Raw genomic sequence first — 57,671 nt, 5'->3', positions numbered from 1 at the left:
GAACTCGCCGACAAGCACGGCGTCCTCGTGTGGCAGGACTTCGCGTTCGCGAACTTCGACTATCCCGACGACGAAGCGTTTCGCGCCAGCGTGGAACGCGAAGCCGAACAGTTCCTCGCGCGCACGCGGCGCTTCGCGTCGCTCGCGGTGCTGTGCGGGGGAAGCGAAGTACATCAGCAGGCGGCCATGCTCGGCCTCCCCTTCGACGCGTATCAGCAGCGCCTTTTCAACGAACTCTTGCCGAACGCAGTTGCAATGCAACGGCCCGATGTGGCGTACGTCGTGAACTCGCCGAGCGCGGCGCCCGGCGATACGGTATCGATGCCGTTCGGCACGCGCGGCGGCATCACGCATTACTACGGCGTGCCCGCGTATCAGCGTTCCTTCGATGACGTGCGCCGCGCGCAAGTGCGCTTCGCATCGGAATGTCTCGCGTTCGCCAACGTCCCCGACGATGTCGCGTTACACGCCATACCGAACCCGCGTGCGCATGAACCGCGCTGGAAAGCGGGCGTGCCGCGCGATCCCGGCTCGGCATGGGACTTCGATGACGTACGCGAGCACTACATGCAATCGCTCTATCGCATGGACGTGCCGCGCTTGCGCTATGAAAACCCCGAGCGTTATCTGGAGCTATCGCGCGCCGTCGTCGCCGACGTGATCGGTGCGGTGTTCTCGGAGTGGCGTCGCGAAGGATCGACGTGTGCGGGCGGCATCGTATGGAATCTGCTCGATGTGCGGCCGGGTGCGGGCTGGGGCGTCATCGACGTGCTCGGTGCGCCGAAGAGCGCGCTGCATGGACTCGCACGCGTGCTGCAACCGGTGCAGGCGCTGATCCTCGATGAAGGACTCGACGGCCTCGACGTGCATCTCGTCAACGAGACCGCGCGCGAGATTCGGGCGCGCGTCGAACTGACCTGCCTGCGTGAAGGCGCGGTCAAGGTCGTGGGCGGTTCATGCGATGTCGTATTGCAGGCGCGCAGCGTGCAGCGCGTGTCGTCGAATGCGCTGATCGGCGCGTTCTTCGATATCGCGTATGCATACCGCTTCGGCCCGCGCGCGCACGACGCGACGCATGTCGTCCTGCGCGATATCGACACGGGCGACGTGCTATCGGAAGCGTTCCACTTTCCCGATCCGTCGATCGGCGAGCGTCGCGATATCGGCTTGAATGCGACCGTCGAGAAAGACGGTGAAGGCTGGAGTCTCGTCGTCGAAACGGCGCAGCTTGCGCGCTGGGTGCATGTGGTCGATCCCAACTACTTCGCGCGCACCGACTGGTTCCATCTCGCGCCGGGTAGCACGCGGCGCATCCCGCTCGTTGCGCGGCACGCGAACGTGAGCGCCGCGCCCGAGGGCGATGTGTCCGCGATCAATGCGATACGCAGAGCGGCATATCGCGCCGCCTAGCGCCCGAATGCTTCGGTTTCGACGCGCCTGCCGTTGAGAAACGCATCGGCGACGAGTTGCAGCGGACGCACATCGACATCGCTCGTCTTCGTTTCGATCAGCGCGTGAAAGTGCTCGTATAGCGCGGGATATTCGCGCTCGCGTCCGAGATCGATCTCCTTGCCCGCGATGGAGAGGCGCTTGCCGCCTTCGCGCATCGACAGGCGGCCCGCGTCCGTGTCGATGTCGATATCCCATTCCTCAACCGGACCGTGACGCCAGTCGAAGACCGCGCGCACCGGCGCACCGTTCGTCGCGATGCAATCGAGTTCGGCCGCGATCGGTGTGGACGTATCGCTCGGCACGGTGAGCGTGGCCCCGCGCAACGCGACTTCATGCGGCAGGATGCGCGTGACGATCGACAGCGCGTTGATGCCCGGATCGAACACGCCGAGCCCGCCCGGTTCCCAGATCCATTGCTGTCCCGGATGCCAGCGGCGCACGTCTTCCTTCCAGCGCACTTCGACGGACCGAATCGCGTCAGCATTCTTCGCGAGCCATTCGCGCGCCGGTTCGACTGCGCTCGCCGCCCGCGAATGCCACGACGCGAAGAGCGTGCAGCCGCGCGCCCGCGCGATCTCATCCAGGGCGGCGACTTCGCTCACGCTGGCGCCGGGCGGCTTTTCCAGCATGACGTGCTTGCCCGCTTCGAGCGCGGCCAGCGCCTGCTCATAACGGACCTGCGGCGGCGCGCAGAGCGACACGGCATCGATCGAGGGCTCGGCGGCGAGCAGCTCGCCGATATCCCGATAGTTGCGCACGCCATCGACGCTCGCATTGCGGCTCGCGCACGCGACGAGTTCGAATCCTGGCTGCGCGGCGATCGCGGGCAGGTGCTGATCCCGCGCGATCTTGCCGATGCCGACGACAGCGAGCTTGCATACTCCATTCATGCGATGTCTCCTTACGCTTCGAGTGTGTCCCCGAGCGTAAAGATACCCTATCGCTCCCGATCAGGCCGTCGCGGCCATCTTCACCGTCGCCCGATAACGCTCGATCAAACGCTCGCGCTTCGTCGCAACGGCCGCCATGTTGCGCTCCTTCACATGGCCGAAGCCACGGATTTCATCGGGCAGCTTCGCGAGTTGCAGCGCGGCGTCGAAGCGGTCTTCATCGAGCGTGGCGCAGAATTCATCGACGAGCGCGAGGTAGTCCGCGATCATCTTGCGCTCCGTGCGGCGCTCGGCCGTCTTGCCGAATACATCTAGCGATGTGCCGCGCAAGCCTTTCATCTTCGCCAGCACGCGGAACGCGGGCAGCATCCACGCGCCGAAGGTCTTCTTCACGAGATGACCGTGCTCGTCGCGCTTCGCGAATAGCGGCGGCGCGAGATGGAACATCAGCTTGTAATCGCGGCCCGGTTCGCCTTCGAACTGCTCGCGCAGCTTGTCGAGATACGCGGGATCGGCGTAGAGACGCGCGACTTCGTATTCGTCCTTGTAGGCCATGAGCTTCGCGAGATTCACGGCGACCGCGCGCGTGAGCGGCAGCTTCGCGTTCAACGCCTTTTCCTTCTCACGCATGCGCTCGACGACACTGCGATACGAGCGCGCATACGCTTCGCCCTGATACGCGGTCAGCAAGGCTTCACGCGTTGCGATCACGTTTTCGAGCGACTCGGGCATCTTCACGACGATCGCATGTTGCGTGGACTTGAGCAGATCGCCCGCGCCGTGTTGCGCAACGTAGCGGCCCCAGTCGAACGCGAGCCAGTTCTTCTCGACCGCGACTCCGTTCAGTTCGATCGCGCGTTTGAGGCTTGCCAGTTCGAGCGGCAACCAGCCCTTCTGCCATGCGAAGCCGAGCAGCAACGGATTCGAATAGATCGTGTCGCCGAGCAGTTTCAGCGCGAGCGCGTTGGCATCGATGAATGCGCAGCCCGCGCCGATGCTGTCCGATAGCGCCTGCTCCGTCTGCGCTGCGGGAAAGGTCCATTGCGCATCGGTGACGAAGGCCGCGGTCGGCGTCGCGCCGCTATTGATGGCGGCCTGCGTGATGCCATGCCGCGTGCGCGAGAGCACGTCGTTCGATGCCGACACGATCGCATCGCAGCCGATCACGAGCCGCGCTTCGCCCGTCGCGATGCGCGTCGCATGCAGCGCCTGCGGCTCCGGCGCGATCTGCACGTGGCTCAGCACCGCGCCGCCCTTCTGCGCGAGACCGGCCATGTCGAGCACGGTGACGCCCTTTCGTTCGATGTGCGCCGCCATGCCGATCAATCCGCCGATCGTCACGACACCCGTTCCACCGACACCCGTCACGAGAATGCCGTAAGGCTTCGACAAGGCGGGCAATGCCGGCAACGGCAAGCTATCGAAATCGGGCTTCGCGCCGCCTGCCGCTTTCGGCTTGCGAACCTGCGCGCCTTCAGCTGTGACGAAGCTCGGGCAAAAGCCCTTCACGCACGAAAAGTCCTTGTTGCACGACGACTGATTGATCTTGCGCTTGGTGCCGAGCGGCGTGTCCATCGGCTCGACGGAGAGGCAGTTCGATTGCACCGAGCAATCGCCGCAGCCTTCGCACACGGCGTCGTTGATGAACGCGCGGCGTGCGGGATCGGGATACGTGCCGCGCTTGCGGCGACGGCGCTTTTCCGTCGCGCAGGTCTGGTCGTAGATCAGGATCGTCGTGCCTTGCGTATCGCGCAGCTCACGCTGAATGCGATCCAGCTCGTCGCGATGATGCACGCTCACGCCCTGAGGCAACGCGACGTTCACATCGTATTTCTGCGGCTCGTCCGTCACGATGACGATACGCTTCGCGCCTTCCGCGAAGACCTGATGCGCGATCTGCGGCACCGTCAAGACGCCGTCGACGGGCTGGCCGCCGGTCATCGCGACCGCATCGTTATAAAGAATCTTGTACGTGATGTTCGCGTTCGCCGCGATCGCCGCGCGCACCGCGAGCAAGCCCGAATGGAAATAGGTGCCGTCGCCGAGATTGACGAACACGTGCTTGTCGCCGGAGAAATGCATCTGGCCGATCCATGCGACGCCCTCGCCGCCCATCTGGCTGAAGGTCTCGGTCTTGCGGTCCATCCACATGGACATGTAGTGGCAGCCGATGCCCGCGAGAGCGCGCGAACCTTCGGGCACGCGCGTCGACGTGTTATGCGGACAGCCCGAGCAGAACCACGGCTTGCGCTCGACATCGACGCGCGGCTTGATCGCCTCGCGCTCCTTCGCTTCGATCGTTTCGACGCGCGACAGCATGCGGGCGCGCACATCGGCGGGAAGATCGGCGCGCGCAAGACGTCGCGCGATGGCCTTCGCGATCAGCGCCGGCGATAGCTCGTAGTGCGCGGGCAGCAGCCAGTCGCCGCGCGGCACGGACCATTCGCCGCCTTCGTTGTCGCGCTCGTCGAACTTGCCGTAGATGCGCGGACGCACGTCCTCGCGCCAGTTATACAGCTCTTCCTTGAGCGCATATTCCAGAATCTGCCGCTTCTCTTCGACGACGAGAATCTCTTCGAGACCGGTCGCGAATGCGCGTGCGTCCTGCGCGTCGAGCGGCCACACGCAGCCTACTTTCAGCACACGCAGGCCGATCTGCGCGCAGGTTTCATCGTCGAGACCGAGATCGACGAGCGCCTGACGCACGTCGAGATACGCCTTGCCCGCGGTGATGATGCCGAAGCGCGGCTTGTCGGAATCGATCACGACGCGATTGAGCTTGTTCGCGCGCACATAGGCCAGCGCCGCGTACCACTTTTCGTCGAGCAGACGCGCTTCCTGCGCGAGCGGCGAATCCGGCCAGCGGATGTTGAGGCCGCCTTCGGGCATCGCGTAGTCGGCCGGCGTGACGATCTCCACGCGGTCCGGATCGAGGTCGATCGACGCGGTGGATTCGACCACGTCGGTCACGCATTTCATCGCGACCCACAGACCCGAGTAACGGCTCATCGCCCAGCCGTGCAGGCCGTAGTCGAGATATTCCTGCACGTTCGACGGATACAGCACCGGAATGCCCGCCGCGATGAACGCGTGATCCGACTGATGCGCAACCGACGAAGACTTCGCCGCGTGATCGTCGCCCGCGAGCACGAGCACGCCGCCGTGCTTGTCGGAGCCCGCGGAATTCGCGTGCTTGAAGACGTCGCCGGTACGGTCCACGCCGGGGCCCTTGCCGTACCACATGCCGAACACGCCATCGCGCGTCGCGCCCGGCCACAGATTGACCTGCTGCGTGCCCCAGATCGAAGTGGCGGCGAGATCTTCGTTCACGCCCGGCTGAAACACGATGTCGTTGTCCTTCAGATGCTGCTTCGCCTTCCACAGCGACTGATCGAGCGCGCCGAGCGGCGAGCCGCGATAGCCCGAAATGAAGCCCGCCGTATTCAGCCCGGCCTTGCGATCGCGCGCCTTTTGCAGCATCGGCAGACGCACGAGCGCCTGCGTGCCGCTGATATAGACGCGGCCTTTCTCCAGCGTGTATTTGTCGTCCAGGGAAATGGTCGCGGCTTCTAGCGCGGCGCGGTCGGGTGCATTCATCAGGGCTCGTCTCCGGGAAAGGGAATTTTGTTTTTTGCCGAGTATAGAAAGCCGATTCGACATCGTAAAATCACGAATAAGCAACTCTGGTATCTGAAAATCAGATGGCCTTCGATCTCACGCTCCGGCAATTGCGCTATTTCGTGGCCGCCGCGCAAACCGGCCAGTTCTCGATGGCGGCGGCCAACGAGCACGTATCGCAATCGGCGATCACCAACGCGGTGCTGGCTCTGGAAAGCGCGCTCGGCACGAAGCTGTTCGAGCGCATGCCGCAAGGCGTGGCGCTGACGCCCGATGGCCAGGACTTCCATAACCACGCGCGCCGCGTGCTCGAAGCCGCCCGCGACGCGATGCACATGCCGCCGTTTCGCGCGCATGACATGCGCGGCGTCGCGCGCATTGCGGCGTCGTATACGGTGCTCGGGTATTTTTTGCCGGAGTTGCTCGCACGCTTTCGTGCGACGTATCCGTTCATCGATTTCGATCTGCGCGACATGGAGCGGCCGCAGATCGAGGAAGCGGTGGCGAACGGCGATGTCGATATCGGCGTCGTGCTGCTATCGAATCTGCAGCGGCCGAATCGCTTCGACACTCAGGTGCTGATGCGCTCGCGCCGGCAGTTATGGGTCGCACCTTCGCATCCGCTCGCGCAGCAGCAGGCGGTATCGCTGAAAGATATCGCCGCGCATCCTTATATTCTCATCACTGTCGATGAAGGCGAGCAATCGACGATGCGCTACTGGCACAAGAAGCGCCTCGAACCGAACATCGCGTTTCGCACGAGTTCGATGGAGGCGCTGCGCGGACTGGTGGCGCACGGCTTCGGCGTCACCGTGCTGTCGGACATGGTGTTTCGGCCGTGGTCGCTCGAAGGCAAGCGCATCGAGGCGCGGCCCGTGAACGACGCCATTCCTCACATGGAAGCGGGCATGATCTGGCGCAAGGGCGCGACCTTGAGCGCCCCTTCGACCGCCGTGCAGCAGTTCCTGATTCACGCGTGCGGCGCTTGATGCACTGATGACGCACGCGCGATGCGCGCTCAGTGAGAGATGCTTTCGAGCGATCTTCCCAGCGTGCGCGGTCCCATCAATCCGATGGACAGCATCACGAGCAGCATCGCGCCCGCGATGAAGCCGAACACGCCGGTCACGCCCGCCTCTTTGAGCACGAACGCGATCACGAACGAACTGAACACCGCGGACAGCCTGCTCCACGAATACACGAAGCCGACCGCGCGGGCGCGGATCGCCGTCGGATAAAGCTCCTGCTGATACGTGTGATAGGTGAAGGAGATGATGTTGCCCGCGAGCGTGAGCAAAACGCCGAGCGTGACGATCATCACGGCCGCCGACGCCTGACTGAACAGAAGCCCCGCGACGATGTTCACGCCCGCCATGAACACGATCACATGCTTGCGCTCGAAGCGATCGGCGATCCAGTAACCGAGCAATGGTCCGATGGGCGCGGCCAGTCCGATCACGGTGGTATAGAGCAGGCTCGATGTGACCGTCACGCCCTGTTTGACGAGCAAGGTCGGCACCCAGTTCGCGAAGCCGTAGAAGCCGACCGTCTGGAAGATATGAAACACGATCAGCATCAGCGTGCGCTTGCGGTATGGCGGATTCCACATGTCCGCGAAACCGGCCTTCTTCGCGATTGGGTCGGACGGTCCCGGTTCGGGCAATGGCTTGCCGTACTGAAGCGAGACCTTGTCTTCGAGGCGGCGCAGGACTTCATCGGCTTCGTCGAAACGTCCCTTGCTCGCAAGCCAGCGCGGGCTTTCCGGCAGATTGCGCCGGAAATACCACACGAAGAGCGCGCTCACGCCGCCGACCAGCGCGACCCAGCGCCAGCCGTCGAAGCCGAACGGCGCGCGCGGCACGAGCAGATACGAAAGAAACGCGACGACCGGCACCGCTGAAAAGCCGACGGCCTGACACACCGCGAACGCCCTGCCGCGCAAATGCTTCGGCGAAAGCTCCGACAGGTATGTCCCGATGGTCACCAGCTCCACGCCGATGCCCAGTCCCGACACGAAGCGCCAGAAGTTGAGCCAGAGCGCGGTGTCCTGAAACGCCATCACGGTATTCGCGGCGACATACCAGAGCAGCGAATACGTGAAGATCGCGCGACGTCCATAACGATCCGCGAGAAAGCCGCAAGCGATCGTGCCGATGAAAAGCCCGCAGAACAACACCGCGATGAAGCTCGCGACACCCGTCGTGCCGAACAGGCCCGCGGTCGTCGCGGTCAGGATGCCGCTCTTCACGAGACCCGGCGCGATATAGCCCGTGAAGAGCAGATCGTAGAGTTCGAAGAAGAAGCCGAGGCTCAGGAGGAAGATGAGCTTCCATATCGCGCGCGTCGCGGGAAGCCGGTCGAGGCGCGCAGAGATGCCCGCCGTGTCCGCGATGGCGGGCGCATTCGATAGCGCGTGGCCGGCGGCGTCGGGCAGACCCGAAGTGCCCTGCATGATGGCCATTGTCGTCTCCTGTATGTATTTTGATGCCGCATCGATGGCGGCTCGATCGTGCTTACTTCGTGAAGCGCTGCTGCAACTCCGCGAACGATGCGATGCGGCCGAGCAACGCGCTCGCCGCGACCGTCGGCGGGCTCGCGAGCCACACTTTCCCCGGACCGGACCGGCCCGGAAAATTTCGATTGATCGCGCTGATGGTGACCTGCTCCGCCTGGGTCGATGAACCCGGCCCGCAGTTCGCGCACGCACCGCACGACGGCTGAAGCAGAATCGCGCCGACGCGTTCGAACACATCGACATAGCCTTGCGCGACGCAATAGTCTCGCACGTCCTGCGTGCCGAACTGCAAATAGAGCTTCACATTGTCGGGCACGCGCAGGCCGCGCTTTGCCGCCCACGAGAGCACGTCGTGATAGTGATCGAAGTCCTCGCGCTTGCCCGCCGTGCATGAACCGCCGTAAGCGATATCGACGCATGGCCGATCATCGAGCGCGGCAAGCGCGACGCCATTGCCCGGATCGCCCGGCGCGGCGAGCATCGGCGAGAGACGCGCGCAATCGATCGCGATGACATCGGCGTAGCGCGCGCCTTCATCGCTCTTCATCCACGGTTCGATCGTGAAGTCGATGCCACGACGTTCCTTCAGGAAGCGTACGGTTTCGTCGTCGGGGGCGACGATGCCGGTGAAGCCGCCGAGTTCGGCGGTCATGTTGGTGAGCGTCGTGCGCTCGTCGGTGGACAGGCTCGCGATGGCCGTGCCAGCGAATTCGAACACCTTGCCGACGCCCGAGCCCGCGCGAATGCGTGCGTCCGCGAGCAGATGAAGCACGATATCTTTCGCCGTCACGCCCGGGGGAATCGGACCATGCAGTTCGATACGCAAGGATTGCGGCACGGTCATGCGGACCGCGCCGGTGACGAACGCGTTCGCCATGTCCGTCGTGCCGACGCCGAACGCGACGCAGCCCAGCGCGCCGCTATGCGGCGTATGCGAATCCGTTCCGACGACGACCTGTCCCGGCAACGCGTAACGCTCGGCCATCATCGCGTGCGAGATGCCTTCCGAGCCTTCATCGATAGCGCTGTTCGCTTCGTTCAGATAGCCGTGATTGCGCACATCGTAGTCATGCGCGAAAGCGCGATGCCCGTCGGACAACTCGCGCACGTTCGGCAGCAGGCCGTTACGCACATGCAGCTCGCTGCGATGCGAGTACGAAAGATGATCCTCGAACGCGAGCATCGTTTGCGAGTCGTGCAGCGCGAGCGGACGTCCGAAGGTCGCATGCAGCATGTGCGCGGCCATGCCGGTGTAGTACTCGTGGATGAAACGCCAGTCGGCGCGCACGAAAATGCCGTTGCCCGGTTCCAGCGACGCGCTCGTCACATCGGTCGTCAAGGCATGGCGCGCGAGAATCTTTTCGACGAGCGTGCGCGGCATGTCATCGACCGATATTTCGCCGATGCTCACTCGCTGCATGTGCAGCTTTCCATAGCGCAGCAGGCCGCCGCTCTTCAGGATGGCCGCGGCCAGCGGATCGCGATTGGCGACGAGTTCATCGATATCGATCGCCTCGCCACGCCGGATGCGCTCGATCAAACCGAAATCCGTCGACGTGAAAAGCCCGAGATTGTCCGCGTTCTGCCGATAGATCCGCTCGAAGCTGCGCGCGATCACGAGACGAATGCCCGCGTGATATTCCGCGAGCGGGCTATGTTCGCGCGATGAACCCTTGCCGTAGCGCGTGCCCGCCACGGTCACCTGAAAGCCGCCTGCACGCACGCCATCGATGCCGACAGGATTGCGCCCGCCCGCATGAAAGCCGACGTAGGGACACTGGCCGAGACGTTCGTCGAAACGCGTGAGCACGCTGATCGGCGTGATCTCGTCGGTGGAAACGTCGTCGCGCAGCGCGCCTGCTTCATCGGGCGTCAGGTCTTCGCCCGCGAGTTGCCGGTCGATCTTCGCCGGGTCCGCGCAAAGAAACAGCATTCGCCCGCTTACATCCAGTTTGGCCATCGCATTCTCCTCCGATGCCAATCTAGACGCACTCATGCGCGTTTGCGAAGTGTTGGTTCGGCACAGGGGGCATCGCGAGATGCGATGTCCGTGTTAACCCTGGAACTCGACGAGCGTATCGATGAGCGCCTGCACGGCCTTCAGCCGTGTGGATTTGCGCGGCGCATGCACATGCAGGCTGCGGCCGCTTCCCCAGCTTTCGGCGAGCGGCACGCGCACGAAGTTGCGCGAACCCGCGAAGGCGGAAGCCGCGCTCGTCGGCACGATGCCGATACCGAGACCCGCCTCGACCATGCGACATTGCGCGTCGAAGCTGTTGACGGTGACGGTCACGTTGAGCGGCACGCGCGCGGCATCGGCGTGTTCTTTCAATGTCTGATCGAGCGATCCGCCCGCCTGCAACGCGACGAGCGGAAAGCGCGCCACTTCGGCGAAGCTCAGGCGCTGCGCCTGCGCGAGTTCGTGAGCGGGCGGCAGGACGACCATCAGCGGATCGTCGGCGAAGTGCCACGTGTCGAGTCCCGCATGCGTCTTCGTGCTCGCCGATATGCCGACGTCCGCGCGATCGTCGAGACAGGCGCGAATCACTTCGTCGCTGATCTGTTCCGTCAGCGCGATCTCGACGAGCGGATAGCGCGTCTTGAACAGCGTCAGCCGCTCGGGCAAAAAACCCACGATCGCCGATGCATTCGCGTGCAGGCGCACGACGCCCGCGATCTGGCCGCTCATCGATCGCACTTCGCGCGCCATGCCTTCTAGCTGGCCGTGAATGGAACGCGCGCTCGCATAGGCGTGCTGCCCCGCCTCGGTCAGTTGCACGCCCGCAGGCGAGCGGATCAGGAGCGCGACGCCGATGGCCGCTTCGAGATCCGCGATGCGCCTGCTCAATGCCGACGGTGCGATGTGACTGCGGCTCGCCGCGCGCGCGATCGATCCTTCCTCGACGACCGAGATGAAGAGTTCGAGACTGTAGGGATCGATCCGCATTCGCGTGACGTGCAAAGGCCAATGGCGAAGTATGTCATGGGCCGTTGCGAATCACGATGCATCGGCGGGGACATGCCCCGCTCCTTCGCTCTACGCGCTCATCTGCAACGTGCCGTTGACGCCATTCGGGAAGAAGCCGCCCTTGGTCGCCGACGTGCTCGTCAGATACACGATATTGAGCACGTTGGCGTAGTTGCGGCTGAACGCGAGGCCGTTGTCGTCGAGCGGCACGATATTGGACGTGCCCGGCGTCGCGCCGGTGATGCCCTGATCGTCGGTGCCGACATGATCGAGACTGCCGCGCGCTTTCGATATCGCATTGGCGCCCGCGATGAGGCCGGCCATCTCGATCCCTTTTGCATAGAGCACGGTGCGCACGAGACCCGCGTGATAAGCCTCGGCGACCAGAATGCCGGCGGCCGCTTCGAGATAGGTCTTGTTGCTGATGAGCGGCGCAGCGCCCTTGTACGCGGTCACGCCGACATCCTCGAAGATGAACGCGCCGAGCAGAAAGTTGTTGTCGTTCTGATAAGGATTGAACGCGACGCCCGCGCCCACCAGACCCGCCGCGCGCGCGGCCATCGAGAACGCGCCGTTCGGATCGGTCCCGCCGACATCGATCGCAGGCTGCGCGACCGCCGAACCGCCGAGAGCACTACGCAGGAACGTCACGTGTTCGAGTTCGTCCTTCGCGATCTCGTTCGCATAGGCCTTTACGACAGGGTCCTGAAACGGCACTTGCTGTCCGCCGATGACCGTGCCCGCGGTCCCGACGCCGGCCGTCATGCTTGCGGGCAAGCCCGCTCCCGTCGTCGCGAACGAATAGAACTGCGATTCCAGGTATTCGAGATTGAGCGCGAAGTTGAGGATCTCGGCGTCGGTGGGCGCGGTGGGACTCGCGTTCGCGTTATTGCCCGAGCCGCCGCCGCACGCGCTGATCAACGTGCCGCCGACCAGTCCCAACCCCAGCCCTCCCGCGTTCCTGAAAAATTGACGGCGATGCTCGCGCCGCTCGACGCGGCGATCCAGTGTGTCGATAAGAAGCTTCGCATTCGGCATGACCTTTCTCCCATAACTTTCGGATGAATCGAATAAGGCGCGGGCGAAAGGCCAAAGATGCCGTCCGACGATGCGCTCACGCTGGCGATATGCAAGCGGAGGCCGGATCGAAAGACCTGTTCGAAGGCATGAGGGAGCGGCGTCCAAAGCTACATACGGCGCGACGAAAAAGCCGGATGCATGTGTTGCGGGCTATTTCGATGTGCGGTCGCACATTGCCTGATTGCCGGAGATACGCCGCACGTTTTACTGCATGGACGAATCAGCGCATGGCTATCGGCCATTGACGAGCGACGTGATGATCGCGTACGCGGCCTTCACGCGCTCTTCGTTCGGGATGTTGCGGTTCGCCAGCATCACGATGCCCACGCGCTCTTTCGGCACGAACGCGATGTAGGTGCCGAAGCCGTTGGTCGAGCCTGTCTTGTTGATCCACACGTCATCGCGCGGGGCTTGCGCCGGATCGATGCGCGTGACGGGCGTCGCGTTCGTGATCATCGCCGCTGCGTTTCCTTCGAGCAGAGACTGCAATGCGACCGGATACGGATACTGCTCCCAGATGAGATCCTGCGTCATCGGACCGGCCTGGAAATAGCCCGTGTGCGTCGCATCGACGGCGCGCTGGTACGCCGGATCGATGTGGACCATGTTCATGTTGATCTGCAGGAAGCGCGTCATGTCCGAAGCCGTCGATCTCACGCCGTACGCCTCGGAAGACAGCACGCCGCCTTTCATGCGGATCGGCGCGTCGTCCTTCGCATAGCCTTGCGCGTAGTCGCGCTGCTTCGAAGCGGGCACGTCGATATAACTGTGCGTCAACCCGAGCGCGGGAAAGAGGCGCGTTTGCATCAGCGTGTCGAAGTCCGCGTTCATGCTCTTCGCGGTGATCAGCCCGAGCGTGCCGATGCCCGGATTCGCATACGTGCGGATCGTGCCGGGCGGCTGAGCCGGACGCCACGTCCTGAAGTACTGCATCAGTTGAGCGTTGTCGTGAACCTCGTCGGGCACTTGCAGAGGCAGACCTCCCGGTGTGTGCGTGCCGAGATTCAACAGCGTCACCTTGCCGAACGCCGTGCCATCGAGCGACGGCAGATGCCTGCTCACCGGATCGTTCAGCGAAAGATCGCCTTCGATCTGCGCGTAGGACGCGAGCGTCGCGGTGAACGTCTTGCTGACCGAGCCGAGTTCGAAGAGCGTATCGCGCGTGACGGGCTGCTTCGTCGCCTTCGACGCCACGCCGTAATCGAACACGTACGGCCTGCCGTCCACGACGACGCCTACCGCCATGCCCGCGATGCCATTGAGCGCCATCAGCGGCCTGATCGTTTCATCCACCGTCTGCCTGATCTTCGCGGTGTCGCTATCGGCTGCGAACGCGGCGCCGGACATCGCGCCGAAAGAAAAAATGGCTGTCGCCAAAAGACTCAGCGCACGAAACTTCATCGTCTTGATCCTTCGTTCTGGTTTGCTTGTCTGGAACGAAGCGAAATATCCGCTCTTTTGCGCGCTTCGACAATCGAGGATAATTTGCCGCACGCAATAGAAAATCTTATGCGAACCATGCGCCCTCATCTTCCCCTGAATGCGCTGCGCGCGTTCGAAGCATCGGCGCGGCACCTGAGCTTCACGCGTGCCGCGCAGGAACTGAACGTGACGCAGGCAGCCGTCAGCCAGCAAGTGCGCGCGCTCGAGGAACGGCTCGGCACGCCGCTCTTCAGACGCCTGCCGCGCGGCCTGAACGTCACCGACGAAGGCCGCGCGCTGCTGCCCGTGCTGAGCGATGCGTTCGGCCGCATCGAAGCCGTGCTCAAGCAATTCGAAGGCGGGCACTTTCATGAAGTGCTGACGGTGGGCGTCGTCGGTACGTTCGCGGTCGGCTGGCTGATGCCGCGGCTCAAGGCGTTCCGCGAGACGCATCCGTTCGTCGAGTTGCGGTTGCTCACGCATAACAATCTCGTCGATCCGGCGTCGGAAGGGCTCGACTTCGCGATCCGCTTCGGGGCGGGCATCTGGCCCGCGACGCACAACGCACTGCTGCTCGATGCGCCGCTCGCCGTGCTGTGCGCGCCCGATATCGCGCGCCGCCTCGGCAAGCCATTCGATCTTGCAAACGAAGTGCTATTGCGTTCCTATCGAGCCGACGACTGGACCAACTGGTTCGACGCCGCCGGTCTCGATGCATGGACGATGAACGGCCCCGTCTTCGATTCCTCGCGTCTGATGGTGGAAGCCGCGGTGCAAGGCGCGGGCGTCGCGCTCGCGCCGCCGCGCATGTTCGTGCGCGAGTTGCAGGCGGGACTGCTCGTGCAGCCGTTCGATATCGAAGTGAAGACCGGCGGCTATTGGCTCACATGGCTCAAGTCGCGGCGGCTTTCGCACGGCATGCGGCTCTTTCGCGACTGGATCGTCGCGCAGGCTGCCGAAGCGCCGTGACGGCGCTTCAACGCCGCGCGCGACGCCTGCCCGCGGCCAGATCGTCCGCGAGCGGCACGGAGGAGAACAGCAAAAGCAACGCGGCGAGCGGCACGGTCGTGGCGAACCCGAGATGCGCGAAGCCGACCGCGCCCGCGAAGCCGCCGAGAATGAACATCGCGAAGAGCGAGCTCAGCAGCACGAGCCGCCCGTGATTCGCGCGTACATAACCGGCATCGTCGCGCGCGATGCCGCGGTTCCAGTAAAGGCTCTTGCCGATCTCGATACCGATGTCGGTGACGAGACCCGTCACGTGCGTCGTGCGGATTTCGGCCTTCGAGATTTTCGTGATCATCGCGTTCTGCAGGCCCATCACGAAGCACAGCAGCGCGACCGTCAGCGGCACGTCCCACACGCGATGCGTCTCCAGATTCGCGCCGAGCATGCCGAACACGAGCAGGAGCGCCGCTTCGAGCAGGAGCGGCGTGGCGAACACGCTATGCGCGCGCCGCTGCCGTCCCCAGTTGATGAGCACAGCCGAGGTCGCGGCGCCGCTCAGAAATGCACCGACCGCGCCGATCGCGGAAAAGACGAACGCGACCTGGCCGAGCACGAGGTTATCGGCGATGGAAGACACGAGTCCCGACATATGCGACGTGTATTGCCCGACCGCGAGAAAGCCGCCTGCATTCGCCGCGCCCGCGACGAAGGCGAGCGCGCAGCCCAGGCGCCGGTTGGCGGAATCGGTGCGGCTGGGGGACGTCAGGCCCCGGAGATAGGCGATCGGCATGGCGGCGCGGGCGAAAGGGTCGAGTCGAAAAGATAGCACGACAATTTGCGTGCCCAGCCATCGATTGAGCGTACGCAATCTGAAAGAAAAAACATAAGTCGATAGCATGCTAACGAATATACTTCTCGCTATAATCCGGCCGCATGACCCAACTCGACATTCTGCGCCGCTCCGTGAGCAGCACGCTCGTGCTTGCCGCGCGACGCTGGCGCCGCACGAGCCACGGCGTGCTCGCCTCGTACGGCGTGTCCGAAGCATGCGCCGTGCCGCTGCTCACGGCCAACCGGCTCGGCGAGGCGGTGCGGCAGGTGACGCTCGCGGAGCATGTCGGCATCGAGGGGCCGTCGCTCGTGCGGCTGCTCGATCAGCTTTGCGCGGCAGGCCTCGTGCGACGCGACGAAGATCCGGAAGACAAGCGCGCGAATACCATCACGCTCACCGATGAAGGCCGCGTGGTCACCGCGCGCATGGAAGAGCGCCTCGTCACGCTGCGCGCGCGGCTGCTGAAGGGCGTGAGCCGCGAGGATCTCGAAACGACGCTGCGTGTGCTCAACGCGTTCAGCACGTCGCCGGATGCGAAGCTGCTCGCCGCGCTCGAAGCGCTCGACGACACCACCAGGCCGGCCCGCCCGGCGGCGAAGCGCGGAGCATAGCGTCATGGCCTTTCCTTCCGCGCGCGAGTGGCTCTTTTCCGCCAAGACCTTCGCCGCCGCGATGATCGCGCTGTACATCGGCCTCGCGCTCGAATTGCCGCGTCCGTACTGGGCGATGGCGACCGTCTATATCGTGTCGAATCCGTTCGTCGGCGCGACGCGCTCGAAGGCGCTCTATCGCGCGCTCGGCACGATGATCGGCGCGGCGGGCGCGGTGCTGATCGTGCCGCCTTTCGTCGAGTCGCCATTTCTTTTCAGCGTGATCGTCGCGTTATGGACGGGCACGCTGCTCTATCTCTCCATGTTCGACCGCAGCGCGCGCAGCTATGTCTTCCTGCTCGCGGGCTACACGCTGCCGCTGATCGCGCTGCCCGCCGTCACCAACCCGACGACCGTCTTCGATCTCGCGATCACCCGCACCGAAGAGATTCTGCTCGGCATCGTGACGGCGAGCATCGTGGGCAGCGCGGTGTTTCCGAGCCGGCTCGCGCCGACGCTCATCGAACGAACGGACGCATGGTTCCGCGATGCCGCGTTCTATGCCTGCGAGACGCTCTCGGGACATATCGCGGGCGCATCGATATCGGCGGCGCGCCAGCGGCTCGCGGCAACCGTCAACGGCCTCGAACTCCTGCTGAACCAGCTGACCTACGATCACACGCGGCCCGATATCATCCGCCGCGCGCGCGCGTTGCAGGGCCGCATGCAAATCTTTCTGCCGCTGATTTCGTCGATGGCCGATCCGCTCATCGAACTGATCGACAAGCACGGCGCGCATCCCGAAGGCCTCGAACAACTCCTGAAGGATGTGGCCGCATGGGTCGGGAAGCCCATGCCGCGCGCTGAACAGGATGTCGAAGACGAGCGCGAGCCCGATGCCCTGCGCGAACGCATCCAGGCGATGCGGCCATCCGTCGAAGCGCTGGCGAGCGCGGACGGCGCGCTGCTCTCGAATGCGCTGTGGCGTCTCGGTCAGGTCATCGACGTGTGGCAGGACATTCGCGCGCTGCGTGCGGCGATTCTCAACGAGACGAGCGAATGGCGTCCGCACTTTCGTCACTGGCGGCTCGGCGGCACGGCGCGCTTTTTCGATCGCGGCATGATGCTCTTTTCGACGGGCGTCGCGGTGAGCGCGATCATCGTCGCGTGCGGACTGTGGATCGAATCGGGCTGGAACGATGGCGCCGGCGCAGTGACGCTCGCCGCCGTCGCGTGCTGCTTCTTCGCCGCGCTCGACGAGCCCGCGCCGCAAGTGTTCACGTTCTTTCTCGCGACCTGCCTGAGCGTCGTGCTCGCCGGCCTCTATGTGTTCGCCGTGCTGCCGAAAGTACACGATTTCCCGATGCTCGTGCTGATCTTCGCGGTGCCTTTTCTCATCATCGGCACGCTCATTCCGCGGCCGCGCTTCACGCTCGTGACGATGCTCACCGCCGTGAATACCGCGACGTTCATCAGCATTCAGAGCGCCTACGAAGCGAACTTCTTCGTGTTCATCAACAGCAATCTCGCGGGTGTCGCGGGCCTGCTCTTCGCGTTCATCTGGACGCGCATGACGCGCCCTTTCGGCGCGGAACTCGCCGCCGCGCGGCTCACGCGATCGGCGTGGGCGGATATCGTGGTGAGCGCGTCGCCGACGGTAGTCATCGCGGATCAGCGCGATCTCTACGCGCGCATGCTCGACAGGCTGATGCAACTCCTGCCGCGTCATGCCGCGACGGACTCGCATCGTCACCCGTCGATCGAGAGCTTTCGCGATTTCCGCGTCGCGCTGAATGCGCTCGATCTGCGTCGCACGCGCCGCAAGCTGCCGGCCGAATTGCAGACGTCGGTAGACTCGGTGCTGGATGCATTGCGCCATTACTTCGAGCTTTGCATCGCACGCCGCGCGCGTCAGCCGGTGCCTGCCGAACTCATTCGCGGCATCGATGCGACGAGCGCTCAGGTCACGTCACACGCGATCACGCAGTCGCAGGATGTCGCCGCGGAGAAATGGCTGCGCGAAACGTTGCACGCGCTGGTCGGCATGCGCCTTTCGCTGCATCCGCCCGCGACGCAGACGCAGCCCGACGCCGCGACCGGCGTGCCGCCGCGCGAGGAGCCGGCATGATCTTCGCCCTTCCACTTTCATCGGAACGCCACACATGATCGGCGAAATCGACATTCTCGGCGTGTTCGTGCCCGCCGTGCTCGTGCTGATGTTCATCGCCTATCTTTTGAATCTGGCGATCCGCACCGTGCTTGCGCGCGTCGGCTTCTATCGCTTCGTGTGGCACCGTTCCATTTTCGATCTCGGCATCTATGTTCTGGTGCTGGGCTTTGTCGTCATCGTTTCGCAGCGGCTCATCTCGTGAAAAAAACCTGGTTCTCTCTCGGGCAGATTCTGCTTACGCTCATCGTCGTCGCGATTGCGTGCGTCGTGTTGTGGAAGCTCGTCGATTACTACATGTTCGCGCCGTGGACGCGCGACGGTCACGTGCGCGCCGACGTGATCCAGGTCGCGCCCGACGTATCCGGCCTCATCACCGACGTCAAGGTCGTGGACAATCAGCAGGTCAGGAAAGGCGATGTCCTCTTCGTGATCGATCAGGCGCGTTACACGCTCGCGCTGCGCAATGCGCAGGCGACCGCGCAGCAACGGCGCGCGACGCTCGATCAGGCGCGCCGCGAAGATACGCGCAATCGCGCACTCGGCAATCTCGTCGCGCGGGAAGTGGTCGAGGAGACGCATTCGCGCGTCGAGCAGGCAACCGCCGCGCTCGCCGATGCCGAAGTCGCGATCGATACGGCGCGCCTCAATCTGCAGCGCACGGAGATTCTCAGTCCCGTCGACGGTTATCTCAACGATCGCGCGCCGCGCGTGGGCGAATACGTGGCGTCGGGACGCGCGGTGCTGTCGGTGGTCGATATGCATTCGTTCCGCGTCGATGGCTACTTCGAGGAAACGAAGCTGGGCGGCATCGATATCGGCCAGCCTGTCGATATCAAGGTGATGGGCGAGGCCGGCATCCTGCGCGGACATGTGCAGAGCATCGTCGCGGCGATCGAGGATCGCGACCGTCAGCAAAGCTCCAGTCTTCTGCCGAACGTGAATCCCGCGTTCAGCTGGGTGCGTCTCGCGCAGCGCATTCCGGTGCGCGTGACGCTCGATGAAATTCCCGCGGACTTTCGCATGATCGCGGGCCGCACCGCGACGGTGTCGGTGCGCGGCATCGGGCCGAAGATCGGCAAGCGCGCGGCGTCGGAAACGTCGCCTGCTTCCGCGCCTGCGCCGACTTCGAGCGTGTCGGGCGCGTCGCAATGAAAGCGATCGCCCTCGCCGCTTCGTCGGCCATCGTGCTCGTCGGCTGCACGACGGTCGGACCGAACTACACGCTGCCCGGGAACGCCGCGGTCAACGCGCCCTATGCGAACGAGGCCATCGATGGCGCGAATCAGGCGCCCGTCACGCAAGGCGAAGTGCCGGCCAAGTGGTGGCGTCTCTATGACGATCCCGTCGTCGATCAACTCGTGACCGCCGCGCTCGCATCGAACACCGATCTGCGCGTGGCCGCCGCGAATCTCGCACGCTCGCGCGCCGAAGTCGAATTCGCGAATCAGCAGGGCGGATTCTCGGGCAAGACATCGGCGGCGTTTCAGCGTGCGCAGGAATCGGCGGAGCAGTATCTGTTGACGGAGAAGATTCCGGTCGTCAACGAAGGCGCGCTCGATCTTTCCATTTCCTACGAGATCGATCTGTTCGGCAAGCTCAGGCGCGGCGTCGAGGCGGCGAACGCGGACGATGAAGCCGTCGAAGCCGCGCAGGATCTTGCGCGCGTCACGGTGGTCGCGGATGTCGTGCGCGCGTATGTCGAATCGTGCTCGGCGGCCGAAGAGCTGGACATCGCACGAAAGTCGCTCGACTTGCAGAAGCAGCGCGTGAAGCTCACGCAGCGTCTGCGCGACGCGGGCCGTGGCAATCAGTCCGAAGTCACACGCGGACAGACTCAGGCCGATACGCTCGCCGCCGACATTCCGCGCTTCGTCGCGCGCCGCCGTGTCGCGCAATATCGGCTGGCGATGCTGCTCGCGCGTGCGCCTTCCGACTTGCCGAAGGCCGCCCTCGCCTGCAAGAAGCTGCCGAAACTGCGCGCGCCGATTCCTGTCGGCGATGGCGCGGCGCTGCTCAAGCGTCGCCCCGATGTGCGGCAGGCCGAGCGGCAGCTTGCGTCATCCACGGCGCGCATCGGCGTTGCGACGGCGGCCTTGTATCCGTCGGTGAGTCTGGGTGCGTCGGTGGGTTCGGTCGGCGTCGTGGAAGACCTGTTCGGCGCGAATACGAATCGCTGGGCGTTCGGTCCGCTCATCAGCTGGAGCTTTCCGATCAACGGCCAGCGCGCCCGCGTGCATCAGGCCGAAGCGGCGACGAGCGGTGCGCTCGCACGTTTCGACGGCGTCGTGCTGAAGGCGCTGGAGGAAACGCAGAGCAGCCTCGCGACCTACGCATCCGACACCACACGTGCCGATGCATTGCGCACCGCGTATAAATCCGCGATCCAGTCGGCCGATGAAACCAACCAGTTGTATCGCGCGGGCCGCGAGTCCTTTCTCAACGATCTCGACGCGACGCGCACGTTGACCGGCGTCGCGGCACAGGTCGCGGCCGCCGAAGGACAGGTCGCGATCGATCAGGTGAACCTGTTCCGCGCGCTCGGCGGCGGCTGGGAAACCGACGAAGCGATCGCGCAGAACTCGAAGGGAAAATGAGGCGATCGTGCGCGCGAGCGAATATCGATTCGTTACCGTCTGGAAGATCGCGGCGCCGCTTCAGTCCGTATGGGACGCCATCCACGATCCGGCGGCGTGGCCGCAATGGTGGGCGTGTGTCGAACGGGTGATCGAAGTGGAGAAAGGCGCGCACGACGGCGTCGGTGCGTTGCATCGTTATACATGGAAGGGGCGCTTGCCGTATCGCGTGCGCTTCGACATGCGTGTCACGCGCGTCGAGCCGCTCGTGTCGCTCGAAGGAGAAGCGAGCGGCGATGTCGAAGGTTCGGGGCAATGGCGGTTTTCATCGCGCGATGATGTCACCATCGTGCGATATGAATGGCGCGTGCGTACCGGGCGCGGATGGATGAATCTGCTTGCGCCTATTGCGCGGCCGGTCTTCAAGTGGAATCACGATTACGTGATGCAGCGGGGCGGCGAGGCGCTTGCGAGGCGGCTCGGGGCGCGGCTCGTGGGGGTGGAGCATGATGAGGCGGAGCGTTGAGACGAGTATCCCGCTCAACTACGTCTCATATAAGGTTCGCCCGCTACGATCCCCGACGCCATCACGCCCATCCCTCCAGCCGCAACGTCGAGCGCACCAGCCGCTCTTCCTCCTGCTCGATCTCGGCGAGGCTCTCACGCACGCTCTTGACATGCAGACTCGCCGCACGGCGCGCCTGCTCCGGCAGCTTGCCGGTAACGGCGTTGTACAAACGCGCATGCTGGCGATCGATCTGACGCTTCTGCGGCTCGCGATGATAGAGATTGTTCACCGACGCGAACACCGCGCTCAGCATCAGATCGTTCAGCATGCCGAGCGTATGCACGAGCACCGCGTTATGCGACGCCTCGCAAATCGCGAGATGAAACGCGTGATCGAGCCGCGCATGCGTGGAGGCGTCGGTGTCGTGCGTATCGGCGGCGACGAGTTCTTCGTAGCGCCGCCGGATCATGATGTGATCGGCCTGCGTACCTCGCAATGCGGCGAGCCGCGCCGCCTCCGCTTCCAGCATTTCGCGCACTTCCAGCAGATCGTAGAGCGTGCGCGGTTGCGATCCGAGCAGATGCATCATCGGCGACTGTCCGGGCTCGGCTGTGAGCTTCGCGACGAACGAGCCCTTGCCCTGCGAGGTTTCGATCAATCCCCTCGCCCGCAGAATCTTCAGCCCTTCGCGTAGCGCGGTGCGCGAAACGCCGAGCTTTTCGGTCAGCCGCCGCTCGGACGGCAACGTCTGCCCGACCTTCAGCACGCCATCGACGATCAGGGCCTCGATGCGTTCGACCACCACGTCCGCCAGCTTTCGCTTGCTTTCTTCCGCTTCTTTCATCGCACTCACCACTGGTATTACCACTGCGAAATCGTAGCACGGCGCTCGGTTATCTGCCTGCCTTACGCCGTTTCATCGCCTACGTTTCAGCGATCCGCGTAAAAGCCGTCCACTACAAAAACTGGTAATACCAGTGGAAAATCCATCGACATCATGTCGCAGACCCGGAAGAATCGCCACAAAGCACACGTGGGCACGAACCCGCGTCCCACAGGAGACACCGCATGACCTACGCCTACGACGAAAGGCTCGACGGGCCGCTCGCCGATCACGACAAAGCCGCGATCGTGCGCGATCTGCAAGCCCTGCTCCCCGATCTTCAACTGCTGCACGCGAAGGAAGACCTGCGTCCTTTCGAATGCGACGGTCTCTCCGCCTATCGCATCACGCCGATGCTCGTCGCGCTGCCCGGCACCATCGACGAAGTTCAGACGCTGCTCAAGTATGCGAACGCGCACGGCGTGCCGGTGGTCGCGCGCGGCGCGGGCACGGGTCTCTCGGGCGGCGCGTTGCCGCTCGAAAAAGGCATCCTGCTCGTGATGTCGCGATTCAACCGCATCCTCGAAGTCGACGCGCAAGCCTGCATCGCACGCGTGCAACCCGGCGTGCGCAATCTCGCGATCTCGCAGGCCGCCGCGCCGCACGGCCTCTATTACGCGCCCGATCCGTCGTCGCAGATTGCATGCTCGATCGGCGGCAACGTCGCGGAGAACGCCGGCGGCGTGCATTGCCTCAAGTACGGGCTGACGGTCCATAACATCCTGCGCGTGGAGATCGTGACGATCGACGGCGAACGTCTCACGCTCGGCTCCGAAGCGCTCGATGCGCCCGGCTTCGATCTGCTCGCGCTCATCACCGGTTCGGAAGGCATGCTGGGCGTCGTGGTCGAAGTGACCGTCAAGCTATTGACGAAGCCGCAGAGCGCGAAGGTACTGCTCGCCAGCTTCGACGACATCGAGAAAGCGGGCGATGCCGTCGCGCAGATCATCGCGGCAGGCGTGATTCCCGGCGGGCTCGAAATGATGGACAACCTCGCGATCCGCGCCGCCGAGGACTTCATCCACGCAGGCTATCCCGTGGATGCAGAAGCGCTGCTCTTATGCGAAGTCGATGGCGCGGAATCCGATGTCGCCGAAGATTGCGCGCGTGTCGAAGCATTGCTGCGCACGGCGGGCGCGACGGAGATCCGCCTCGCCGCGAACGAGGCCGAACGCCAGCGCTTCTGGGCGGGCCGCAAGAACGCATTCCCGGCAGTGGGCCGCATCTCGCCCGATTACTACTGCATGGACGGCACGATCCCGCGCCGCGAGTTATCGCGCGTGCTGCGCGGCATCGCGGATCTGTCGGCGCAATACGGACTGCGCGTCGCCAACGTGTTCCATGCGGGCGACGGCAACATGCATCCGCTCATTCTCTTCGATGCCAACGCGCCCGGCGAAATGGACAGAGCCGAAGCGATCGGCGCGCGCATTCTGGAACTGTGCGTCGAAGTCGGCGGCAGCATCACGGGCGAGCATGGCGTCGGCCGCGAGAAGATCAATCAGATGTGCGCCCAGTTCAACAGCGACGAACTCACGTTCTTCCATGCCGTGAAAGCCGCATTCGATCCTTCGGGGCTTCTGAATCCCGGCAAGAACGTGCCGACGCTGCATCGCTGCGCGGAGTTCGGCACGATGCACGTGCATCACGGCGCACTGCCTCATCCCGAACTGGAGCGCTTCTGATGCGACGCGACCTCATCTCCATCGACGACAGCGCGCGGCTCGTCGATCAAGTGCAAGACGCGATTGCACGAAAGCGGCCACTGCGTATTCGCGGCGGCGACAGCAAGGCGCACCTCGGCAGGCCCGTGCACGGCGACGAGATCGACACGCGCTCGCATCGCGGCATCGTCAGCTATGACCCGAGCGAACTCGTCGTCACCGCACGCGCGGGGACGACGCTCGCCGAATTGAACGCGATACTCGACGAAGCCGGCCAGATGCTGCCGTGCGAGCCGCCCGCCTTCGATGAAGCGGCGACCATCGGCGGTGCTGTCGCTGCGGGATTGTCGGGCCCGCGCCGGCCGTGGGCCGGTTCGGTGCGCGACTTCATGCTCGGCTGCCGCATCGTCACGGGCGAAGGCAAGCATCTGCGTTTCGGCGGACAGGTGATGAAGAACGTCGCCGGTTACGACGTTTCGCGTTTGATGAGCGGCAGCTTCGGCTGTCTCGGTCTCATCACGGAAGTGTCGTTGAAAGTGCTGCCGAAGCCGCGTGAAACGCGGTGTCTGTCGCTCGCGCTCGACGCGGCCGAGGCGATGCGCGAGCTTGCTTCATGGCGCAAGGCGGCGTTGCCCGTGAGCGGCGCATGTCATGTCGATGGCCGTCTGCATGTGCGCCTGGAGGGCGGCGCGGGCTCGGTGCGCGCGGCGGCGGATCGCATCGGCGGAGAACATCTAGACGCGCAGTTCTGGTCCGCTCTGCGCGATCAGCGTCTGTCCTTCTTCAGCGACGGACGCCCGCTCTGGCGCTTGTCCTTGCCGAACGATACGCCGCTCATCGAGTTGCCCGGCGCCGTGATGCTCGACTGGGGCGGCGCGCAACGCTGGCTCAAGAGCGACGCGAACGCCGATGTCATTCGCGGCGTCGCGAGCGCGGCGGGCGGACACGCGACGTGCTTCACGCCCGGCGCCGCAGCCGATCCGTTTCATCCGCTCGCCGCGCCGCTCATGCGCTTTCACCGGCAAGTGAAGCAACGCCTCGACCCGCACGGCGTGTTCAATCCCGGCCGGATGTACGCCGACTACTGACGTTATCGACAGGCATCGATATGCAAACGAATCTCAGCGACGAAGCAAAGACACTCGCGCGCGCGAAGGAAGCGGAAGACATACTTCGTTCGTGCGTGCATTGCGGCTTCTGCAACGCGACGTGCCCGACGTATCAGTTGCTGGGCAACGAACTGGACGGCCCGCGCGGGCGCATCTACCTCATCAAGCAGATGCTCGAAGGCGAGCCCGTCACCGACAAAACGCAGTTGCATCTCGACCGCTGCCTCACGTGCCGCAACTGCGAAACGACCTGTCCTTCGGGCGTCACGTATCACGCGCTGCTCGATATCGGCCGCGCTGAACTCGAACGTCGCGTGCCGCGTCCCGCACGCGAGCGCATGTTGCGTCACGGCCTGCGTCATGTGATACCGCGCCCCGCCGTGTTCGATGCGCTGCTGAAGGCGGGCCGTATCGCGCGTCCGCTGATGCCGGCCACGCTGCGCCAGAAGATTCCCGCGAAGACCATCGCGGCCAAGTCACGGCCGGCCGCTCGTCACACGCGTCGCGTGCTGATGCTCGAAGGCTGCGTGCAGCCTTCCCTGTCGCCGAACACCAACGCGGCGACCGCACGTGTGCTCGACCGTATCGGCATCAGCGTGATCGATGCGCCACGCGCGGGCTGTTGCGGCGCAACCGACTATCACCTCAACGCGCAGGAAGCGGGACTGATGCGCGCGCGGCGCAATATCGACGCCTGGTGGCCCGCGATCGAAGCGGGCGCGGAAGCCATCGTGCAGACTGCGAGCGGATGCGGCGCGTTCATCAAGGAATACGGTCACTTGCTGCGCGACGATCCGCAATACGCGGCGAAGGCTGCGCGCGTGAGCGAACTGGCGCGCGATCTCGTCGAAGTGCTGGGCGCGGAGCCGCTCGATGCGCTCAGGTCCGCGGAGCGACGCCGCATCGCGTTTCATTGTCCCTGCACGCTGCAACATGCGCAAAAGCTCGGCGGCGCGGTGGAAGCAATTCTCACGCGTCTCGGCTACGATCTGACCGCCGTCCCCGATGCGCATCTGTGCTGCGGCTCGGCGGGCACTTACTCGATCACGCAGCCCGAACTATCGATGCAACTGCGCGACCGCAAGCTGGATGCGCTCGAAAGCGGCGCGCCCGAGATGATCGTCACGGCGAACATCGGCTGTCAGACGCATCTCGCGGGAGCGGGACGCACCGGCGTGCGTCACTGGATCGAACTGGTGGAAGACGCGATGCAATGACACGCTGCGCGCCGATACGTGCAGCGTGTCCTTCGCGATATCAAAGTCCGAGCTCGCTCAGGCCCGGATGATCGTCCGGCCTTCGCCCGAGCGGCCAATGAAACTTGCGCTCGCTTTCCTTGATCGGCACATCGTTGATGCTCGCGTGTCGATGATTCATCAGGCCATCGAGACCGAACTCCCAGTTCTCGTTGCCGTAGGAACGGAACCAGTTGCCCGCATCATCGCGCCACTCATAGGCGAAGCGAACCGCGATGCGGTTTCCGCCGAAAGCCCATAGCTCCTTGATGAGCCGATAGTCGAGTTCATTGCGCCACTTTCGATCCAGAAACGCGCGCACGTCCTCGCGTCCGTGGACGAACTCCGCACGATTGCGCCATTGCGTATCGCGCGAATAGACATGCGACACGCGCTCGGGATCGCGCGAATTCCAGCCGTCCTCGGCCTGACGCACTTTCTCGATCGCCGTCTCGCGCGAGAACGGAGGAAACGGCGGACGAGACTCCGAAGTATTGACCATGACGCGCTCCTTCACTTGCGGATGAACGCGAGAAGATGCTCGTTGACCGTATCGGCGTGGGTCGTGCACATGCCGTGCGGCGCGCCGGGAATGATCGTGAGCGAGCCATCGGGGACGATCTTCGCGGAGAGCTTGCCGGAATCGTCGATCGGCACGATCTGGTCGGCGTCTCCCTGCAGCACGAGCGTCGGGATCGTCATCTTCTTCAGGTCGTCGGTAAAGTCCGTTTCCGAGAAAGCCTTGATGCAGTCGTACGCGCTCTTGATCGAGCATTGCATGCCGGCGAGCCAGAACCAGTCGATCGTGCCTTGCGACACCTTCGCGCCTTCGCGATTGAAGCCGAAGAACGGCGTCGCAAGATCATTGAAGAACTGCGAGCGATTGCCGATGACGCCCTTGCGGATATCGTCGAACACGGAGAGCGGCAGGCCGCCGGGGTTGGCTTCGGTCTTGAGCATCAGCGGCGGCACCGCCGAGATCAGCACCGCCTTCTTCACGCGCTTCGTGCCGTGACGGCCGATATAGCGCGCGACTTCGCCGCCGCCCGTCGAATGGCCGACGAACACGGCATCCTTGACGTCGAGATGATCGACGAGTTCGGCGAGATCATCCGCATAGCGGCTCATGTCGTTGCCGTCCCACGGCTGGCTGGAACGGCCGTGGCCGCGCCGGTCATGCGCGATCACGCGATAGCCGCGTTCCGCGAGATACATCATTTGCGAATCCCACGCGTCCGCGTTGAGCGGCCAGCCGTGAGAGAAGACGACGGGCTGGCCCGAGCCCCAGTCCTTGTAAAACAGTTCGGTTCCGTCTTTCAGTGTGAATGTGGCCATTGCTTTGACTCCTTCGAGATGCTGGATCAGGCGGCGCCGTTCATGCACGGCGCGGCGCATAACGCGGCGGATGTGTCGCGTATGGAAGGAGTATTCATGGCGATCGAATGCGGGTCTTGTCGATGCGACCGGTGTTTTAGCGTACGCACGGCGGACTGATTCACGGACTTGCGCCGTGCTGCACCGTATGGCGGCGTGCGTTTTTCAAACGCTTCCCGCGCGCGAGAACGTAGAGTGCGATGCGCACACGCCCACTCTTTTCATCACCATCATGAAGATCGAACAGGACCAACGTGATTCAGCGACCGATCATCTGCGCTTTCAGTTGCCGCATCTGCATCTGGCGAGCGCGTTCGGCAACGACTGGTTCGCGCTGAAGGCGGAGGCTTTCGCGCGCTTCTTCGGCACGCCGACGTTTCTGGTGGCGCAGACGTTGATCGTCCTCGCATGGATCGCGTTGAACGTGGCGCACCTGATGCACTTCGATCCGTATCCGTTCGTGTTGCTGAATCTGGCGTTCAGTCTTCAGTCCGCTTATGCCGCGCCGATGATTCTCCTCGCGCAGACGCGTCAGGCGGATCGCGACAAGGCATTTTCCGATGCCGATGCGCGGCACCGGGAAGCGCTCGCGCTCGCGGCCGAGCGGCGCGACAAGGCGCTCGCGCATCAGGCGGCGCAGATCGAGACGTTGCTGCGACAGAACACGGAACTCACCGCGCTGACACGCGAACTGGCCGAGGAGATCGCGGCTTACACGGCAGGCGCGATGCACACGCGCCCCGCCCCGACGATACGTCCCGCCATCCCGCTCAAGAACCCCGGAAGTTCCGCCGCGGGCAGCGGCCGGCTCAGCAAGAAGCCTTGCATCTGATCGCATTCGAGCTCACCGAGCGTGCGGAATTGCGACTCCGTCTCCACGCCTTCCGCGACGACCTCGATCTGCAATGCGCGCGCGAGCGTCACGACCGCCGACAGCAACGCGCTGCCGCGCTTGCCCGCGGCATCGAGATCGCGCACGAACGAGCCGTCGATCTTGATCTGGTCGAAGCGAAAGCGCTGCAGATAACCGAGGCTCGAATAGCCGGTGCCGAAATCGTCGACGGCCACCGCATAGCCGCGCGCCTGCAGCGCCTCGATCGTATGACTCGTCTTTTCGACGTTCTGCATCGCCGTCGTTTCGGTGATCTCGAACATCAGGCGCGACGGTTCGACACCCGCCGCGCCGATCAGAGCGTCGATGCGCGCGACGAGATCCGGCACGTTGAACTGGATCGGCGACAGATTCACCGATACGGGAATCGCGGGCAGTCCATCGGCATCCCATCGCGCGATGTTGCGGCACACTTCGCGCAACACCCAGTCGCCGATCTCGACGATGAGGCCCGAGCGCTCCGCGATCGGTATGAATTCGAGCGGCGCGATCTCGCCCAACTCCGGATGGCGCCAGCGAATCAGCGCCTCGACGCCCGTCACCGATTGCGATGCGACGCTGAACTTAGGCTGGAACGACAGGCTCAATTCGTCGTCGCTCAACGCGCGATGCAGGTCGCGCTGCAGGATCAGCGACCTGAGCGCAGTGTGATTCATCTGCGGCTCGAACACGCGGTAGGTGTTGCGTCCGCTCTGCTTGGCGGCATACATGGCGGCGTCCGCGCTATGCAGCACTTCTTCGGCATTGGCGCCGTCGCGCGGATGAAACGCGATGCCGATGCTCGCGCTCACGCGCAGCGGCAAGCCGTTGACGACGATCTCCTGCGACAGCCGCCGCAACACGCCATTGGCGACCGCGACGGCGGACGATATCTCCGCCGCGTTCTCCACGACGATCACGAATTCGTCGCCGCCGAGCCGCGCGACCATATCGGTGTGGCGCAGGTCCTGGCGCAAGCGTTCGGCGCACACCTGCAGCAGGTCGTCGCCCACGCCGTGACCGAGCGAATCGTTGATCGACTTGAATCCGTCGAGATCGATGAACAGCACCGCGAACGGCGACGCGCGGCGCGCGCTGTCGGCGATCGCCTGCGCGATGCGCAACGAAAGTTGCTGACGATTCGGCAGGTTCGTCAGGGCATCGTGCGTGCCGAGATAATGCAGCTGCCGGTTCGCGCGCTTCAGCGAAATCGACAGGCTGCTCGTATGAAAGCCGAGCAAGGCGAGCGTGCCGACGAGCACCGTGAACGACATCGCCGTGACGACGAGCGCGAGCCAGTTCGCGTCGAGCTTGGCGTCGGCGAGGCAAAGGCTGCCCGAGGCGAAGTTGGCCGCGTCCATGCCGAGATAGTGCATGCCCGTTATCGCAATGGCCATGATGACCGCCGCGCCGAGCCGCTTGACGACGAGGTTCTCGACATCCGATGCGCGCAGCGTGAACGCGAGCCAGAGCGCCGCCATCGACGCGACGATCGCGACCGCCACGGAGAGCACGAGCTTCCAGACGGTGTAGTCGATGCCGGGCGACATCTGCATCGCGTGCATGCCGGTGAAGTGCATCGCGGCGACGCCCACGCCCATGATCGTGCCGGCCACGACGAGGCGCGCACTCGATAGCGCGCCCCGGCTCGCGGTGGCGAGCGCGATGAACGACACGCCGATTGCGAGGACGAGCGACGCCGCGGTGATCGAAAAATCGTAGCCGACGGCGATCGGCAGGGAGAACGCGAGCATGCCGATGAAGTGCATCGACCAGATGCCGACGCCCATCGACACCGCGCCGCCAGCGAGCCATGCCGGGCGGCGTTTCGCGCTCGCGAGCGCATTCAGGCCGCCGGACAGCTCCATCGCCGTGTAGGACGCGAGAAACGCGACCACGAGCGACAGACAGACCAGCAGCGGATTGTAGACACCAGTCATCGGCTCTCTCTCGTTTCGTATCAGTCTTTTGCGACTGCTTTTTCGTGCGCCCCGACTCGGCTGTGGCCCGTGCCGCGACGGTGCGCGGCTCCTGGTTCCTTATGCGCTATCGGCCTGGGGGCGGGAAACTTTATGCCAGCGCGGCCGTCGGCACGTTCGTACGGAACCGCGCCGACGCCCCTCTCCCGCCCGTGCGCTTCGCAAATGAGGCGCGCGATTACGCAAAGCCGCCTCGCGCCGAACGGCGATCATCGCAATCAACGAATTGCATCGTTTGCGAGGCGAAGGACATGAGCGAAAACAAAGTTATCCGCATCTATAGCGAACCCGCCGGCGGCTGGGGCGCGCTGAAGGCCACGGGCGAAGCACTGAAGATTCAGGGCATTCCCGTGTCCGGCGCGAAAACGCTCCTGCACATGAATCAGCCGCAAGGCTTCGATTGTCCCGGCTGCGCGTGGCCCGATCCGAAACATACGTCGTCGTTCGAATTCTGCGAGAACGGCGCGAAGGCCGTCGCATGGGAAGCGACCGCGATGCGCTGCACGCCCGAGTTCTTCGCGCAACATAGCGTGTCCGAGCTTGCCGCATGGAACGACTACGACCTCGAAATGGCGGGCCGTCTCACGCATCCGATGGTCTACGAAGCCGCTTCCGACCGATACGTGCCGATCGAATGGAACGAGGCATTCGCGCTCGTCGGGCGTCATCTGAATGCACTCGATCATCCCGATCAAGCGGACTTTTATACGTCCGGGCGCGCATCGAACGAAGCGGCGTTTCTGTATCAGCTCTTCGTGCGCGAGTTCGGCACCAACAACTTTCCCGACTGCTCGAACATGTGTCACGAAGCGACGAGCGTGGGCTTGCCGCAATCGATCGGCGTCGGCAAGGGCACCGTGCTGCTCGAAGACTTCGAACATGCAGACGCGATCTTCATCTTCGGCCAGAATCCCGGCACGAACAGCCCGCGCATGATGAGCGATCTGCATTCGGCGTCGCGGCGCGGTGCGAAGATCGTATCGTTCAATCCGTTTCGCGAACGCGCGCTGGAACGCTTCGCATCGCCGCAAAACCCCGTGGAGATGGCGACGCTCGGCTTCACGAACATCAGCTCGTTTCTCTATCAGGTGCGCGTGGGCGGCGACGTGGCCGCGCTGAAGGGCATGATGAAGGCGATCGTCGAAGCGGACGATAAAGCCATGCTCGCCGACGCGCCGCGCGTGCTGGACATCGCGTTCATCGAAGGCCATACGCACGGCATCGACGCATTGCTCGCGGATTTGCGCGCTACACCCTGGGACGCGATCGAGCGGCATTCCGGCCTCACGCGCGACGCGCTCACGAATGCCGCGAACATCTACATGCGCGCCGACAATGCGATTCTCGTGTACGGCATGGGCATCACGCAGCATCGTCGCGGCACCGAAGCCGTGCAACAGATCGCGAATCTCGCGCTCTTGCGCGGCAACGTCGGACGGCCGGGCGCGGGCATCTGTCCGGTGCGCGGGCATTCGAACGTGCAGGGCAATCGCACGGTCGGCATCACGGAGAAGCCGAATGCGCAGCTCATCGCAGGCATCGAGCGCGCGTTCGGTTTCACGCCGCCAACGAAGCATGGCAACGATGTGGTCGCGACGCTCGAATCGATGATGCGCGGCGAAGCGAAAGTATTCGTGGCGCTCGGCGGCAACTTCGCGGCCGCGATTCCCGACTGGGCGCGCATGCAGGATGCGCTGCGCAAGCTCGACCTCACCGTGCATATCGCGACGAAGCTCAACAGAAGTCATCTCGTGCATGGCCGCGACGCGCTGATTCTGCCGTGCCTCGGCCGCACCGAAATCGATATTCAGGCGGATGGACCGCAATCGATCACCGTCGAGGATTCGATGTCGATGGTGCATGCGTCCGCCGGGCGCAACGAGCCCGCGTCGCCACATCTGCTGAGCGAGCCGGCCATCGTCGCGGGCATCGCGCGCGCGACGCTCGGCGCAAAGTCGCGCGTGCCGTGGGAACATCTCGTCGCGAGCTACGACCGCATCCGCGATGCAATCGAGATCGTGTTCCCGATCTTTCAGGCGTATAACGCGCGCATTCGCGTGCCGGGCGGCTTTCATCTGACGTCGTCCGCGCGCGAACGCGTGTGGAACACGGACACCGGCCGCGCGAACTTTCTCGTCTTCGACGGCCTCGACGAAGACCCCGCGCCGAACGATCCCGACGCGCTCTCGCTCACGACGATGCGCAGCCACGATCAGTACAACACCACGCTCTATTCGCATTCGGACCGCTATCGCGGCGTGTTCGGCCAGCGCGACGTGATCTTCATGAATCCGCGCGAGCTGAAGAAGCGTGGACTGAATGCGGGCGATCGCGTCGATATCTTCGCGATAGCCGATGACGGCATCGAGCGCGTGATCCGCAACTTCAAGGCCGTCGAATACTCGCTGCCCGATGGCTGCTGCGGCGCGTACTACCCGGAAGTGAATCCGCTCGTGCCGCTCTACGCATTCGATCCGCAGAGCCGCACGCCGTCGTACAAGTCCGTGCCCGTGAGAGTCGTGCGCACGGTCGCCGAACCTCAACGCGAAGACGTCCAATATGCCTGATCACGTACTCGACCTGTCGCGCGCGCAGTTTGCGATGACCGCGATCTTTCATATTCTCTGGCCTATCCTGACCATCAGCCTGTCCGCGTTTCTCGTGCTCGTGGAAGCGCTGTGGATACGCACCGGCGACGTCGCGTACTACCGGCATGCGCGCTTCTGGAGCAAGCTGCTGGTGCTGAACTTCGCGGTCGGCGTCGTGAGCGGCATTCCGATGGAGTTTCAGTTCGGCACCAACTGGGCCGCCTTTTCACGGTACAGCGGCCAGTTCATCGGCAACATTCTGGGCTTCGAAGGCGCGATGGCCTTCATGCTCGAAGCGGGCTTCGTCGGCGTGATGCTGTTCGGCTGGGGACGCGTGTCGCGCGGCGTGCATCTGTTCGCCACATCGATGGTCGCGCTCGGCTCCAGCCTCTCCGCGTTCTGGATCATGGTCGCGAACTCGTGGATGCAGACGCCCGCGGGCTATGCCGTCGTCGATGGCAGGATCGTCGTGACGAACTATTTCGCCGCGATCTTCAACCCCGACATGGTGTGGGGCGTCTCGCACATGTGGGTCGCCGCGATCGAAACCGGCATGTTCGTGATCGCGGGCATTTCCGCGTGGAATCTGTATCGCCGGCGTCATCCCGAGTTCTTCGCGCGTTCTTTCCGCCTTGCGCTCGTGGTGCTCGTGTTCGTCGCGCCCTTGCAGATCTGGCTCGGCGATTCGAGCGGCGTAAGCGTGTTCGAAACGCAGCCCGCCAAGGGCGCCGCAATCGAAGGCCACTGGACGACGAACGCACCGGGCACGGGCGCATCGTGGTCCTTGCTCGCTTGGCCCGATCAGAAGGCGCAGCGCAACGACTGGTCGATCGACGTGCCCGGCATGTTGAGCGTGCTCGGCACGCACACGCTGCATGGACAAGTGAAGGGCCTCACCGATTTCCCACGCGACGATCAGCCACCCGCAATCGGGCTGCTCTATTACGCGTTTCGCGTGATGGCGGGCATCGGCTTCGCGTTCATGTTGCTCGCGTTCTGGACCGCGTATGCGTTGCGCAAAACACGCGGCCGTCTCGAAGCGCTGCTCGCACGACGCAAGCTTCTGCTCGCGTGGGTGCTCTCCATTCCGTTGCCGTATGTCGCCGTGGAAGCGGGATGGATCGTGCGCGAAGTGGGCCGTCAGCCGTGGGTCGTCTACGGTTTGTTGCGCACGCGCGATGCCGTGTCGACGATCCCCGCTTCATCGGTGTCCTTGAGCATCGCGATGTTCTTCGCGTTCCATGTCGTGCTGCTCGTCACATTCTTCGTGCTCGCGCGTCGCTGGCTGAACGCCGGCCCCGACCTCACCAGCATGCCGCCCGCGAACATCGCAGGTTACCGGCCTTTGGAGCTCGACTCATGAATAGCGCTGTCCACACGATGCTCGCCGATACATGGTTCGGCCTCATCGGCCTGATGCTGGTCTTCTATGTCGTCACCGACGGCTTCGATCTCGGCGTCGGCATCCTCACGCTCTTTCGCCGCAAGTCGTCGGATCGCGACGTGATGGTTCAATCGATCGGTCATGTATGGGACGCGAACGAAACGTGGCTCGTCGTGATGGGCGGCGCGCTCTTCGGCGCGTTTCCGCCGGCTTACGCGCTCCTGTTGGAACATCTCTATCTACCCGTGATGGCGCTCATCGCGGGATTGATCATGCGCGGCGCGGCGATCGAGTTTCGCCATAGCGTCGATCACGGGCCGGTGTGGGACAAGGTGTTCGGCATCGGCAGCCTCGTTGCGGCGCTCTCGCAAGGCGTCGTGCTCGGAAAGGTGCTCACGGGTCTCGCGCCGGGCAAGGCGGCCTTCGCGTTCATCGTCGTTGCGGCGATCGGCGTCGTCGCGGGATATTGCCTGCTCGGCGCGACGTATCTCGTCAGGAAGACCTCGGGCATGGTCGAGCAATGGGCGCGGCGAATTTCACTGCTGAGCGCGATGTTCACCGTCGTTGCCGCGGCGTTGCTGACGCTCGCGACGTGGTTCTCCAGCGATATCGGTCACGCGCGCTGGACGCATCCGGCCGTGATGCATGTGCTGATCGCGCTCGGCCTCGCGTCGGTGCTTGCGTTCGCGTTCATCATGGCGTCGCTGTATCTCGGCAGTTCGCGTGTGCCGTTTCGCGCATCGGTGGCGCTGTTCGTGTTCTCGTTCACAGGGCTCGCGATCAGTCTCTTCCCCGATTTCATTCCGGGCAAGCTCGGCATTCTCGAAGCCGCGTCCGATGCACCGACGCTCGCGTTCATGCTGATCGGTATCGGTCTCGTGTTCCCGGTGATGATCGGCTACAACCTTTATCAGTACCACGTCTTTCGCGGCAAACTTGCGGGCAGCGCGCACGCGGGTGAATGACCGGTCGTTCGCGGCAGCGCGCATAAGAAAACACCGCCTCGCAGGCGGTGTTTTTCCATGCAGCGCGAGCGATTCATAACGACGTCGCCTGATCCAGCACCGACGCCAGAATCATCGCGCCCGCATTGCTCGGGACCGGCCGCGGATTCGGCCCGTAGACCTGGTCGCCCGGACGAATCTCGCGACCACTCATCGCGCACACGCCAGCAGTGCGCGCGCGCATCGCACGCCACACCTGATCGCCGTAGCAGCAGCGCGTCGAGTCGCGCCATTCGATCGTCGCCGTCGTGGTCGATGGACGTTCGATCAGCTTCACGGTCACGCGGCGCTCGCCCGTTTGCGTGAAGGGACGCCTTGCCGAAGGCGTCCCGAAGTTCACGCCGTCATTCAGCGACGTGAGTTGAAAGATCGTTTGCGCCCACGGATCGAGCGCGATTGCAGCTTCAGCCATGTCCGGCTCCTTATCGAAGAATGTCGTTGATCGATCCGCTCACGCGGCGTCGAGCGTGTTCGTCTGCCAGTGCTTCGGCGTGGCGCCGACAAGTCGCTTGAAGACCGTCGTGAAATGCGCCTGCGAACGAAAGCCGCAGCAGAGCGCGACATCGAGCATGCTGTGCCTGGACGTGCGCAGCAGTTGCTGCGCGCGCTCGATGCGCTTTTGCAGCAGGTACTCGTGCGGACGCATGCCTGTCGCGCGGCGGAACTGCGCGGCGAAGTGCATGCGCGTGAGACCGGTGCTCGACGCGATATCCGCGAGGCTGATGTTCTCGGCAAGATGCGCATCGACGAATTCGGATACGCGATTGATGCGCCATTGCGGCAACGCCGAAGGCTCGCGTCCGCGCGCAACGGGCGTAGCGAAATGACGCGCGACGAGCCGCGACACGATCGCGAGACCAATGCTTTCGATGAACATGCTGCCGAGCGCCGCGCCTTCGGTCTTGCACACGGCGAGCGTCTGGCCGAGCCGTTCGAGCGCGGGATCGCGAATCAGCTTCGGATCGTCGAGAACGATATCGCCCGCGTGGGGACGATGAAAGAGATCGTCATGGCACTCCGCCAAAGCCTCCTGCGGCACGAAGAGATGCAGGACATCCATCGCCGACTGGAACACCGCGCTCACGCGTGTCGCGGGCGCGGTGACCTGCACGACGCCCGCGGGCACGCGCCCGTGCAGCAGCTTGCGGCCCGCATGGTGAAAGATCAGCGACGCGCACTTCAGGTTCAGGCTGACGCAATGAAACGCGCCGTTGCCGTCGCTGGAGACTTCGAGCGGCGATTCGCCATGATGCAGCCAGCGCGCCATCGTGATTCGCCGCGCGGGCTGGACGGCGGCCGGGCTGCGCCATCGGTCTTCCAGTTCGATCAATGCCGCTCGCGCGGGCGTCGCGGAATGCGAAAGGAGATTGAGATTCATGATAGGTCCGTTGCTTGACTGAAGCCTGTGCGGCCGATCGATGACCGGCATCGCGACGACTCCAAGTTAATCAAACGGAAACCACGCGCCTAGCCGTACATACGGTTGACGACATCGCCTGATGGTTGAGTCAACCTATATCAAGGTTTGATATCGGCGAAGCGATAACACCTTCGTATGAGCGCGTAACACGCGTGGATGAGACGGCTCATCCGGACGTCGCACGTATGCAGCCGCACGATTGAAGCGCTGCTACGCGCGCCATCCGAACGTTTAGCCGATGCACCGATAACGGCTGCAGGCACGCTCCTTCGTAGGTGTAGTCGAGGTGCGATCCGGTGGATAAAGTGTCGTCAAGGTCGCGGCATAAACACGGACCAACGGCCTTATCAAGGGAAACCGAAACCAATATTTATTTCGGATACCCGATTAACTACATCATCATCCACCAGGAGTCGAACATGAAAAAGTATCTCGTCAGCTTCACCCTTGTTGCCGCCACGCTCGCTGCGCCCGCTCTCGCATTCGCGCAATCGAACGCCCCCGTCACGCGCGCACAGGTTCGCGCCGATCTCGTCGCCGTCGAAAAGGCAGGCTATAACCCGGCGCTCGCGAGCGATCCGTACTACCCGTCGGACATTCAGGCAGCGGAAGCGAAAGTCTCCGCGCAACATGCCGATGCAGTGCAGGCCTACGGCGGCGTGCAAACCGGCACGAGCGCATCGAGCGCGCCGAAGCATGTATCGATGAACAACACGTGCGTCGGGCCGATCGACTTCTGCCAGCCGTTCTTCGGTAGCTGATCCGCACGTCCGGATCGACGATCTCTCATTCGCACAAGCGGAGTCTTTCATGAAGCGATTCTTTCAAGCAGCGTCGATGCTGGCGCTGTCGGCCGGTATGTTCGCATCGACCGGCGCAATGGCTCAGGATGCCACCCCGGCCGCCGATGCCCATGCGCCCGTCAAAAACATCGTTCTCGTTCACGGCGCGTGGGTCGACGGCTCGGGTTGGAAGCCGGTCTACGACATCCTCACCCGCGACGGCTATCACGTCACGATGGTGCAGGAGCCGCTGACATCGCTCGAAGGCGACGTCGCCGCGACCAAACGCGTGCTCGACCTGCAGAACGGTCCGGCGATCCTTGTCGGCCATAGTTATGGCGGATCGGTCATCACGGAAGCGGGCGTGCATCCGAAGGTCGCGGGGCTCGTCTATGTCGCGGCGCATGCGCCGAACGTCGGCGAGGATGAAGGCGCGCTCGGTAAAAAGACGCCCAGCTTCCTCGCGAAGCAGACGGACGCCGTAGAAAAGACAGCGGATGGCTACACGTACCTGAATCCCGCCGTGTTCCCGAAAGACTTCGCCGCGGATCTGCCGCTCAGGCAAGCCCGGTTCGAATCGCACTCGCAGATTCTGACGGCGGCGCAAGTCTTCACGACGCCGCTGACGGCCGCGGCGTGGACGTCGAAGCCGAGCTGGGGCATCGTGGCCGGCGGCGACAAGATCATCAATCCGGATCTCGAACGCTGGTACTACGAGCGCGCGCATAGTCACGTGACGGTCATTCCGGGCGCGAGCCATTCCGTGTACGAATCGAAGCCGCAGCAGGTCGCGGCGGTGATCGAAGAAGCCGCGAAGCATGCGGTGCAATAAATGATGTGACCGCGCGCGGCTGTCGTGTTTCTGCACGGCAGCCGCGCACTTTCGTCTGTGGTTTTCCCGTTCTTGCCGCTTTCGCCGTCAATGCCTTATATAGTGTGTGGCTGCGCATGTCCCGCACAAGGCATCGAATGATCAGACGGAGGAATCGATGGTTCGGCTCGTGATGATTCTCCTCGGCGTCGACTATCTGCGCACGCGATGGCGCACGGTGCTGACGCTCGGGCTGCTCAGCATCGCGCTCGGCGGCGTCATCTTCACCGATGCGCTCGACGGTTCGCTCTACTTTCCCATCGTGCCCTTCGCGCTGATGATGCTGTTCGAGGGCCTCGCCACGCTCGCCGTCGCATGGACCGGCATGGGCGGCCAGCGCAAGCTGCGTTATGTGAAAGGCACGACGTTCTGCCTGTCGGCGCTGCTCGTGCTGTTCGGCGGCGAGCACGGCAACTTCGTGCTGTCGCTCATCTTCGGCACGCTCTTTCTCGTCGATGGCGCCTTGCAGATCGTCTCCGCGCGCGTGGTCCGCTTTCGAAAGTGGCGCCTCGCGATGGCGGGTGGCGTGCTCGAAATCGCCATCGCAATCTTTTTCTATCAGCCTTACCCCGATCACTATGCGGGAACGGTCGCCTATTGCGTCGCGTTCGGCCTCTTCTTCGGCGGCTGGAACATGATCCTGCTCGCGGCGCGCGTCCGGCGCATGGCGGCGAATCCCGCCGTCGATGGCGAAGCGAGTGCGAGTGCGCAGGAAGAACCGGCGTCCGCCGCGCCCTCGTTCGCCGGCGCGGTCTGGGACGGCCCGCCCGCACCCGATGAAGCCGCGCTGACCGTACACGTGTGGACGCCGGTCGGCACGGCGAAATCGCAGACGAAGCGGCAGTTGATCGTCGATCGATATATCGCCGCCATCGACAGGAACGGCACCATCTCGACCGGCCACGCGGCGCTGGAGACGCCCGAAGGCGTGTACATCAGCCTTTATCCCGCGGTCGAGATCGACCGCTCGCCGAACGAATTTACCCGCACGCTGCGCGCGACGCGCGAGAACGACGTGCCCGGCCTCTTTCAGCCCGACTACGAGACCGAATCGAAAGCGTGGTGTCCGTCAACGCAGCAGGTGCGCATCCGCAATTACGATCCGGTGAGGCTCGCGCGTTTCTGGCAGACATATCAGCGCGACACGACCTACAACCTCACGTATCGCAATTGTTCGAGCTCCGTGGCGCGGGCGCTGGAAGCGGCGATCGAGGGCGCGTCGGCGCGCGTATGGGGCAAGGGCGGCGGATGGAAGCCGCTCGTGCGCATCATGGCGACGCCCGAGCTATGGGTCGCGGCGCAAGTGCGAAAGCGCGCCGCGACGATGGCCTGGACGCCGGGCCTCACGCTCGATTACGCACGCGCGCTCAGCATGCTCGCCGACCCGCGCCATTCGGGCTGGGTGAAGATGGCGCGCATCGCGGTCGCGACGATGTATCGCTCGCGGCAGCGCTGGCGCGCCGAAGAACATGCGGCGGCGCGTGAGCAAGGAGAGGCGTCGGTGTCGGCGGAGCAGCGTACCGGTTGAAGCGATATCGGGTTACTCGACGACGGCCTTGCGCGAACGGCTGCCGCGCGACGACGATTTGCGCGGCGGCTTCTGCGCTTCGGAAACCGTCGCGGCGCCCTCGTTCGATGCATCGGCGTCGCTCTGCTTCGCCGCGGTCTTGCGCGCGCGACGCGGCGCGGCGGGTTTTTTCGGCGCGGGTGCAGGTGCGGGCTCGGGCGCAGATTCGGCCTGCGGTTCGAAAATCTCGCGTTCGACCGGCGCCGGCGCTTCTTCCACGAACACGGCGTCTTCCTGCGCGGCTGCCTGAGCCGCTTTCCGTGCGCCTCGTCTCTCTCTGCGCCGGCTGTTGGCCGAACCTTCGTGCTCTTTCGGAACGACCGGCGTCGATACTTCTTCCTCGAACACGACCGGCTCCGGCGCGGCCACGAACTCGGCTTTCCGCGCACCGCGTTTCTCGCGTCGCCGGCTGTTTCCCGCGCTTTCGTGTTCTTTCGGTGCGGCCTGCGCTTCGGCCTGCCTCACATCCACGGCCACGACTTGAGCGGACTGCGCGGAGCGAAACACGAACGCGCCGGATTTATCGTCGCGGCCGACTTCGAGCAGACCGCGCGACTGCGCTTCGTCGAGCAGATTGCCGAACGCGCGAAAGCCGTATTGCGTTTCGCTGAAGCCCGGCTTGCGGCGCTTGATCGCGCTCTTCAACACCGACGCCCAGATCTTGCCGCTCTCGCCGCGCTCCGATGCGAGCGCCTCGAAAGTCTCGACGGTGATCGCGATTGCCTGCGACTTGCGCGATTCCGTCTCCTGCTTCGGATGCCGTTCCTCGTCGGGCGTGCGCTTCGATTCGCGCTGCTCGCGCTTGGCGATCGCGCGTTGCTGCTCGCGCACGAGGTCGTCGTAGAAGATGAACTCGTCGCAGTTCGCGACGAGCAGGTCGGACGTCGATTGCTTCACGCCCACGCCGATCACCTTCTTCGCGTTCTCGCGCAGCTTCGACACGAGCGGCGAGAAGTCGGAGTCGCCGCTGATGATGACGAACGTATCGACATGCGATTTCGTGTAGCAGAGATCGAGCGCATCGACGACGAGGCGAATGTCGGCCGAGTTCTTGCCCGACTGGCGCACGTGCGGAATCTCGATCATCTCGAAGCTGGCCTCGTGCATCGCCGACTTGAAGCCTTTGTAGCGATCCCAGTCGCAATAGGCCTTCTTGACGACGATGCTTCCCTTCAGCAGCAGGCGTTCGAGCACCGGCCGGATATCGAATTTCTCGTACTTCGCATCGCGAACGCCGAGCGCGACATTTTCGAAGTCGCAGAACAACGCCATGCTGACGCTTTCCTGAGGTCCAGCCATATGATTCTCCAGCCCGTGCGGCATGTTTTGGAATGCGCACATGATAGCTTGTCGGGCCGATGGCCGTTCGTCACTCGCCGCCGCCGATGTTCAGGCTCTTGTCGCGCCGCGCGAGCAGATCGTCGAGCGCCTCGTTCGCCTCGCGCATCAGACGTTCGATGACTTCGCCCGCCGATGTCCGCTCGTTCACCAGCGCCGACGACTCCCCCGCGAAGAGCGCCATCTTTTCCATGTCGCCGGTGGTCGAGCGCAGCGGGGAAATCGTGCTGTATTTTTCGACCGGCCCCCATTCGTCATGCGCGATGACCTCGCGCGGCAGCGCATAGGGATCGTTGCCGAAGAGATGATCGCGCGCCGCATCCGTCACGCTGTTCGCGAGCACGCGCACCGGCGAGCCGGCGGGCCAGTTGATCGCGTAGATGTCGGTGTGGACCGTGTCGCCCGCGCGCGCATCGATCACGCGTTGCTTGTGATAGTCGTGCGCGTAGGATTCGTGCGTCGGCAGAAAGACGGTGCCGCAATGCACGCCGCTCGCACCGAGCGCCAGCGCCGCGACGAGCCCCGCGCCCGTCGCGATGCCGCCCGATGCGATCACCGGCACGCCGATATGCGCGGCGATTTCGGGCAGCAGCGTCATGATGCCGGTCGAGCCGCGCACGTGCCCGCCGGCCTCGACGCCTTGCGCCACGATCACGTCCGCGCCCGCCTTTTCCGCGCGCAACGCGTCTTCGAGCGAGCCGACCTGATACAGCACGAGCGCGCCGCCGTCCTTCGCACGCGCGACGATATCGGGGTACACGTCCCAGAAAAAGCACATCGCCGGGACGCGCAATTCGAGGCATGCGTCGAGTTCGGCGGCCAGCAGGCCGGGCTTCGTGCCCGCCGGAATGAGATTGACGCCGAATGGCCGATCCGTCGCGGCGCGCACGGCGGCGACTTCGCTCGCGATCGTCTCGGGCGATTCGCGCACCATGCCGAGCAGTCCGAAGCCACCGGCATTCGACACCGCCGACGCGAGTTCCGCGCGCGCGGGGCCGCCCATGCCCGCGGAGACGATCGGATAACGGCAGCCGAGCACACGGGTCAACTCGGTATCGAATGGCGCAGCGTTCGCGGTCATACAGGCCTCGCGCGAGTGAACGGTCCGAATGCGAGTGACGGACCATCGCCCAAGCCTAGTCCCGACGGGACTCGCTTTCAAGCATGCTCATTGCCGCTTCCCGGCGTCAGATCCAGAGATCGTTCGGCGCGGTGCGCTCGTTGTGCTCTTCGCCCGTATTCACGACGCCGCGCGGCTCGATGAGCATGATCTTCACTTCGCGCGCCGCATAGGGTTTGTGCTCGACGCCCTTCGGCACGATGCCGATTTCGCCCGCACGCAGATGCATCGCGCCGTCGCGAAAGTCGATGCGCAATTCGCCTTCGAGGACGATGAACGTCTCGTCGGTGTCCGCGTGACGATGCCAGACGAAATCGCCTTCGAGACGCGCAACCTTGAACTGGTAGTCGTTCATTTCGGCGATCACGCGCTGCTGCCAGAAGCCTTCGATCTTGCGCGCCTTGTCGAGCGGATCGATCGCGATACGCTGACCGCGTGAAACGGGTGTGGATGTCATGGCGAAGCTCCTTGACCTGGACGATGAATCAGCCCGAGGCTAACGCCCGCACATCGCGCACGTCTTGAACGATCGTGCGTGGTTCAGCGCGACTCAGCGCGGCTCCGCGCCGCGTGCGATCGCCCGCCAGCGCGCGGGCGGCATGCCGAACGCGCGCGTGAACTGGCGCGTCATGTGACTCTGATCGGCGAAACCCGCATGGGCCGCGATATCCGCGAGCGATGCGCCCGTCAGCATCAGACGGCGCACGAGATCGAGCCGGCGCATCGTCAGATAGCGATACGGGCTCGTGCCGTAAAACTTGCGGAAATCGCGCGACAGGGCGAACCGGTCCCGGCCCGTCACGCGTTCAAGCTCGTCCAGCGTGATGATGCGGTCGCAGTTCGCGTGGAGAAATTCCTGGGCGCGCGCGGCGCTCGCATAGTCGCCGCTATCGGCGGCCATGTGCGCGCCGGACGCTTGCGCAAGCGCGAGCGCCAGTTCGGTCAGCGCGTCGTGTTGTTCGAGTGTTTCGAGCGGCGGCAGCGCGCCTTCCGTGCGCTGCAGCAGCGCTTCCGTCGCGCGGCAGACGCGCACATCGGTCGTCACGCCGCCTTCGACGAAAGGCAGCGCGCGGCCACCGAGAATCGCCTGAATCAGCGCGGGTTCGACATACAGCATGCGATAGCGGAAACCTTCGCCGGTGCCCGCTTGCCCATCATGAAGTTCGTCGGGATGCAGGACCATCGTCTGGCCTGGCACGCTATGGCGAAGCGTGCGACGGTAGTTGAAGCTTTGCACGCCCGCGAGCGTGCGGCCGATCGCATAGGTGTCGTGCCGGTGCAGGCCGTATGCCTTGCCGCCGAACCAGGCTTCGATGCGCTCGATGCCTTCGGTCGGCTCGGCGCGTTTCACCCAGTCCGACGCGGTTCCCTTCTTGCGCTCGTTCATCTCGACTGCCGCTCCCGGCATTTCGTTGAAGGCGATATCGGATGTTAGCCGTAACGCGCCGCGAGCGCGGCGAGGTCGCGGCGGACCCAGTCGGCATCGGCGGCGAATTGCTCGTCGGACATGCCCGGCTGGCGAAACAGCGTGAGCGCCACTTCGGCGCCCGCGCCGTTCTGATAGACGCGCAACGGCACGTAGACCTCGTCACCGTTCGGCAGGCCGACGCGATGATCCATCACGCCGAGCGCATTGTGACCGGTGAAGCGGATCGTCACCTCGCCTTCTGGACCGCGGGCGCGCCAGTGATCGCCCATGTCGTCGAGCGTCGATTGTGCGAGTCCCGACGCCCACGTCGGAAAGACTTCCGGACGCCAGATCGCGTCGTAGAGCTCGCGCCAGTCGCGATCGATCGTAACGGTGAGGGTCTGCGTTTCCATCGTCACACGAGGATCACGTTTCGATCTTCGACATCACCGCCGTGGCCGGATCGTAGCGATAGCCCTTTTGCGCGAGCTGCTGCGTCATCTTGTCTCCGATCAGTTTCTGCTGCGCCTCGCGCAGCACGAGTTCGTGATCCGGCTTCATACGCTCCAGCTCGACCGCAAGCCTGCGCATCAGCGCGACTTCGCCGGTGCTGCGGGCATCGATGAAAAGAATCTTTTCGTTGGCCACATCGAGACGCTGGCGCAAGTCCTTCGCGTAGGTGACCCATTGCTCGGCGTTGGCGCGAAGATCGTCGTAGGCCTTCGAATGCGCCTTCGCCTGCGCCGAAATCTGACGCTGCAGCGACGCAAGCTCCGACTCCTCGCCCTGCTCCTTCTCGACCAGGCGCTTCGCGAGATCGGTCGCGTTCTTCTCGGCGGTCTCGGCGCGCTCGCGCAACGCGTTGACATCGTTCGACACGCGCGCGAGTTCCGCGCCCTGCTCGGCCTTCTGTTCCATCAGCACGCTGATCTGCTTGCGGGCTTCGTCCAGTTCGCCGCCGACACGGCCCGCGTGATCGCGATGCGCCGAAATTTCCGTCTTCAGCGTAGCCGCGTTCTCACGCTCGGCCGCGAGCGCACCGCGTACTTCGTTCAACTCCGCTTCCAGTGCGGCGACGCGCGCGAGGCTTTCGCTCGCCTGCGCCTCGGCGGTCTGCGCGCGCGCATGCGCGGCGTTCGCATCCTGCGACCAGCGTTCGGCTTCAACCGATTTTTCCTGCGCTGCGACGCTCAACGCTTCATGCTGCTGCCGCACCTGATCGCGCTCTTGTGCGATGCGCGCGAGCTCGTCGTCCTTGCCTGCGATCAGCGCGTGCAGTTCCGCGTGATCCTGGCGCGCCTGGTCGCGTTCCTGCGCGATACGCGCGAGCGTTTCGTCCTTGTCCGCGAGCGATGCGCTCAATTGTTCGTGCTGCTGCCGGGCCTGATTGCGCTCCTCGGCGATGCGCGCGAGTTCCTCATCCTTGCCCGCGAGCGATGCGTGCAGATTGCCGTGCTGCTGGCGCGCCTGATCGAGTTCTTCGGCGATACGCGCGAGCGCTTCGTCCTTGCCCGACATCGACGCATGCAGTTCCGTATGGTCCTGCCGCGCCTGATCGCGCTCTTGTGCAATGCGCGCGATGTCTTCGTTCAGCGCGTCCTTCGCGCGCCGCTCTTCGTCGAGCGACGCATTCAGCGCTTCCAGTCGGGCCTGTTCCGCCGATGCGCGCTGCAGCGCTTCCTCGACGCGCGACTCGGCCGTCTGCGCGCGCGCCGTGGCAGCCTCGAACTCCTGGCGCAACCGCGCCACCGAGTCTTCCGATGCCCGCAACGCGCTCAGCGTCTCGGTCGTTTGCTGGCGGTTTTTCGCGGCCTCGTCGCCGGTCTTCTGGAACTCGGCGAGCGCCTCGTCGCGCTCCGCGAGCGCCGTCGAAAGCCGCTGGCTCACCACGGACAGGCGCTGACCGGACATCCGTTCGGTTTCGTCGCGCGAGACGGTCCAGAGCCGCCGCGCGACGTTCACGAGCGTCTCGGCGAGGTCGTCGGGGAGGCCGGTGGGCGCCTGCTGCGGCATGTCCGGGGAATGCGCGTCGCGCCAGCGCTGCAGGCCCGCCGCGATGGCGACGACCGAGCCGCGCCCGGCCTCCGTCCAAACGGACACGGGGGTGACCTTGCGGCCTTCTTGCGTCAGGCGATCGGCGATCGACGCGATCTGTTCGTCGGTGATGATGTCTACGTCTGTGGGCATATGCGCCTCGAAAATCAATGGCGTCGCACTCGAAAAATTGCGATACGTTGTTACATTCGGCTTAATCCGCGTCGGGGCGGAAAGGGATGATACCCATTTTCCGCGTCCGCCATTCCGCAGCACGTCACATGCCGGCGAAATCGGGATTTTGAAGCGAGAGTGTATCGCCTGCGAGGCGGTAATTTCGAGACGTGATGCGTTATTCACGGAAACGCATCGAGCCCGGACGGGCGCTCCGTCCGGGCTCCTGAAAACCGGCTAAATCCGCGCGCTTACGGCTTCGCGAAAACCGGACCGAGACCGACGACGGTCGTATCCGAACGCGCGCCCGAGTCGGCATTGCCGCTCGCCGGCGCGCCGTATGCGCTCAGGCCCTTCGCGGCGGCGATGCGCGCCTCGGCGGCCTGGATGTTTTGCGGATACTGGGTCTGGTCGCTCGCCGGATCGTAGCCGGCCTTTTGCAATTCGACGAGTTGCGCGCGCACTTCCGCACGGGTGATCGGCTGGTTCGACTGCGCAAACGAGAAAGCCGGAAGCGCGACAGCGGCAGCGACGATGAGCGATTGAATGACTTTCATGATTTACCTCCAGAGAATGTAATGGAAGTCCGTCTTGTCGATCCGCCGTGTGTTGCGAATCGTTCGGGCTTGGAGGTATTTAAACCGGCGGACGTATCTGGCTTGTTTCGCAAAAAGCGGATTATGAAACGCCGTGTGTCGGCGTTCAGTGCGGATACAGTGCGATACAAAGACGCCGTGCCGTCTACAATCGGCTTGCCCGTATCGCAACGGGAAATAATCGGCACCATACCGGGAGGAGACCATGCAGACCCCGCGCCCTTCGCTGAACGCCTTGCGCGCGTTCGAAGCCGTGGCGCGCCTGCGCAGCATGACGCTCGCCGCGCAGGAGCTGTGCGTCACGCATGGCGCGATCAGCCGGCAGGTGAAGGCGCTGGAGGATACGCTCGGCCTCACGCTGCTCGTGCGCTCGGCGCAGTCCTCGGATCCGACGCCCGAAGGCAGACGCCTCGCCGAAGGCCTTACGACGGCGTTCAATCTCATCGACGCGAGCATCGAGCAGTTGAAGCCGGAGCCGCTCACGCTGTCGTGCTCAGCGACCATCATGATGAACTGGCTGATTCCGCGGATCGCGGGGTTCCATCGGCGCTATCCGCAGACCGAGCTCAAGTTCAACATGAACTACGATCAGATCGATTTCGTGCGCGACAAGATCAGCGTCGCGATTCGCGCGAACACGATCGAACCGCCGAGGGACGCGATCACACGCACGCTCATCGACGAATGGATCGGGCCGGTGTGCTCTCCGGAGTACGCGCAGTCGATCGGACTGACAAGCTCCGCCGATCTCGCGCGCGCGAAGCTGCTGTCCACTCGCACGCGCCCCGAAGCGTGGACCGACTGGTATCGCGCGACAGACTTAGCGCCGCTCGCCGGCGCGGGCGCGGATGCCTACGATCACTTCTATCTGCTGATCCAGGCGGCCGTGTGCGGCCTGGGCGTGGCACTCGTGCCGCAATTGCTCGTGATGAACGATCTCATGTCCGGCAAGCTCGTCGCGCCGTTCGGCTTCGCGCCGGGTCCGCGCCAGCTCGTGCTGTGGGTCGCGCCGCATCTGCGCGCGCATGCCGACGTCGCGCAACTGGAACGCTGGCTGATCGAAGAGATGAACGAAAGCCTGAAGGAGATGACCGCGTTCCTGCGCACGCGCGACGACGAAGCGCTCAGGACTTGATGAGCGTGCCGTAGAGCGCGCTCGCCCGCGAGAGATGAGCGTGCATCGCGTTGGCGGCGGCGTCGCCGTCGTGCGCGGCGATCGCCTCGACGATGCGTTCGTGTTCCGCGAGCGTCAACGATTCGGCGCCGGGCGCGCGCACCATCGGCCGATAGTATTCGGCGGCCCAGTTGAAGATCGATTCGACGATCGACGGATAGATCGGATTGCCCGTGATCCGCGCGATCTCGCGATGAAACGCCATGTCGCAGGCGAGAAATGCATCGCGGTCATCGACTGCCGCGCGCTGCGCCTCGACGCACTCGACGAGCCGCGCGATGTCTTCTTCCGATGCGTTTTCGGCCGCCATGCGCGCCGTGCCCGTTTCGAGAAAGAGCCGCGCCGCCTTCAGATGCTCCAGCATGTCGGGCTGCGTGCGCAGCAGATGCATGGTCCCGATCGCGATTTGCGCGATGAGGCTCTGCGCCGTCGGCACGACCACGCGCGCGCGTTCGCCGTGCGCGATCTCGACGATGCCGGAGCGCTCCAGCGTCTGCAACGCCTCGCGGATCGCGGGCCGCCCGACGCCATACGCTTCCATCAGCTCGCGCTCGGAAGGCAACTGCGCGCCGGGCGCGATCTCGCCCGAGCGGATGCGCGCCATCAACCGGTCGAGTACGTCCTGATACAGCTTGCGCCGCTGAATGATGTCAGCCATCGGAAATGCCTGTCTTCGATGAATCCCGCCGACGACCTTATCACGAAGCCCAAGCTCACGAAGCGCCGTCGCGCACGTTCCCGAAGAACGACACGCCGCCGATCTGCCCGCCTTTCAGCACGATTTCGAGCCCGTCGCGGGCGGCATCGCCGGACCACGCGCGGCACAGCGGCGCGCCCGGCGCCATGCCCGCCGCGACGCTCAATGCCGTGATGCCGAGCTTGCCCGCCACTTCGCCCGAACTGTCGCCGCCCGCGACGACGACGCGGCGCAACGGCGCGCGATCGAGCAGCCGGCGCATCACATCGGCGAGCGTTTCGCCCACGCGGCGCGCCGCTTCCGCGCGGCTCAGTCCGGCTTGCGACGCGATGTCGTCGAACGCGAGCACGGCGGGATCGTCGGGGCCTTCGGCGCTGAAGACGAGCGGGCTTCGGCCATCGCTCACGGCGCGGATGGCGACGCCGACCACACGTTCGATTTCGGCTTCGCGCGACTGCGCATCGAGTGCGCGAAGCAAGTCCAGGCGCTCGACGCGAAAGCCGTTGTCGCGCGCCCAGCGGATCTGCCCCGCCGTCACCGGCGAGCAGCTTCCGCTGACGGCCGCGATCACATCGACGGGCGATGCAACCGGCAGGCCCGGCATCTGCGGCACGAGGCCGTTCGCGCGCCAGTGCGCCGCGAGCGCATATTGCAATCCCGACGACGACGCCGTGAACACGCCTTCGCCGCGCCCTTCCCAGACGAGCTTTCCGGCGGCGGCGAGCGTCTCTTCATCGAGCACGTCGATCATGACGACGGGCGCATCGTCGCTCGTCAACGCGTTCAGGCGTTCGTGAACATCCGGCGAACGCAACTGCACGAAATCGATCAGTCCGATGCGCCGCTCGGTCTGCCCGCGCAGATGCACGCGCAAATCCGCTTCGCTCATCGGCGTGACGGGATGACGCGACATCGTCGGATGACGATCGAGCCGATGACCCTCGCCGTCCACGGAAGCGAACAGATTGCCGAACGCCTGATAGCGCTTCAGACGCGGCGCGCCGACGATCATCGGCGACCAGCGGCCGCGCATGTGTCTCACGCCGATATCGATCGCACGGCCGATCGAACCCGTGTGCGGCGACGAATCGAAGGTCGAGCAGACCTTGTATTGCAGGATCGGCGCGCCCAGTGCGGCGAGGCTCGCGAAGGCGTGCGGCAACTCGTCGTCCATCCACTGCGGACTGCGCCCGCGCGACGATCCCGCGAGCCCGACGCAACGCACGTCGGGAAAGCGCGCGAGCAGTTCGGGCGTGGGCGCCTGCAAGCAGAGGAGCGTCGGCACGCCGGCGGCGGTCATCGCTTCCATCGCGTCGGTGGAACCGGTGAAGTCGTCGCCGTAGTACGCGAGCAGCAGGCCGTCGGGCCATTGCGTGCTCATTTCCAGAACTCCAGTGCGCGCTTCAATGCGAGATTGCGTTCGGCATGACGCGCGAGCGGCACGCCTTCCATCGCCGCGACCCACGCCTCGCGCAACGCCTCGACGCCCGCCGCCACGCCGCCCGGATGCCCGAAGATGCCGCCGCCCGCCGTGTGAATCAGATCCGCGCAGCCGATCGCGGCATACGTGTCCGCCGCCTGCAAGCCGGTCTGTCCCGAGCTGAAGACGGGCATCGCGGTCAACGGCGCTTCGTCCATCACCGGCGACAAAACCGCGCGCGCCGCCGCGATCACGCTTTCGTCGGATTCGCTGAACTTGTTGCGCAGGCCGTTCACGTGCAGATGATCCGCGCCCGCGAGACGCCACAGCATCTGCCACGGCGCATAGTCCCAGCCGAGCGCTTCGGCGCGCGTCAGATAGCCCCAGCCCGCGCGATGCGCGTGAATCGGCAACTGACTGTGCTTGCGCAACTCGGTCATGCCGACGAGACCGATCGAATTGAGCACCGCCATCACGCACGTGCCGCCTTGTTCGAGCACGAGATCGTGGCGGCGCTTCATCTGATCGAGATCGCCCGTCACGTTGAACGCGACCATCACCTTCTTGCCGGTGCGCTCGGCGTGATCGTTCACGACGCGCATCACCGCGCGCACGCGTTCGTCGAACGGGCAATGCGAGCCGTCGCCTTGCAGTTCGTCGTCCTTGATGAAGTCGATGCCGCCCGCGACCAGCTCCTTCACCTGGCCGGCGGTTTCCTCCGGCGAGAGCCCGACGCTCGGCTTGATGATCGTGCCGATGAGCGGCCCGTGCGTCACGCCCGACAGCTTGCGCGTACCTTCGATGCCGAACGCCGGCCCCGGATACGCCGCCGCGAACGACGCGGGCAGGCGCAGGCCGGTCAGACGCAAGCCCGACACCTGCCGCAATTCGAAAAGATTGCCCGCGATCGTCGACATCAGATTCGGCAGCGACGGCCCGAAATTTTCGATCGGCCATGAAAGTTCGAGCACGCATTGCGTGTAGCACTTCGAAGCCGCGCCGCCCGGCAGGCTCGGCGTCTCGCTGTAGCCCAGCACGTCGAGCCGTTCGACGCGCGCGCCCGAGCGCGCCTTGAGTTCGGGCGTCTCGTTGGGCAGCGCGATGAAGGTGCCGCTCGACTGCTCGCCCGCGATGGTCTCGGCGGCAATGCGCGGATCGACGCCGGTTTCGAGCCAGTAAGTTGCGTGGATGCGTTCGCTCACGGTCAGTTCCTCGCTTCAGGTGATACGCCGAATGCTCTCCGCGATTTCCTCGCGGTCGAACACCTTCTTCCAGTCGTCGCGCATCAGGCGCGGCTTGCCGAACTCGATCGCCTTGTTGCACGCATCGGAGAACGCGCCGGGAATCTCGTTGAAGATCACCGCGCCGAGAATGTTCATGTGGCCGAGCAGGAAATCGCGCGCCGCCTGTGCGGGCACGCCGCGCGCGATGGTCTCGTCCATCGCCTCGCGCATCACGTAGAGCAGCGTCGCGCAGATGGTTTCCGAGAGACCCGGCTCCAGGATCGCCATCTGATCGACGCTCAGGCGATACGAACGCAGGATCGGCGCGTAGATCACCTTCGCGACGGCTTCGCCGAGATCGAACGCTTCCTCCGGCCCCTGCATCAGCGCGCTGACGATCGACTGTTTCGCGTGCGCGCCGCCGAAGTGATCGTGCAGCGACTTCTCGTCGAGGTCGTAGTTGAAGATGATCGGATGGCACGGATGCGCGACGAAGTACGTCAGGTCCTTGCGGTCCGGAAGATGGCCGGCGAAAGGCGCGGCGGCATCGAGCGTCATGATCATCGTTCCCGGCGACAGCTTCGGCGCGATGTCGTGCGAGAGCTTGCCGATCAGCGTATCGGGCACGGCGAGAATCACGACTTGCGCGCCGTCGAGCGCGGCATCGGCGGAAACGCATTCGATGCCGAGTTCATCCTTCAGCCGCTTCTGTCCGGCCGCGCCCGGCTCGACATGCGCGACACGATAGTCCGACTTCAGCAGATTGCTGGAGAGGCGCACGCCCATCTTTCCACCTGCTCCGAACAACGCGATCTTTTCCTTCATTTCGATGACTCCAGTGTGAGGTGAGTGTTCAATGTGCGTTCGCCGTGACGGCGTCGGGCGCGCGTTCCTGGCTCGTGCGGCCGATGGCGAACGCGAGCGCGGCCGACATCAGCATCATTGCGCCGACGATCAGCATCGGCAGTTGATACGAACCCGTCGCGTCCTTCGCCATGCCGGTGATGTACGGCGCGACGAAGCCCGCGAGATTGCCAACCGTGTTGATGAGCGCGATGCCCGCCGCCGCCGCCGCACCCGACAGGAAGCGCGCCGGCAGCGCCCAGAAGTTCGGCAGCGCGGAGAAGATCGCGCAGGCCGTCACGGTGATCACGGCGATGGTCGCGGCGGGCGAGCCCATCTGCATCGCGAGCGGCACGCTCAGTGCGCCGATCAGCGCCGGCACGCCGATATGCCACGAGCGCACGCCGCGCTTCGTCGCGTCGCGGCTCCAGAGGAACAGCGCAAAGGCGGCGGGCAGATACGGAATCGCGGTGATCAAACCTTTCTGGAACACATTGAAGTGCGTGCCGAAGCGCGCCTCGAAACCGCCGATGATCGTCGGCAGGAAGAATGCGAGTGCGTAGAGACCGTAGATCAGGCCGAAGTACATCAGCGCGAAGAGCCAGACGCGGCCGCTCATCAGCGCGGCGACGGGGCTGCCGTGACCCTTGCTCGCCGATGCGCCTTTCGCGCGGTCTTCCTCGTCGAGGCTCGTCGTGAGCCAGTCGCGCTCGGCGGTCGTGAGCCATTTGGCGTCGGCGGGTTTGTCGGCGAGATAGAACCACGCGATCACGCCGACGAGAATCGCCGGAATCGCGACGCCGAAGAACATGATGCGCCAGCCGGCGAGACCGAAGAGCCCGTGCGCCTCGATCAGCAGCGCGGCGAGCGGCGCGCCGATGACGACCGTGAGCGGCTGCGCGAGATAGAAGAGCGCGAGGATGTGGCTGCGATGCTTCGCCGGCACCCACATGCTGAGGAACAGAATCGCGCCGGGAAAGAAACCCGCTTCGGCGACGCCCAGCAGGAAGCGCAGCGTATAGAGCCCGTTCACGCTGCTGACCCAGGTGAAGAGCAGCGCGACGATGCCCCACGTCACCATGATGCGCGCGAGCCAGCGGCGCGCGCCGAATTTATGCAGCGCGAGATTGCTGGGAATCTCCAGCACGATATAGCCGATGAAGAACACGCCCGCCGCAAAACCGAACTGCGCGGCGGTGAGACCGAGATCCTTGGTCAAGCCGTTCGGGCCGGCGAACGAGATCGCGGTCCGGTCGAGAAAGTTGATGAAGAACATCAGCGCGACGAACGGCACAAGCCGCCACGACACTTTTCTGATCGCCGATCGCTCGACAGACTGCGTTTCTGCAACGTTCATGTCTCCTCCAGACGTAGCGCACGGGTGTGGTCAACTGGTGTGATGAGTAGACCATCGCCGGAGGGACGCGAGACATAGGTGGAAACGCCGAAACGGGTCGATTTTTTCTCACATCAGGGCGCGATAAATTCACTCCTTCGTCGAGACATTCGACGGTTTTGATTGCGAAAAACTCACATCTACGGATCGAAAGCCAATCGGCCGGCCCTCACGCCACGGCGCGCAGCGCCCGCATCCCCCTTTCCCCCGGCTCACCGCCGCCAGCGCCGCGAGACTGATCACCGCCGTGAACATCATGTAGAAACTCGGCGCAGCCTTGCTGCCCGTCGCGCTCAGCAGCCAGATGATGATCGCGGGCGTGAATCCGCCGAACACCGTGACGCCGATGTTGTAGCCGATAGACATGCCCGTCGCGCGCGTCGATACCGGAAAGATCTCCGACATCAGCGCAGGCAGCGCGCCGAAATAGATCGCCTTGAGCAACGCCAGCCACGCGACGAGCACGAACAGCGCCGGCACCGACACATGCGACACGACATACGCGAACGCCGGATAGCCCGTCACGAAGAGCAACAGCGCCGCCGTCGACATCTGCTTCACGCGGCCGATCCTGTCCGACAGATGCCCCGCGAACGGCGTGACGACGGTCAGCATCAGGCCCGCGACGGTGCTCGCCGCGAAACCCGTCGAGGCATCGAGATGCAACTCGCGGATCGCGAACGTCGGCACGTACTGCAGCAGATAGTTCACGGCCGTCGATACCGTCAGCGCGCCGATCGACACGAGCAGCAACGACTTCTGCTGCGTGAAGACATCGCGGACAGGCGTGGCCGTGTGCTCGGCCTCGGTGTAATCGGTCGCGTCTTCCAGATAGCGTCGCAGGTACAAGCCCGCCGGCCCGATCAGCAAGCCGAAGAAGAACGGAATGCGCCAGCCCCACGCGGCGAGTTCCGTGGCGGGCATCAGCTTGGCGAGCGCGAAACCGAAGATCGACGCGAGCAAGGTTGCAAGCCCTTGCGTCGCGAACTGCCAGCTCGCGAGCAGGCCGCGCCGCTCGGGTGCGTGCTCGATCAGCATCGCCGTCGACGCGCCGAACTCGCCGCCCGCCGAGAAGCCCTGAATCAGTCGCGCGATGAACACGCCCGCAGGCGCGATCAGCCCGATCGATGCGTAAGGCGGAATCACCGCGATGATCGCCGTGCCGATCATCATCAGCCCGACCGACATCATCAGCGCCGCCTTGCGTCCGCGCTTGTCCGCATACGCGCCGAGCACCATGCCGCCGATGGGCCGAACCAGATAGGACGCGCCGAACGAACCGAAGGTGAGCAGCATCGACGCCGTCTCGTTCGCGGCCGGGAAGAAGTTCTTCGCGATATACACCGCGAAGAACGCATAGATCGCGATATCGAACCATTCGAGCGCATTGCCGACCGAAGTCGCGAGCACGATCTGTGTCAGGCTCAGAGGCTTTTTCTTCATGATGTCCGCGTGGTTGTGAAGTGGCTTGTCAACGGGCGTTGCGCGCGGCGACGATCGCCGCGCCCATCTCGCCGAGATCCCACCAAAGGCCCGCCATCAGCCCGAGCGATTCGCGCATCACGGGCGCGAGCACGTGTTCGTTCGGCGCGTGCTGATTGCACGCGGGATACGAGTGCGGCACCCACAGCGTCGGCAGGCCGAGCGTGGTCGCGAAGACGTCGTTGGGCACGGTGCCGCCGAGGTTCGGCAGCAGCGCGGGCTTCTTGCCGGTCGTCGCGCGCATCGAATCGAGCGCCCAGTGCACCCAGGGATCGTCGAGATCGAGACGCGTCGCGGGCGTGCCGCGCGTCGCGTTCACTTTGACGTCGGTGAAGCCATGCTCCGCGAAGTGGCGTTCGAGATGCGTTTGCAGGTTCTGCCAGTCCGTGCCGACGACGAAGCGCAACTGGCACACCGCTTTCGCGAACGGCGGAATTGCGTTGACGGGAGCATCGGCGTTGCCGGATTTCATCGCGAGCACTTCGAGCGCGTTCCAGCCGATCACGCGTTCGGTCGGCGTAAGGCCCGGCTCGCCCCAGGTCGGATCGATATCGGGCGAGCTTTCGTCGCGGCCCAGTTCGATATCGGCGAGCGCTTCGCGCACCGCATCGGAAATCGGCGGCGGACGCAATCCTTCGACGGCGATGCGCCCGTTGCGATCGACGAGACTCGCGATCGCATGCGACAGCACGACGGCCGGATTGCGCAGCACGCCGCCCCAGTTGCCCGAGTGATGGCCGCCTTCGCGCAGATCGACCGTCAGTTCGAACGGCACGCCGCCGCGCGAGCCGAGAAAGAGCGTCGGACGCTCTGCCGACACGCGCGGCCCGTCGGAAGCGATGAACACATCCGCCGCGAGCGCGTCCTTGTGCGCGGCGCAGACTTCATCGAGGCCCGGCGAGCCGATCTCCTCGCCGGTCTCGAAGATCACCTTCACGTTGTAGCCGAGCTTGCCCTCGCGCGCCTCAAGGACCGCAGCGAGCGCCGCGAAGTTGACCGAATGCTGGCCTTTGTTGTCGGCGGTGCCGCGGCCGTACCAGCGGTCTTCATCGACGACGATCTCCCACGGCTTCAGGCCCGCGCGCCACTGCTCGTCGTAGCCGCGCACGACGTCGCCGTGGCCATAGGTCAGCACGGTCGGCAGGTCATCGGATTCATGGCGCTCCGCGATCAGGAACGGCGGCCCACCCGCGACGGGATTCCCGACGACCTGCGCCGTGAAGCCGAGGCGCGCGAGCGTGTCGCTGATTTCATCGGTCAAATAGGCGTTCAGCGCGGGATTGCGCCCGTTCTGACTCTCGGTGCGGAACGCGACGCGGCGTTGCAAATCCGCGAAAAACGCGCCCGAATCGAATGTCCTGCAAGCGATGGCGATCGCGTTTTCGCGCATGTTCTGAGGTTCTTTCACGACGTCTCCGGAAAAGTGTTCATTGCGATTCCGGCCAGTCTAGGAACATCAAAAATTCGCGACAATTTCAATATTTGCGACTAGCATTGCCAAAAAGGCAACGCTCGGGGAACGCCGTGCTGCATGGCATCGCACTCAAATACTTCGTGGAAGTCGCGCGCGCGGGCTCGCTCGCGGCGGCGTCGGAACAGCTTCACGTCGCGGTGTCGGCGATCAGCCGGCAGATCGCGAAGCTGGAGGAACAGGCGGGCACGCCGCTATTCGAGCGCATGGCGCGCGGCATGATCCTGACCGAAGCGGGCGAATTGCTCGTGCAGCACGCGCGCCGCGCGTTGATGGATGGCGACGCGGTGCTCGCCGAGATATCGGAGATGCATGCGCTCGGGCTCGGGATCGTGCGCATCGGCTGCACGGAGGGTTTCACGCGCTGCTTTCTGCCGAGCGTGATGGCGACGCATTATCGCGAGCATCCGCGCACGCGCTTCGTGATGCGTTCAGGTACGCCCGGGCAGGTCGAGCATTGGGTGACGAGCGGAGAAGTCGATGTGGGGCTCGCGTTCTCGACATCGACATCGACGGCGTTGAGCATCGAATACAGCGTGAAGGCGCCGGTCTGCGCGCTGTTGCCGCCGACGCATCCATTGGCGGGCAAAACGAGCATCACGCTCGACGACGTGCTTCAGTACCCCACTGCGGTGCTCGATCGCGGCACCACCGTGCGCCAGTTGATCGACTGGTGCTGCTCGGCGCGCGGCGTGCATCTGGAGCCGGTCCTGACGAGCAACAATTCGAGCGCGATGCATCATTTCGCCGCGCTCACGGGCGCGATCACGCTCGGCAGCGCGGTCGCGCTCGAAGGCGATCCCGGCCCGCCGACGCTCGTCGCCACGCCTATCGACGAGCCCTTGCTCAACGAGCGCCTGTTGCAGGTCACGGTGATGCGCGAGCGCCGCCTTCCGCCCGCGGTCGATCAGTTCCTGAAAACGCTGACGAACGCGTTGCGCGACAGTCTGGGCGCATCCGCGGCGCGTGCGAAGAGGAAAAAGCGTTGACCGGTCATT

General features: G+C 64.4%; 48 protein-coding genes and 2 pseudogenes (2 of these 50 only partly in view). 21 read left to right on the top strand and 29 right to left on the bottom strand.

Annotated features, from left to right (window positions below):
• Nucleotides 1-1,410: the 3' portion of a glycosyl hydrolase 2 galactose-binding domain-containing protein gene (locus PQR08_RS03190; protein ID WP_250485447.1), read on the top strand. The gene continues 1,056 nt to the left of window position 1, outside the view; only the last 1,410 of its 2,466 coding nucleotides appear in the window; the start codon falls outside the window, past its left edge; it ends in the stop codon at nt 1,408-1,410.
• Here PQR08_RS03190 and PQR08_RS03185 read toward each other — a convergent pair.
• A complete protein-coding gene (locus PQR08_RS03185; protein ID WP_238211260.1) occupies nt 1,407-2,342 on the bottom strand; it encodes a Gfo/Idh/MocA family protein in 936 nt (311 codons plus the stop codon). The two genes, PQR08_RS03190 and PQR08_RS03185, sit on opposite strands and share 4 nt — an antisense overlap.
• Nucleotides 2,343-2,402: 60 nt before the next feature.
• Entirely contained in the window at nt 2,403-5,939 is a 3,537-nt protein-coding gene (locus tag PQR08_RS03180; RefSeq protein ID WP_250485448.1) for an indolepyruvate ferredoxin oxidoreductase family protein, read from the bottom strand.
• A 104-nt stretch (nt 5,940-6,043) separates the two neighbouring features.
• On the opposite strand from PQR08_RS03180, the gene PQR08_RS03175 reads away from it, so the two are divergent.
• Nucleotides 6,044-6,949 carry a LysR family transcriptional regulator gene (locus PQR08_RS03175; RefSeq protein ID WP_187604109.1) on the top strand — a complete coding sequence of 302 codons (906 nt, stop codon included), beginning with the start codon at nt 6,044-6,046 and terminating at the stop codon, nt 6,947-6,949.
• 29 nt (nt 6,950-6,978) lie between these two features.
• Here the strand turns inward: PQR08_RS03175 and PQR08_RS03170 are convergent, their stop codons facing one another.
• From PQR08_RS03170 to ampC, 5 genes are all read right to left on the bottom strand, one after another.
• Nucleotides 6,979-8,421 (bottom strand): MFS transporter, encoded by a 1,443-nt coding sequence (locus PQR08_RS03170; RefSeq protein ID WP_250485449.1) that lies wholly within the window; start codon nt 8,419-8,421, stop codon nt 6,979-6,981.
• 52 nt (nt 8,422-8,473) lie between these two features.
• Nucleotides 8,474-10,435, bottom strand: coding sequence for an aconitase family protein (locus tag PQR08_RS03165; protein ID WP_250485450.1), 1,962 nt, complete (start codon nt 10,433-10,435; stop codon nt 8,474-8,476).
• 93 nt (nt 10,436-10,528) lie between these two features.
• On the bottom strand, nt 10,529-11,422 hold the full coding sequence (locus tag PQR08_RS03160; RefSeq protein ID WP_238288841.1) for a LysR family transcriptional regulator: 894 nt from the start codon (nt 11,420-11,422) through the stop codon (nt 10,529-10,531).
• A gap of 90 nt (nt 11,423-11,512) precedes the next feature.
• On the bottom strand, nt 11,513-12,481 hold the full coding sequence (locus tag PQR08_RS03155; RefSeq protein ID WP_250485452.1) for a ferritin-like domain-containing protein: 969 nt from the start codon (nt 12,479-12,481) through the stop codon (nt 11,513-11,515).
• 273 nt (nt 12,482-12,754) lie between these two features.
• Nucleotides 12,755-13,924 (bottom strand): class C beta-lactamase, encoded by a 1,170-nt coding sequence (gene ampC, locus PQR08_RS03150; RefSeq protein ID WP_250485454.1) that lies wholly within the window; start codon nt 13,922-13,924, stop codon nt 12,755-12,757.
• 108 nt (nt 13,925-14,032) lie between these two features.
• On the opposite strand from ampC, the gene PQR08_RS03145 reads away from it, so the two are divergent.
• The gene (locus tag PQR08_RS03145) at nt 14,033-14,914 is read left to right on the top strand and encodes a LysR family transcriptional regulator (protein ID WP_284509081.1); all 882 of its coding nucleotides are present in this window, start codon (nt 14,033-14,035) and stop codon (nt 14,912-14,914) included.
• Between the two features lie 7 nt (nt 14,915-14,921).
• Here the strand turns inward: PQR08_RS03145 and PQR08_RS03140 are convergent, their stop codons facing one another.
• Nucleotides 14,922-15,683 (bottom strand): YoaK family protein, encoded by a 762-nt coding sequence (locus PQR08_RS03140; RefSeq protein WP_238211243.1) that lies wholly within the window; start codon nt 15,681-15,683, stop codon nt 14,922-14,924.
• A gap of 143 nt (nt 15,684-15,826) precedes the next feature.
• Between PQR08_RS03140 and PQR08_RS03135 the strand changes: the two genes are divergently transcribed.
• Genes PQR08_RS03135 through PQR08_RS03110 form a run of 6 tightly spaced genes read left to right on the top strand, consistent with a single transcriptional unit; the run spans nt 15,827 to nt 21,584 of the window.
• Nucleotides 15,827-16,336 (top strand): MarR family winged helix-turn-helix transcriptional regulator, encoded by a 510-nt coding sequence (locus PQR08_RS03135; RefSeq protein WP_250485456.1) that lies wholly within the window; start codon nt 15,827-15,829, stop codon nt 16,334-16,336.
• A gap of 4 nt (nt 16,337-16,340) precedes the next feature.
• On the top strand, nt 16,341-18,443 hold the full coding sequence (locus PQR08_RS03130; protein WP_250485457.1) for an FUSC family protein: 2,103 nt from the start codon (nt 16,341-16,343) through the stop codon (nt 18,441-18,443).
• Between the two features lie 34 nt (nt 18,444-18,477).
• On the top strand, nt 18,478-18,687 hold the full coding sequence (locus tag PQR08_RS03125) for a DUF1656 domain-containing protein (protein ID WP_035503993.1): 210 nt from the start codon (nt 18,478-18,480) through the stop codon (nt 18,685-18,687).
• The gene (locus tag PQR08_RS03120) at nt 18,684-19,637 is read left to right on the top strand and encodes an efflux RND transporter periplasmic adaptor subunit (protein WP_238288837.1); all 954 of its coding nucleotides are present in this window, start codon (nt 18,684-18,686) and stop codon (nt 19,635-19,637) included. The genes PQR08_RS03125 and PQR08_RS03120 overlap by 4 nt, the downstream gene beginning before the upstream one ends.
• A complete protein-coding gene (locus tag PQR08_RS03115) occupies nt 19,634-21,079 on the top strand; it encodes an efflux transporter outer membrane subunit (protein ID WP_250485458.1) in 1,446 nt (481 codons plus the stop codon). Before PQR08_RS03120 ends, PQR08_RS03115 begins: the two co-directional genes overlap by 4 nt.
• A 7-nt stretch (nt 21,080-21,086) precedes the next feature.
• Nucleotides 21,087-21,584, top strand: a complete 498-nt coding sequence (locus PQR08_RS03110) for an SRPBCC family protein (RefSeq protein ID WP_250485459.1) — start codon at nt 21,087-21,089, stop codon at nt 21,582-21,584.
• Between the two features lie 61 nt (nt 21,585-21,645).
• On the opposite strand, the gene glcC is transcribed toward PQR08_RS03110, so the two are convergent.
• Entirely contained in the window at nt 21,646-22,410 is a 765-nt protein-coding gene (gene glcC / locus PQR08_RS03105) for a transcriptional regulator GlcC (protein WP_250485460.1), read from the bottom strand.
• Nucleotides 22,411-22,634: 224 nt separating this feature from the next.
• Here glcC and glcD point away from each other — a divergent pair, with 224 nt between their 5' ends.
• Genes glcD through glcF form a run of 3 tightly spaced genes read left to right on the top strand, consistent with a single transcriptional unit; the run spans nt 22,635 to nt 26,439 of the window.
• Entirely contained in the window at nt 22,635-24,134 is a 1,500-nt protein-coding gene (gene glcD / locus PQR08_RS03100; RefSeq protein ID WP_250485461.1) for a glycolate oxidase subunit GlcD, read from the top strand.
• Nucleotides 24,134-25,201 (top strand): glycolate oxidase subunit GlcE, encoded by a 1,068-nt coding sequence (gene glcE, locus PQR08_RS03095; protein WP_250485462.1) that lies wholly within the window; start codon nt 24,134-24,136, stop codon nt 25,199-25,201. Before glcD ends, glcE begins: the two co-directional genes overlap by 1 nt.
• 20 nt (nt 25,202-25,221) lie before the next feature.
• Complete coding sequence (gene glcF / locus PQR08_RS03090; RefSeq protein ID WP_408161046.1) at nt 25,222-26,439, top strand: glycolate oxidase subunit GlcF; 1,218 nt, start codon at nt 25,222-25,224, stop codon at nt 26,437-26,439.
• Nucleotides 26,440-26,479: 40 nt separating this feature from the next.
• On the opposite strand, the gene PQR08_RS03085 is transcribed toward glcF, so the two are convergent.
• Both PQR08_RS03085 and PQR08_RS03080 read right to left on the bottom strand, forming a co-directional pair.
• Entirely contained in the window at nt 26,480-26,959 is a 480-nt protein-coding gene (locus tag PQR08_RS03085; RefSeq protein WP_250485464.1) for a nuclear transport factor 2 family protein, read from the bottom strand.
• Nucleotides 26,960-26,970: 11 nt separating this feature from the next.
• Nucleotides 26,971-27,792: an alpha/beta fold hydrolase gene (locus PQR08_RS03080; RefSeq protein ID WP_250485465.1), complete on the bottom strand. Its 822-nt coding sequence runs from the start codon at nt 27,790-27,792 to the stop codon at nt 26,971-26,973.
• A gap of 70 nt (nt 27,793-27,862) precedes the next feature.
• Between PQR08_RS03080 and PQR08_RS03075 the strand changes: the two are divergent.
• A pseudogene (locus tag PQR08_RS03075) lies at nt 27,863-28,465 on the top strand (DUF1003 domain-containing protein); the annotation flags it as partial.
• A gap of 77 nt (nt 28,466-28,542) precedes the next feature.
• Here the strand turns inward: PQR08_RS03075 and PQR08_RS03070 are convergent.
• Nucleotides 28,543-30,642 carry a putative bifunctional diguanylate cyclase/phosphodiesterase gene (locus PQR08_RS03070; protein ID WP_250485466.1) on the bottom strand — a complete coding sequence of 700 codons (2,100 nt, stop codon included), beginning with the start codon at nt 30,640-30,642 and terminating at the stop codon, nt 28,543-28,545.
• Nucleotides 30,643-30,932: 290 nt separating this feature from the next.
• On the opposite strand from PQR08_RS03070, the gene PQR08_RS03065 reads away from it, so the two are divergent.
• Genes PQR08_RS03065 through PQR08_RS03055 form a run of 3 tightly spaced genes read left to right on the top strand, consistent with a single transcriptional unit; the run spans nt 30,933 to nt 35,618 of the window.
• Nucleotides 30,933-33,248 carry an FdhF/YdeP family oxidoreductase gene (locus PQR08_RS03065; protein WP_250485467.1) on the top strand — a complete coding sequence of 772 codons (2,316 nt, stop codon included), beginning with the start codon at nt 30,933-30,935 and terminating at the stop codon, nt 33,246-33,248.
• Nucleotides 33,241-34,632, top strand: a complete 1,392-nt coding sequence (locus tag PQR08_RS03060) for a cytochrome ubiquinol oxidase subunit I (protein ID WP_250485468.1) — start codon at nt 33,241-33,243, stop codon at nt 34,630-34,632. The genes PQR08_RS03065 and PQR08_RS03060 overlap by 8 nt, the downstream gene beginning before the upstream one ends.
• On the top strand, nt 34,629-35,618 hold the full coding sequence (locus PQR08_RS03055; RefSeq protein WP_250485469.1) for a cytochrome d ubiquinol oxidase subunit II: 990 nt from the start codon (nt 34,629-34,631) through the stop codon (nt 35,616-35,618). The genes PQR08_RS03060 and PQR08_RS03055 overlap by 4 nt, the downstream gene beginning before the upstream one ends.
• Before the next feature lie 73 nt (nt 35,619-35,691).
• On the opposite strand, the gene PQR08_RS03050 is transcribed toward PQR08_RS03055, so the two are convergent.
• Complete coding sequence (locus tag PQR08_RS03050) at nt 35,692-36,069, bottom strand: DUF3331 domain-containing protein (protein WP_238211224.1); 378 nt, start codon at nt 36,067-36,069, stop codon at nt 35,692-35,694.
• 39 nt (nt 36,070-36,108) lie between these two features.
• Nucleotides 36,109-37,035: a helix-turn-helix domain-containing protein gene (locus tag PQR08_RS03045; RefSeq protein WP_250485470.1), complete on the bottom strand. Its 927-nt coding sequence runs from the start codon at nt 37,033-37,035 to the stop codon at nt 36,109-36,111.
• Nucleotides 37,036-37,496: 461 nt separating this feature from the next.
• Here PQR08_RS03045 and PQR08_RS03040 point away from each other — a divergent pair, with 461 nt between their 5' ends.
• From PQR08_RS03040 to PQR08_RS03030, 3 genes are all read left to right on the top strand, one after another.
• Nucleotides 37,497-37,838: a DUF4148 domain-containing protein gene (locus tag PQR08_RS03040; RefSeq protein WP_250485471.1), complete on the top strand. Its 342-nt coding sequence runs from the start codon at nt 37,497-37,499 to the stop codon at nt 37,836-37,838.
• Between the two features lie 49 nt (nt 37,839-37,887).
• Nucleotides 37,888-38,691 (top strand): alpha/beta hydrolase, encoded by an 804-nt coding sequence (locus PQR08_RS03035; RefSeq protein ID WP_250485472.1) that lies wholly within the window; start codon nt 37,888-37,890, stop codon nt 38,689-38,691.
• Between the two features lie 157 nt (nt 38,692-38,848).
• The gene (locus PQR08_RS03030; protein ID WP_250485473.1) at nt 38,849-40,258 is read left to right on the top strand and encodes an HdeD family acid-resistance protein; all 1,410 of its coding nucleotides are present in this window, start codon (nt 38,849-38,851) and stop codon (nt 40,256-40,258) included.
• Nucleotides 40,259-40,270: 12 nt separating this feature from the next.
• Here the strand turns inward: PQR08_RS03030 and PQR08_RS03025 are convergent, their stop codons facing one another.
• The 7 genes from PQR08_RS03025 to PQR08_RS02995 all read right to left on the bottom strand — a co-directional run bounded on the left by PQR08_RS03025 (nt 40,271) and on the right by PQR08_RS02995 (nt 46,928).
• On the bottom strand, nt 40,271-41,596 hold the full coding sequence (locus PQR08_RS03025; RefSeq protein WP_250485474.1) for an NYN domain-containing protein: 1,326 nt from the start codon (nt 41,594-41,596) through the stop codon (nt 40,271-40,273).
• A gap of 70 nt (nt 41,597-41,666) precedes the next feature.
• On the bottom strand, nt 41,667-42,716 hold the full coding sequence (locus PQR08_RS03020; protein WP_250485475.1) for an NAD(P)H-dependent flavin oxidoreductase: 1,050 nt from the start codon (nt 42,714-42,716) through the stop codon (nt 41,667-41,669).
• 106 nt (nt 42,717-42,822) lie between these two features.
• Nucleotides 42,823-43,212: a cupin domain-containing protein gene (locus PQR08_RS03015; RefSeq protein ID WP_238211212.1), complete on the bottom strand. Its 390-nt coding sequence runs from the start codon at nt 43,210-43,212 to the stop codon at nt 42,823-42,825.
• 93 nt (nt 43,213-43,305) lie between these two features.
• On the bottom strand, nt 43,306-44,142 hold the full coding sequence (locus tag PQR08_RS03010) for a helix-turn-helix domain-containing protein (RefSeq protein ID WP_250485476.1): 837 nt from the start codon (nt 44,140-44,142) through the stop codon (nt 43,306-43,308).
• Nucleotides 44,143-44,186: 44 nt separating this feature from the next.
• The gene (locus PQR08_RS03005) at nt 44,187-44,576 is read right to left on the bottom strand and encodes an SRPBCC family protein (RefSeq protein ID WP_250485477.1); all 390 of its coding nucleotides are present in this window, start codon (nt 44,574-44,576) and stop codon (nt 44,187-44,189) included.
• Nucleotides 44,577-44,589: 13 nt separating this feature from the next.
• Nucleotides 44,590-46,350, bottom strand: coding sequence for a DNA-binding protein (locus tag PQR08_RS03000; RefSeq protein ID WP_250485478.1), 1,761 nt, complete (start codon nt 46,348-46,350; stop codon nt 44,590-44,592).
• A gap of 272 nt (nt 46,351-46,622) precedes the next feature.
• Nucleotides 46,623-46,928 carry a DUF4148 domain-containing protein gene (locus PQR08_RS02995; RefSeq protein ID WP_250485479.1) on the bottom strand — a complete coding sequence of 102 codons (306 nt, stop codon included), beginning with the start codon at nt 46,926-46,928 and terminating at the stop codon, nt 46,623-46,625.
• Between the two features lie 244 nt (nt 46,929-47,172).
• Here PQR08_RS02995 and PQR08_RS02990 point away from each other — a divergent pair, with 244 nt between their 5' ends.
• Complete coding sequence (locus PQR08_RS02990) at nt 47,173-48,102, top strand: LysR substrate-binding domain-containing protein (protein ID WP_250485480.1); 930 nt, start codon at nt 47,173-47,175, stop codon at nt 48,100-48,102.
• Here the strand turns inward: PQR08_RS02990 and PQR08_RS02985 are convergent.
• From PQR08_RS02985 to PQR08_RS02955, 7 genes and pseudogenes are all read right to left on the bottom strand, one after another.
• Nucleotides 48,092-48,799, bottom strand: coding sequence for a transcriptional regulator NanR (locus PQR08_RS02985; RefSeq protein WP_250485481.1), 708 nt, complete (start codon nt 48,797-48,799; stop codon nt 48,092-48,094). The genes PQR08_RS02990 and PQR08_RS02985 overlap by 11 nt on opposite strands.
• Nucleotides 48,800-48,854: 55 nt before the next feature.
• On the bottom strand, nt 48,855-50,219 hold the full coding sequence (gene oiaK / locus PQR08_RS02980; RefSeq protein ID WP_250485482.1) for a 3-oxo-isoapionate kinase OiaK: 1,365 nt from the start codon (nt 50,217-50,219) through the stop codon (nt 48,855-48,857).
• On the bottom strand, nt 50,216-51,460 hold the full coding sequence (locus PQR08_RS02975) for a ribulose-bisphosphate carboxylase large subunit family protein (RefSeq protein WP_250485483.1): 1,245 nt from the start codon (nt 51,458-51,460) through the stop codon (nt 50,216-50,218). Before PQR08_RS02975 ends, oiaK begins: the two co-directional genes overlap by 4 nt.
• A gap of 15 nt (nt 51,461-51,475) precedes the next feature.
• Entirely contained in the window at nt 51,476-52,306 is an 831-nt protein-coding gene (locus tag PQR08_RS02970; RefSeq protein ID WP_250485484.1) for a phosphogluconate dehydrogenase C-terminal domain-containing protein, read from the bottom strand.
• Between the two features lie 28 nt (nt 52,307-52,334).
• A complete protein-coding gene (locus PQR08_RS02965) occupies nt 52,335-53,681 on the bottom strand; it encodes an MFS transporter (protein WP_250485485.1) in 1,347 nt (448 codons plus the stop codon).
• A 240-nt stretch (nt 53,682-53,921) separates the two neighbouring features.
• A pseudogene (locus PQR08_RS02960) lies at nt 53,922-55,166 on the bottom strand (MFS transporter); the annotation flags it as partial.
• Nucleotides 55,167-55,191: 25 nt separating this feature from the next.
• Nucleotides 55,192-56,610 carry a M20 family metallopeptidase gene (locus PQR08_RS02955; RefSeq protein WP_250485486.1) on the bottom strand — a complete coding sequence of 473 codons (1,419 nt, stop codon included), beginning with the start codon at nt 56,608-56,610 and terminating at the stop codon, nt 55,192-55,194.
• 116 nt (nt 56,611-56,726) lie between these two features.
• Here PQR08_RS02955 and PQR08_RS02950 point away from each other — a divergent pair, with 116 nt between their 5' ends.
• Nucleotides 56,727-57,662, top strand: coding sequence for a LysR family transcriptional regulator (locus PQR08_RS02950; RefSeq protein WP_250485487.1), 936 nt, complete (start codon nt 56,727-56,729; stop codon nt 57,660-57,662).
• 4 nt (nt 57,663-57,666) lie between these two features.
• On the opposite strand, the gene PQR08_RS02945 is transcribed toward PQR08_RS02950, so the two are convergent.
• Nucleotides 57,667-57,671: the final stretch of a VOC family protein gene (locus tag PQR08_RS02945; RefSeq protein ID WP_250485488.1), read on the bottom strand. It continues 376 nt past the right edge of the window; 5 of the gene's 381 nt are visible here — the last part of the coding sequence; its start codon lies off the right edge, out of view; the stop codon is at nt 57,667-57,669.

The sequence above is a fragment of the Caballeronia jiangsuensis genome (assembly GCF_046030135.1).
In the GTDB taxonomy this organism is placed as follows: Bacteria; Pseudomonadota; Gammaproteobacteria; order Burkholderiales; family Burkholderiaceae; genus Caballeronia; species Caballeronia jiangsuensis.
Note: the sequence above shows the minus strand (reverse complement) of the source record. Positions and strands in the feature narration are given on the sequence as shown.

Excerpts from the sequence above, each read along its gene's own strand:
- PQR08_RS03185 (WP_238211260.1), bottom strand. The coding sequence starts at position 2,342 with ATGAATGGAGTATGCAAGCTCGCTGTCGTCGGCATCGGCAAGATCGCG.
- PQR08_RS03180 (WP_250485448.1), bottom strand. The coding sequence starts at position 5,939 with ATGAATGCACCCGACCGCGCCGCGCTAGAAGCCGCGACCATTTCCCTG.
- PQR08_RS03175 (WP_187604109.1), top strand. The coding sequence starts at position 6,044 with ATGGCCTTCGATCTCACGCTCCGGCAATTGCGCTATTTCGTGGCCGCC.
- PQR08_RS03170 (WP_250485449.1), bottom strand. The coding sequence starts at position 8,421 with ATGGCCATCATGCAGGGCACTTCGGGTCTGCCCGACGCCGCCGGCCAC.
- PQR08_RS03165 (WP_250485450.1), bottom strand. The coding sequence starts at position 10,435 with ATGGCCAAACTGGATGTAAGCGGGCGAATGCTGTTTCTTTGCGCGGAC.
- PQR08_RS03160 (WP_238288841.1), bottom strand. The coding sequence starts at position 11,422 with ATGCGGATCGATCCCTACAGTCTCGAACTCTTCATCTCGGTCGTCGAG.
- PQR08_RS03155 (WP_250485452.1), bottom strand. The coding sequence starts at position 12,481 with ATGCCGAATGCGAAGCTTCTTATCGACACACTGGATCGCCGCGTCGAG.
- ampC (WP_250485454.1), bottom strand. The coding sequence starts at position 13,924 with ATGAAGTTTCGTGCGCTGAGTCTTTTGGCGACAGCCATTTTTTCTTTC.
- PQR08_RS03145 (WP_284509081.1), top strand. The coding sequence starts at position 14,033 with ATGCGAACCATGCGCCCTCATCTTCCCCTGAATGCGCTGCGCGCGTTC.
- PQR08_RS03140 (WP_238211243.1), bottom strand. The coding sequence starts at position 15,683 with ATGCCGATCGCCTATCTCCGGGGCCTGACGTCCCCCAGCCGCACCGAT.
- PQR08_RS03135 (WP_250485456.1), top strand. The coding sequence starts at position 15,827 with ATGACCCAACTCGACATTCTGCGCCGCTCCGTGAGCAGCACGCTCGTG.
- PQR08_RS03130 (WP_250485457.1), top strand. The coding sequence starts at position 16,341 with ATGGCCTTTCCTTCCGCGCGCGAGTGGCTCTTTTCCGCCAAGACCTTC.
- PQR08_RS03125 (WP_035503993.1), top strand. The coding sequence starts at position 18,478 with ATGATCGGCGAAATCGACATTCTCGGCGTGTTCGTGCCCGCCGTGCTC.
- PQR08_RS03115 (WP_250485458.1), top strand. The coding sequence starts at position 19,634 with ATGAAAGCGATCGCCCTCGCCGCTTCGTCGGCCATCGTGCTCGTCGGC.
- glcC (WP_250485460.1), bottom strand. The coding sequence starts at position 22,410 with ATGAAAGAAGCGGAAGAAAGCAAGCGAAAGCTGGCGGACGTGGTGGTC.
- glcD (WP_250485461.1), top strand. The coding sequence starts at position 22,635 with ATGACCTACGCCTACGACGAAAGGCTCGACGGGCCGCTCGCCGATCAC.
- glcE (WP_250485462.1), top strand. The coding sequence starts at position 24,134 with ATGCGACGCGACCTCATCTCCATCGACGACAGCGCGCGGCTCGTCGAT.
- glcF (WP_408161046.1), top strand. The coding sequence starts at position 25,222 with ATGCAAACGAATCTCAGCGACGAAGCAAAGACACTCGCGCGCGCGAAG.
- PQR08_RS03085 (WP_250485464.1), bottom strand. The coding sequence starts at position 26,959 with ATGGTCAATACTTCGGAGTCTCGTCCGCCGTTTCCTCCGTTCTCGCGC.
- PQR08_RS03080 (WP_250485465.1), bottom strand. The coding sequence starts at position 27,792 with ATGGCCACATTCACACTGAAAGACGGAACCGAACTGTTTTACAAGGAC.
- PQR08_RS03070 (WP_250485466.1), bottom strand. The coding sequence starts at position 30,642 with ATGACTGGTGTCTACAATCCGCTGCTGGTCTGTCTGTCGCTCGTGGTC.
- PQR08_RS03065 (WP_250485467.1), top strand. The coding sequence starts at position 30,933 with ATGAGCGAAAACAAAGTTATCCGCATCTATAGCGAACCCGCCGGCGGC.
- PQR08_RS03060 (WP_250485468.1), top strand. The coding sequence starts at position 33,241 with ATGCCTGATCACGTACTCGACCTGTCGCGCGCGCAGTTTGCGATGACC.
- PQR08_RS03055 (WP_250485469.1), top strand. The coding sequence starts at position 34,629 with ATGAATAGCGCTGTCCACACGATGCTCGCCGATACATGGTTCGGCCTC.
- PQR08_RS03050 (WP_238211224.1), bottom strand. The coding sequence starts at position 36,069 with ATGGCTGAAGCTGCAATCGCGCTCGATCCGTGGGCGCAAACGATCTTT.
- PQR08_RS03045 (WP_250485470.1), bottom strand. The coding sequence starts at position 37,035 with ATGAATCTCAATCTCCTTTCGCATTCCGCGACGCCCGCGCGAGCGGCA.
- PQR08_RS03040 (WP_250485471.1), top strand. The coding sequence starts at position 37,497 with ATGAAAAAGTATCTCGTCAGCTTCACCCTTGTTGCCGCCACGCTCGCT.
- PQR08_RS03035 (WP_250485472.1), top strand. The coding sequence starts at position 37,888 with ATGAAGCGATTCTTTCAAGCAGCGTCGATGCTGGCGCTGTCGGCCGGT.
- PQR08_RS03030 (WP_250485473.1), top strand. The coding sequence starts at position 38,849 with ATGGTTCGGCTCGTGATGATTCTCCTCGGCGTCGACTATCTGCGCACG.
- PQR08_RS03025 (WP_250485474.1), bottom strand. The coding sequence starts at position 41,596 with ATGGCTGGACCTCAGGAAAGCGTCAGCATGGCGTTGTTCTGCGACTTC.
- PQR08_RS03020 (WP_250485475.1), bottom strand. The coding sequence starts at position 42,716 with ATGACCGCGAACGCTGCGCCATTCGATACCGAGTTGACCCGTGTGCTC.
- PQR08_RS03015 (WP_238211212.1), bottom strand. The coding sequence starts at position 43,212 with ATGACATCCACACCCGTTTCACGCGGTCAGCGTATCGCGATCGATCCG.
- PQR08_RS03010 (WP_250485476.1), bottom strand. The coding sequence starts at position 44,142 with ATGAACGAGCGCAAGAAGGGAACCGCGTCGGACTGGGTGAAACGCGCC.
- PQR08_RS03005 (WP_250485477.1), bottom strand. The coding sequence starts at position 44,576 with ATGGAAACGCAGACCCTCACCGTTACGATCGATCGCGACTGGCGCGAG.
- PQR08_RS03000 (WP_250485478.1), bottom strand. The coding sequence starts at position 46,350 with ATGCCCACAGACGTAGACATCATCACCGACGAACAGATCGCGTCGATC.
- PQR08_RS02995 (WP_250485479.1), bottom strand. The coding sequence starts at position 46,928 with ATGAAAGTCATTCAATCGCTCATCGTCGCTGCCGCTGTCGCGCTTCCG.
- PQR08_RS02990 (WP_250485480.1), top strand. The coding sequence starts at position 47,173 with ATGCAGACCCCGCGCCCTTCGCTGAACGCCTTGCGCGCGTTCGAAGCC.
- PQR08_RS02985 (WP_250485481.1), bottom strand. The coding sequence starts at position 48,799 with ATGGCTGACATCATTCAGCGGCGCAAGCTGTATCAGGACGTACTCGAC.
- oiaK (WP_250485482.1), bottom strand. The coding sequence starts at position 50,219 with ATGAGCACGCAATGGCCCGACGGCCTGCTGCTCGCGTACTACGGCGAC.
- PQR08_RS02970 (WP_250485484.1), bottom strand. The coding sequence starts at position 52,306 with ATGAAGGAAAAGATCGCGTTGTTCGGAGCAGGTGGAAAGATGGGCGTG.
- PQR08_RS02965 (WP_250485485.1), bottom strand. The coding sequence starts at position 53,681 with ATGAACGTTGCAGAAACGCAGTCTGTCGAGCGATCGGCGATCAGAAAA.